The organism is Butyrivibrio sp. XPD2002 (assembly GCF_000423945.1).
Taxonomy (GTDB): Bacteria; Bacillota; Clostridia; order Lachnospirales; family Lachnospiraceae; genus Butyrivibrio.
On record NZ_AUIY01000013.1, the window covers coordinates 1 to 57671 of the forward strand.

At 42.4% G+C, this 57671-nt stretch carries 56 protein-coding genes and 4 pseudogenes (1 of these 60 running past the window's edge); 39 read left to right on the forward strand and 21 right to left on the reverse strand.

Annotated features, from left to right (window positions below; all coding sequences use genetic code 11):
* Positions 1 to 137: pseudogene (locus G587_RS25385) on the reverse strand (IS1380 family transposase); the annotation flags it as partial.
* A gap of 193 nt (positions 138 to 330) precedes the next feature.
* Between G587_RS25385 and G587_RS0107820 the strand changes: the two are divergent.
* The gene (locus G587_RS0107820) at positions 331 to 1890 is read left to right on the forward strand and encodes an ABC-F family ATP-binding cassette domain-containing protein (RefSeq protein ID WP_026491788.1); all 1560 of its coding nucleotides are present in this window, start codon (positions 331 to 333) and stop codon (positions 1888 to 1890) included.
* A gap of 70 nt (positions 1891 to 1960) precedes the next feature.
* Here G587_RS0107820 and G587_RS21885 read toward each other — a convergent pair whose 3' ends face one another.
* The 4 genes from G587_RS21885 to G587_RS0107845 form a co-directional block, all read right to left on the reverse strand.
* On the reverse strand, positions 1961 to 3301 hold the full coding sequence (locus tag G587_RS21885) for an endo-1,4-beta-xylanase (protein ID WP_051200891.1): 1341 nt from the start codon (positions 3299 to 3301) through the stop codon (positions 1961 to 1963).
* A gap of 705 nt (positions 3302 to 4006) precedes the next feature.
* A complete protein-coding gene (locus G587_RS0107835) occupies positions 4007 to 4246 on the reverse strand; it encodes a hypothetical protein (RefSeq protein WP_026491789.1) in 240 nt (79 codons plus the stop codon).
* A 52-nt stretch (positions 4247 to 4298) separates the two neighbouring features.
* Positions 4299 to 4610 (reverse strand): PspC domain-containing protein, encoded by a 312-nt coding sequence (locus G587_RS26605; protein ID WP_035786115.1) that lies wholly within the window; start codon positions 4608 to 4610, stop codon positions 4299 to 4301.
* Positions 4611 to 4858: 248 nt separating this feature from the next.
* Entirely contained in the window at positions 4859 to 5149 is a 291-nt protein-coding gene (locus G587_RS0107845; RefSeq protein ID WP_026491790.1) for a hypothetical protein, read from the reverse strand.
* A 173-nt stretch (positions 5150 to 5322) separates the two neighbouring features.
* On the opposite strand from G587_RS0107845, the gene G587_RS21895 reads away from it, so the two are divergent.
* From G587_RS21895 to G587_RS0107875, 5 genes are all read left to right on the forward strand, one after another.
* Positions 5323 to 5658 (forward strand): hypothetical protein, encoded by a 336-nt coding sequence (locus G587_RS21895; RefSeq protein ID WP_035786117.1) that lies wholly within the window; start codon positions 5323 to 5325, stop codon positions 5656 to 5658.
* A 91-nt stretch (positions 5659 to 5749) separates the two neighbouring features.
* On the forward strand, positions 5750 to 5917 hold the full coding sequence (locus G587_RS25390; protein ID WP_155829453.1) for a hypothetical protein: 168 nt from the start codon (positions 5750 to 5752) through the stop codon (positions 5915 to 5917).
* A gap of 110 nt (positions 5918 to 6027) precedes the next feature.
* On the forward strand, positions 6028 to 6231 hold the full coding sequence (locus G587_RS0107865) for a hypothetical protein (RefSeq protein WP_026491791.1): 204 nt from the start codon (positions 6028 to 6030) through the stop codon (positions 6229 to 6231).
* A 101-nt stretch (positions 6232 to 6332) separates the two neighbouring features.
* Entirely contained in the window at positions 6333 to 6782 is a 450-nt protein-coding gene (locus tag G587_RS0107870) for a cysteine hydrolase family protein (RefSeq protein WP_026491792.1), read from the forward strand.
* A 137-nt stretch (positions 6783 to 6919) separates the two neighbouring features.
* Complete coding sequence (locus tag G587_RS0107875; protein WP_026491793.1) at positions 6920 to 8308, forward strand: hypothetical protein; 1389 nt, start codon at positions 6920 to 6922, stop codon at positions 8306 to 8308.
* Positions 8309 to 8318: 10 nt separating this feature from the next.
* On the opposite strand, the gene G587_RS0107880 is transcribed toward G587_RS0107875, so the two are convergent.
* On the reverse strand, positions 8319 to 8606 hold the full coding sequence (locus tag G587_RS0107880; RefSeq protein WP_026491794.1) for a hypothetical protein: 288 nt from the start codon (positions 8604 to 8606) through the stop codon (positions 8319 to 8321).
* Positions 8607 to 8799: 193 nt separating this feature from the next.
* On the opposite strand from G587_RS0107880, the gene G587_RS0107885 reads away from it, so the two are divergent.
* The 8 genes from G587_RS0107885 to G587_RS0107925 all read left to right on the forward strand — a co-directional run bounded on the left by G587_RS0107885 (position 8800) and on the right by G587_RS0107925 (position 17847).
* Entirely contained in the window at positions 8800 to 10035 is a 1236-nt protein-coding gene (locus tag G587_RS0107885; RefSeq protein ID WP_026491795.1) for a 6-phosphofructokinase, read from the forward strand.
* 144 nt (positions 10036 to 10179) lie between these two features.
* Positions 10180 to 10665: a hypothetical protein gene (locus G587_RS0107890; RefSeq protein ID WP_026491796.1), complete on the forward strand. Its 486-nt coding sequence runs from the start codon at positions 10180 to 10182 to the stop codon at positions 10663 to 10665.
* Positions 10666 to 10763: 98 nt separating this feature from the next.
* Entirely contained in the window at positions 10764 to 12680 is a 1917-nt protein-coding gene (locus G587_RS21900) for a VWA domain-containing protein (protein WP_051200892.1), read from the forward strand.
* 68 nt (positions 12681 to 12748) lie between these two features.
* A complete protein-coding gene (locus G587_RS21905) occupies positions 12749 to 14860 on the forward strand; it encodes a helicase-related protein (protein ID WP_051200893.1) in 2112 nt (703 codons plus the stop codon).
* A 459-nt stretch (positions 14861 to 15319) separates the two neighbouring features.
* Complete coding sequence (locus tag G587_RS0107905; RefSeq protein WP_026491797.1) at positions 15320 to 15607, forward strand: hypothetical protein; 288 nt, start codon at positions 15320 to 15322, stop codon at positions 15605 to 15607.
* A 348-nt stretch (positions 15608 to 15955) separates the two neighbouring features.
* Entirely contained in the window at positions 15956 to 16615 is a 660-nt protein-coding gene (locus G587_RS21910; RefSeq protein WP_051200894.1) for a flavin reductase family protein, read from the forward strand.
* 116 nt (positions 16616 to 16731) lie between these two features.
* The gene (locus G587_RS0107920; RefSeq protein WP_026491798.1) at positions 16732 to 17529 is read left to right on the forward strand and encodes a class I SAM-dependent methyltransferase; all 798 of its coding nucleotides are present in this window, start codon (positions 16732 to 16734) and stop codon (positions 17527 to 17529) included.
* A 30-nt stretch (positions 17530 to 17559) separates the two neighbouring features.
* Positions 17560 to 17847, forward strand: coding sequence for a hypothetical protein (locus G587_RS0107925; RefSeq protein ID WP_196812535.1), 288 nt, complete (start codon positions 17560 to 17562; stop codon positions 17845 to 17847).
* Positions 17848 to 18043: 196 nt separating this feature from the next.
* On the opposite strand, the gene G587_RS21915 is transcribed toward G587_RS0107925, so the two are convergent.
* On the reverse strand, positions 18044 to 18907 hold the full coding sequence (locus tag G587_RS21915) for an AraC family transcriptional regulator (RefSeq protein ID WP_035786119.1): 864 nt from the start codon (positions 18905 to 18907) through the stop codon (positions 18044 to 18046).
* 181 nt (positions 18908 to 19088) lie between these two features.
* Here G587_RS21915 and G587_RS21920 point away from each other — a divergent pair, with 181 nt between their 5' ends.
* Positions 19089 to 19928 carry an ABC transporter permease gene (locus tag G587_RS21920; protein WP_242830052.1) on the forward strand — a complete coding sequence of 280 codons (840 nt, stop codon included), beginning with the start codon at positions 19089 to 19091 and terminating at the stop codon, positions 19926 to 19928.
* Positions 19925 to 20425 (forward strand): hypothetical protein, encoded by a 501-nt coding sequence (locus tag G587_RS0107940; RefSeq protein WP_026491800.1) that lies wholly within the window; start codon positions 19925 to 19927, stop codon positions 20423 to 20425. Before G587_RS21920 ends, G587_RS0107940 begins: the two co-directional genes overlap by 4 nt.
* Positions 20426 to 20586: 161 nt before the next feature.
* On the opposite strand, the gene G587_RS0107945 is transcribed toward G587_RS0107940, so the two are convergent.
* Positions 20587 to 20961, reverse strand: a complete 375-nt coding sequence (locus G587_RS0107945) for a hypothetical protein (RefSeq protein WP_026491801.1) — start codon at positions 20959 to 20961, stop codon at positions 20587 to 20589.
* Positions 20962 to 20980: 19 nt separating this feature from the next.
* Positions 20981 to 21148 carry a hypothetical protein gene (locus G587_RS25395; RefSeq protein WP_155829454.1) on the reverse strand — a complete coding sequence of 56 codons (168 nt, stop codon included), beginning with the start codon at positions 21146 to 21148 and terminating at the stop codon, positions 20981 to 20983.
* Positions 21149 to 21569: 421 nt separating this feature from the next.
* Between G587_RS25395 and G587_RS0107955 the strand changes: the two genes are divergently transcribed.
* Positions 21570 to 22841 carry an ATP-binding protein gene (locus G587_RS0107955; RefSeq protein ID WP_026491802.1) on the forward strand — a complete coding sequence of 424 codons (1272 nt, stop codon included), beginning with the start codon at positions 21570 to 21572 and terminating at the stop codon, positions 22839 to 22841.
* A gap of 292 nt (positions 22842 to 23133) precedes the next feature.
* Here the strand turns inward: G587_RS0107955 and G587_RS0107960 are convergent, their stop codons facing one another.
* A complete protein-coding gene (locus G587_RS0107960) occupies positions 23134 to 23463 on the reverse strand; it encodes a winged helix-turn-helix transcriptional regulator (protein ID WP_026491803.1) in 330 nt (109 codons plus the stop codon).
* Between the two features lie 206 nt (positions 23464 to 23669).
* Between G587_RS0107960 and acgA the strand changes: the two genes are divergently transcribed.
* The 6 genes and pseudogenes from acgA to G587_RS21925 all read left to right on the forward strand — a co-directional run.
* A complete protein-coding gene (acgA, locus tag G587_RS0107965) occupies positions 23670 to 23873 on the forward strand; it encodes an ACGX-repeat peptide (RefSeq protein ID WP_026491804.1) in 204 nt (67 codons plus the stop codon).
* Positions 23874 to 23974: 101 nt separating this feature from the next.
* Positions 23975 to 25036, forward strand: a complete 1062-nt coding sequence (acgM, locus tag G587_RS0107970) for a radical SAM/SPASM domain protein, ACGX system (protein WP_026491805.1) — start codon at positions 23975 to 23977, stop codon at positions 25034 to 25036.
* Positions 25030 to 25605: a nitroreductase family protein gene (locus G587_RS0107975; protein WP_035786121.1), complete on the forward strand. Its 576-nt coding sequence runs from the start codon at positions 25030 to 25032 to the stop codon at positions 25603 to 25605. Before acgM ends, G587_RS0107975 begins: the two co-directional genes overlap by 7 nt.
* 12 nt (positions 25606 to 25617) lie before the next feature.
* Positions 25618 to 26391: a protein-ADP-ribose hydrolase gene (locus G587_RS0107980; RefSeq protein WP_026491807.1), complete on the forward strand. Its 774-nt coding sequence runs from the start codon at positions 25618 to 25620 to the stop codon at positions 26389 to 26391.
* Complete coding sequence (locus G587_RS0107985) at positions 26342 to 27211, forward strand: Sir2 silent information regulator family NAD-dependent deacetylase (RefSeq protein ID WP_081679372.1); 870 nt, start codon at positions 26342 to 26344, stop codon at positions 27209 to 27211. The genes G587_RS0107980 and G587_RS0107985 overlap by 50 nt, the downstream gene beginning before the upstream one ends.
* A gap of 39 nt (positions 27212 to 27250) precedes the next feature.
* Positions 27251 to 27553, forward strand: a pseudogene (locus G587_RS21925) (DUF1848 family protein); the annotation flags it as partial.
* A 12-nt stretch (positions 27554 to 27565) separates the two neighbouring features.
* Here the strand turns inward: G587_RS21925 and G587_RS0107995 are convergent.
* Positions 27566 to 28363, reverse strand: a complete 798-nt coding sequence (locus G587_RS0107995; protein WP_242830053.1) for an AraC family transcriptional regulator — start codon at positions 28361 to 28363, stop codon at positions 27566 to 27568.
* A gap of 223 nt (positions 28364 to 28586) precedes the next feature.
* Between G587_RS0107995 and G587_RS0108000 the strand changes: the two genes are divergently transcribed.
* A complete protein-coding gene (locus tag G587_RS0108000; RefSeq protein ID WP_026491811.1) occupies positions 28587 to 29768 on the forward strand; it encodes an MFS transporter in 1182 nt (393 codons plus the stop codon).
* A gap of 142 nt (positions 29769 to 29910) precedes the next feature.
* A complete protein-coding gene (locus G587_RS0108005) occupies positions 29911 to 30165 on the forward strand; it encodes an arginase family protein (RefSeq protein WP_256379311.1) in 255 nt (84 codons plus the stop codon).
* Positions 30166 to 30191: 26 nt separating this feature from the next.
* Here the strand turns inward: G587_RS0108005 and G587_RS0108010 are convergent, their stop codons facing one another.
* Positions 30192 to 31247 carry a hypothetical protein gene (locus G587_RS0108010; protein ID WP_026491813.1) on the reverse strand — a complete coding sequence of 352 codons (1056 nt, stop codon included), beginning with the start codon at positions 31245 to 31247 and terminating at the stop codon, positions 30192 to 30194.
* Positions 31248 to 31688: 441 nt separating this feature from the next.
* Positions 31689 to 32696 carry a hypothetical protein gene (locus G587_RS0108015; protein WP_026491814.1) on the reverse strand — a complete coding sequence of 336 codons (1008 nt, stop codon included), beginning with the start codon at positions 32694 to 32696 and terminating at the stop codon, positions 31689 to 31691.
* A gap of 590 nt (positions 32697 to 33286) precedes the next feature.
* Here G587_RS0108015 and G587_RS0108020 point away from each other — a divergent pair.
* The 4 genes from G587_RS0108020 (at position 33287) to G587_RS0108045 (ending at position 38749) form a co-directional block, all read left to right on the forward strand.
* Positions 33287 to 33871 (forward strand): xanthine phosphoribosyltransferase, encoded by a 585-nt coding sequence (locus G587_RS0108020; RefSeq protein WP_026491815.1) that lies wholly within the window; start codon positions 33287 to 33289, stop codon positions 33869 to 33871.
* A 121-nt stretch (positions 33872 to 33992) separates the two neighbouring features.
* A complete protein-coding gene (locus G587_RS24315; RefSeq protein WP_196812536.1) occupies positions 33993 to 35699 on the forward strand; it encodes a haloacid dehalogenase-like hydrolase in 1707 nt (568 codons plus the stop codon).
* 183 nt (positions 35700 to 35882) lie between these two features.
* The gene (locus tag G587_RS0108035) at positions 35883 to 36749 is read left to right on the forward strand and encodes a CPBP family intramembrane glutamic endopeptidase (protein ID WP_026491816.1); all 867 of its coding nucleotides are present in this window, start codon (positions 35883 to 35885) and stop codon (positions 36747 to 36749) included.
* Positions 36750 to 37129: 380 nt separating this feature from the next.
* Positions 37130 to 38749 (forward strand): ATP-binding protein, encoded by a 1620-nt coding sequence (locus tag G587_RS0108045; protein WP_026491818.1) that lies wholly within the window; start codon positions 37130 to 37132, stop codon positions 38747 to 38749.
* 402 nt (positions 38750 to 39151) lie between these two features.
* On the opposite strand, the pseudogene G587_RS26840 reads toward G587_RS0108045, so the two are convergent.
* From G587_RS26840 to G587_RS0108060, 4 genes and pseudogenes are all read right to left on the reverse strand, one after another.
* Positions 39152 to 39892: pseudogene (locus G587_RS26840) on the reverse strand (amino acid ABC transporter ATP-binding protein); the annotation flags it as partial.
* Positions 39893 to 39991: 99 nt separating this feature from the next.
* Positions 39992 to 41491: pseudogene (locus tag G587_RS26845) on the reverse strand (ABC transporter permease subunit); the annotation flags it as partial.
* An 89-nt stretch (positions 41492 to 41580) separates the two neighbouring features.
* The gene (locus tag G587_RS21950) at positions 41581 to 42648 is read right to left on the reverse strand and encodes an alpha/beta hydrolase (RefSeq protein ID WP_051200897.1); all 1068 of its coding nucleotides are present in this window, start codon (positions 42646 to 42648) and stop codon (positions 41581 to 41583) included.
* Positions 42649 to 42763: 115 nt separating this feature from the next.
* Complete coding sequence (locus tag G587_RS0108060; protein WP_026491819.1) at positions 42764 to 43789, reverse strand: DUF2804 domain-containing protein; 1026 nt, start codon at positions 43787 to 43789, stop codon at positions 42764 to 42766.
* A 146-nt stretch (positions 43790 to 43935) separates the two neighbouring features.
* Here G587_RS0108060 and G587_RS0108065 point away from each other — a divergent pair, with 146 nt between their 5' ends.
* Entirely contained in the window at positions 43936 to 45342 is a 1407-nt protein-coding gene (locus G587_RS0108065) for an aldehyde dehydrogenase family protein (RefSeq protein WP_026491820.1), read from the forward strand.
* Between the two features lie 119 nt (positions 45343 to 45461).
* Complete coding sequence (locus G587_RS0108070; RefSeq protein WP_026491821.1) at positions 45462 to 45773, forward strand: hypothetical protein; 312 nt, start codon at positions 45462 to 45464, stop codon at positions 45771 to 45773.
* Positions 45774 to 45859: 86 nt separating this feature from the next.
* On the opposite strand, the gene G587_RS0108075 is transcribed toward G587_RS0108070, so the two are convergent.
* Entirely contained in the window at positions 45860 to 47578 is a 1719-nt protein-coding gene (locus G587_RS0108075; protein WP_026491822.1) for a hypothetical protein, read from the reverse strand.
* Positions 47579 to 47795: 217 nt separating this feature from the next.
* Here G587_RS0108075 and G587_RS26210 point away from each other — a divergent pair, with 217 nt between their 5' ends.
* From G587_RS26210 to G587_RS0108100, 5 genes are all read left to right on the forward strand, one after another.
* A complete protein-coding gene (locus G587_RS26210; protein WP_051200898.1) occupies positions 47796 to 49538 on the forward strand; it encodes an ABC transporter permease in 1743 nt (580 codons plus the stop codon).
* Positions 49539 to 49551: 13 nt separating this feature from the next.
* A complete protein-coding gene (locus G587_RS0108085) occupies positions 49552 to 50130 on the forward strand; it encodes a hypothetical protein (protein ID WP_026491823.1) in 579 nt (192 codons plus the stop codon).
* Positions 50131 to 50142: 12 nt separating this feature from the next.
* Positions 50143 to 50817, forward strand: coding sequence for an ABC transporter ATP-binding protein (locus tag G587_RS0108090; protein ID WP_026491824.1), 675 nt, complete (start codon positions 50143 to 50145; stop codon positions 50815 to 50817).
* 415 nt (positions 50818 to 51232) lie between these two features.
* Entirely contained in the window at positions 51233 to 51727 is a 495-nt protein-coding gene (locus G587_RS0108095) for a hypothetical protein (protein ID WP_026491825.1), read from the forward strand.
* A gap of 81 nt (positions 51728 to 51808) precedes the next feature.
* Positions 51809 to 52249 (forward strand): GNAT family N-acetyltransferase, encoded by a 441-nt coding sequence (locus tag G587_RS0108100; protein ID WP_026491826.1) that lies wholly within the window; start codon positions 51809 to 51811, stop codon positions 52247 to 52249.
* A gap of 485 nt (positions 52250 to 52734) precedes the next feature.
* Here G587_RS0108100 and G587_RS0108105 read toward each other — a convergent pair whose 3' ends face one another.
* The gene (locus G587_RS0108105; RefSeq protein WP_026491827.1) at positions 52735 to 54081 is read right to left on the reverse strand and encodes an MATE family efflux transporter; all 1347 of its coding nucleotides are present in this window, start codon (positions 54079 to 54081) and stop codon (positions 52735 to 52737) included.
* 174 nt (positions 54082 to 54255) lie between these two features.
* Between G587_RS0108105 and G587_RS0108110 the strand changes: the two genes are divergently transcribed.
* The 3 genes from G587_RS0108110 (at position 54256) to G587_RS0108120 (ending at position 56451) form a co-directional block, all read left to right on the forward strand.
* Positions 54256 to 55098 (forward strand): damage-control phosphatase ARMT1 family protein, encoded by an 843-nt coding sequence (locus G587_RS0108110; RefSeq protein WP_026491828.1) that lies wholly within the window; start codon positions 54256 to 54258, stop codon positions 55096 to 55098.
* A gap of 61 nt (positions 55099 to 55159) precedes the next feature.
* Entirely contained in the window at positions 55160 to 55678 is a 519-nt protein-coding gene (locus G587_RS0108115; RefSeq protein WP_026491829.1) for a GNAT family N-acetyltransferase, read from the forward strand.
* A 131-nt stretch (positions 55679 to 55809) separates the two neighbouring features.
* The gene (locus tag G587_RS0108120; RefSeq protein WP_155829456.1) at positions 55810 to 56451 is read left to right on the forward strand and encodes a transglycosylase SLT domain-containing protein; all 642 of its coding nucleotides are present in this window, start codon (positions 55810 to 55812) and stop codon (positions 56449 to 56451) included.
* Between the two features lie 74 nt (positions 56452 to 56525).
* Here the strand turns inward: G587_RS0108120 and G587_RS25830 are convergent, their stop codons facing one another.
* Complete coding sequence (locus G587_RS25830; RefSeq protein ID WP_196812537.1) at positions 56526 to 57173, reverse strand: CD3324 family protein; 648 nt, start codon at positions 57171 to 57173, stop codon at positions 56526 to 56528.
* Positions 57173 to 57671, reverse strand: the 3' portion of a protein-coding gene (locus G587_RS0108130; protein WP_026491831.1) for a hypothetical protein. The gene runs 224 nt beyond the window's last position; 499 of the gene's 723 nt are visible here — the last part of the coding sequence; its start codon lies beyond the right edge, outside the window; the stop codon is at positions 57173 to 57175. Before G587_RS0108130 ends, G587_RS25830 begins: the two co-directional genes overlap by 1 nt.

The window sequence follows — 57671 nt, forward strand, 5'->3', positions numbered from 1 at the left end:
ATCAGCTTGTCAAAGTGCAGTTTGCTGATGAATTCCTTTATTAGGAGAAGACCAGCATCGGAGGATAAATCACCTCCGTCAAAATTTAATTTAAAACGCTTATTGCTTTCTAAGGTTGTGTAATCTAAACTAGACATATGAAGCCTCTTTTTTGTTATGTTTTTGGATTCGACACCTAAAATTGTAACAGAATCGGGGCTTTATTAATACCCCTAAGGCTTCACTTATTGGGTGAAAGCAATATGCAGTTTAAATGCAGTAACTATGCGGCTTTGTAATTAAGCCGTGAATAATTCAGGCTATATTTACTGAAAAGAAAAGGTGTAACATATGAGTATTTTAAACGTAGAGCATCTCACCCATGGTTTTGGCGACAGAGCCATATTTGACGATGTTTCATTCAGACTCCTTAAGGGAGAGCATATCGGACTTGTCGGAGCAAACGGCGAAGGTAAGTCAACTTTCATGAATATAATCACCGGCAAGCTTATGCCGGATGAGGGTAATATTGAGTGGTCCAAAAATGTAAAGGCAGGGTATCTTGATCAGCATGCAGTTCTGAAGGAAGGCATGACAATAAGAGATGTCCTTGCCTCTGCTTATGAGCCCCTGTATGAGATGGAGCGCAGGATGAACGAAATCTGCGATTCCATGGGAGATGCTGATGAGAAGCAGCTTGAGGAGTACATGGAGGAGCTCGGTACTATCCAGGATCTTCTTACAAATCACGATTTTTATCTCATTGATTCCAAAATTGATGAAGTTTCAAGGGCTCTGGGATTTTTGGAGCTGGGACTGGACAGAGACGTTACTGAATTGTCCGGTGGACAGAGAACCAAGATCCTTCTTGCGAAGCTCCTTTTGGAAAAACCGGATATTCTGCTTCTGGACGAGCCTACGAACTACCTTGATGCTGAGCATATCGTGTGGCTTACAAGATACCTTCAGGAGTATGAAAATGCCTTTATTCTCATATCCCATGATATTCCGTTCCTTAACAGCGTGGTAAATATCATTTATCACATGGATGGTACAACACACAGTCTCGAGAGATACGTAGGTGACTATGACAAGTTCATGGAAGTCTATGAAATGAAAAAAGCCCAGAGAGAGGCTGCTTATAACAGACAACAGCAGGAAATTGCAGACCTTAAGGACTTCGTTGCAAGAAATAAGGCAAGAGTTGCCACCAGGAACATGGCTATGGCAAGGCAGAAAAAGCTCGATAACATGGAAATTATCGAGAAGATACAGGAAAAGCCGAAGCCGGAATTCTATTTCAAGACAGCAAGAACACCCGGAAAGGTTCTTTTTGAGACAAAGGACCTGGTTATTGGATATGATGAGCCGCTTTCAAGCCCCTTAAATCTCATGATTGAGAGAAATTCCTTCATCGTGCTCAAGGGAGCCAACGGAATCGGTAAAACAACACTGCTTAAGAGCCTCCTTGGAATAATTCCTTCAATATCCGGTTGGGTACAGAGAGGAGAGCATGTTGAAATAGGATATTTCGAGCAGGAGATGTCTCCCGATATCGAGACCACCTGTCTTGAGGAGATATGGAACGAATTCCCGTCCTTCTCACAGTACGAGGTTCGCTCAGCTCTTGCAAAATGCGGACTTACTACCAAGCATATAGAGAGTAAGTGTAAGGTACTTTCCGGAGGAGAACAGGCTAAGGTAAGACTTTGCAAGCTTATGAACAGGGAATCAAACATACTTGTACTCGATGAGCCTACAAACCATCTGGATGTCGATGCTAAGGATGAGCTTCACAGAGCTTTGAAAGAGTATAAGGGAACGGTTATCATGGTATGCCATGAACCTGATTTTTATGAGGATCTGGCTACAGAAGTAATAGATTGTACAAAATGGACTACAAAAATCTAAAGAAATCGCAAAAAATGACGGCTTTCGCCGTCATTTTTTGATTAATAAGAAAGGGATTAGAAAATGGCTATTATCTGGATTTAAGTACATCAACAATTTTCTTAAAGGCCGGCTTGGGGCTGTAATTTTCATCGAAAAGCCTGGAATTGGTGCCATCGCCTTCACGATAATGATCTACAAGGCCAAATACTGTGACGTTTGTTATGTTTGCGGGGCCTCCGCCCTGTGTATCCATGTCGCAGAGGAGATTGAAGATCTCTTCGTATTTATCGGCCTGCTTTTGGAACATGTCATCGTTTTCCTTGTCAACGCCGACAGATAATTCTGTCACCTGTATCTCAAGACCAAGCTCAGAGAACTTCTCTATAGCGGTTCGGATATCCTTGATCGGAGGATAGTCGATACCCCAGTAGCCCTGCATTCCGATGCCGTCGATCAGGCCCTTTTCATTAAGTGACTCGCAAAGAGTATAGATACCCTCTGTCTTAGGTGCCTGATAGGTGTTGTAGTCGTTGTAGAAGAGCTTAACATCGCTGTCAGCATATTTTCTTGCATAGGTAAATGCCATTTCCACATAGTCCTGGCCTATGGTCTCAAACCAGGGATTAGGTGCGTTTTCAATCTTTGTTCTGCATTTGAAGGGGCTGTCCGGATCCGCGCTGTCGGGATCAACTGCTTCGTTCACAACATCCCAGCAATAAATAACACCGGGATATTCCTCCTGAACATGGGTAAGGAGCTGCTTAATATAGCTCTCCATGCGCATCAGCATGGTGTCTTTGTCTACGTATTCTCCATCATCAACATAGCCTTCCCTGAAGAACCATTCAGGGGCCTGAGTATGCCAAACAAGGGTGTGACCACGCATTTTCAAGCCGTTTTCACTGCACCATTTCAGGGTGGGATCGATAGAAGCAAATGAGAGAGCAGGCTCCCCGTTGCCGCTATTTAAGCTTTCAATTGAACCGGCTTGGTCAAGGATATAGCAGCTTTTCATAAGGTTTGTCATTGTGCAGCTGTTGAACTGTTCCTTGGCAAGCTCCATATATTCAGGAATGTTGAGTGTCTGATTCTCCAGTGTGCTGCCGTTTATGCCGACGCCAAAGGTGAAGTAATCAGCACTCAGATCCTTAAGTACTGCATCAGCGTATTCATCGTCTGCGGCGGAAGTATCGTCATTGTCCTCTTCAGAAGAAACGGAAGTAGTGCCATTGTCTTCTTCTGTTGGAGTGACTTCTTCCTCTACGGAAGCGCTTTGTTCGGTGTCAACGGAAGAATTTTCTTCTGCTGAAACAGTGCTTTCGACGCTTGTGCTCTCAGAACTGGAAGTGTCTGCCGCAGGGGGATTGCTTCCACAGCCGGCAAGTAACGATAACGCGATAATACCACTTAGTAATTTAGCTTTTTTCATAAATATAATCCTTTCGGTTTCGTAGGCAGAAACCCACTGCCCTTGGGCGGTGGGAGGAGCCTTGTAAATTGTTATCCAAGAACATACATGCTATAATGTACTCAACAGCAAGTTTTACGAGAAAACCGTTAGGTGCGCTGTTCACCAAAGGCACTCTTTGTACATTGGCAAGTATATATGAGGTTGTAACACATAAGTCTTGGTGTTACGTAAAATATACTCAAGCATTAGCGTTTACTGTACTGCATGGGAATATATTATCCGTGAGGTTAATATATAGAGTACCTGATACAGTTACAGATAAGCATGTCTTGTCTGTAAGGGGCGGTGTCAACCGTCCCATGATGCGACCCCACGGAAGTCTCACCGACAAAATGTAGGAGTTATTGCAACGAACTACAAGGGAGTCGCAAGCCACGTACCTTTAGGTGCGTGGTAGTTGACGTCTGCCTCCGGTATTTAGTTTTTGTAAAAATATCTCTGATTAAACTAATATAGCCGTAAAACGGGCGCGGCTTCTACTCAGTAATTGTTGAGTTTGGGGAGTATATTGCTGAGATATAGCATATGAAGTTATAGAAGAGTTTACGAATACATATAAAGAAGAACAGAGCTGGATAGGGGGCCAGCTCTGTTCAATGGATGTAACTATATCAAATATTAGGTTGTTTGCTTTATATAATTATCAACAATATCATTATTCGTTTATATTATATTCAGTGATTCATCGGTCTTATTTGCTTTAGATGCCTTAGTTTTCCGATTTTCCTGCATAACTCGCTTAATATTCTCCATAATCGGGAATGTATAGAACATTCCTATGAAAGTAAGGCATATGCATTCGCACATCAGCATCATGTTAGCTTCGCTGGCAGCTTCCCAAGTAAGCAATACACCGATTATCATTGCTCCCATGCCTGCGAATTTCTTTAGCTTTTTGTTCATGCCTATCACCTCTTTCGAAAGTCCCGGGATCAAGGATCCCGGAATATCCAGGTCAGATTTTGAAACCTCTGACCTCTTCGTCATTAGAATCAGGCTTAAAACCAACGGGTTCATCTGATTCATATACATTATTTGCCGAGTAACTGTTTGTTTCTGCGTAGGTTGAGCTATTTTCATCATTTTCAGGCTCATCCATTATTATTGCAGCCAGGAAATACGGAAGAATTCCTATTCCTGTAAACACAAGAAGTAATGCGTATATAATTCTGACCACGGTAGGATCCATATCAAAATATTCTGCGATTCCTCCGCATACGCCGCACACCTTTTTATCATTGCTCTTACGAAGCTTTTTTCCACTCATAACCACTTTCCTCACTTTCTTTTAAAAGCAGCTCCTGTTTATAAAACGATTGTAGGACTAAAAAGTCTTCACATAAATGTTTCATTAAGCAAAAACGCCATTCTTATTTTTCTTTTGCAGCGTATATGTCGACTTCCTGAACGTATATTATCAGCCTATAGAAAAAACAGGCCCCATCACACGGATAATGACCTGCTTTGCACTGATTCTGCCTTTTATAAGTGGCTATTGCCTTAAAAGATATGGATTTACGCTGAAACGGCTGCAGTTTCTTCCTGCTGCTCACCATTTTCAATATCAATTACCTCGGCAACATTATCTTCAGCCTTTGTATTCTGTGGATATGTTTTTATGCCCTCCCTGAAGGAACGAACAGCGAAGGATGACTCATATCCGCATTTTTTACACAAAGCGCGTACCTTTTTAGAAACGGTTTTAACGTCCTTGCTATCATATACGATAACTGAGGGATACTGTGCTCCCTGCTCACATACATAGCCTTCATCAAGAAGGAGCTTTTCAAATTCTGTCTTAGTCAATCTCAAACCTTCCTTTTACTTTTAGTCACGAATTGGAATTATATCACAATTTTTCATGAAAAGCATATATAAAAATATTCATACTTAGTACACATTTTTCTGCTATGTTAATTATGTTCTTATACGAGCACGTATCTGCGTGTATCACGTTATAAAAATGGGAGGTAGAATCAATGAGTCAGGAAAAAGTTGACGCGTACAAGAAAGAGAAAAAGGGGAGAAAGGCAAGACTTGCCAAGCAGAAACGCAATAAGATGATCGCGAAGATCGTAAGTCTGGTAGTGCTTGTGGCGGTTTGTGGCTTCGCCGGATGGAGAGTATATGCATCCAAGCATCCTGCACAGGTAGCAGCTACAGAGATAACTGATGAGGCAACTCCTACAGCAGATGAGCCTATTGAGGTAGAGGCTGAAGGTGATGATGCTACAGAAGCAACAGATGAGACTGCTACAGATGATGCAGCTGAGGATAGTGCAGAGACAGACGCATCTACAGAATCTAACGATTAATATACTGGCTTCAGGGCGCTATATGGCATCCTGAAGCTTTTTTTGTTATCCTTAATATATAAACATGTTGTTATTCTGAAAGGGGGCAGATATGGCAGTTTATAGATGCAGAGCATGCGGATACATTTTTGATGAGGAAAAAGAGGGCAAAAGCATACGTGACATAGATGTATGCCCGAGGTGCAAGCAGCCTGACGACAGGTTTGTTCTTGTTGAGGAAGAATCTTCTCAGGGAATTGGAGATACAAATGAAAAGTGATGGAATTGCAGTATGCAGTTCCATCACTTTTATAGTTTTAATATGTTTTTGCGGAGCTAATCCTGTTATTATGACAGGCATCCGTAAGCCACAGCACGCATTCTGAGGTGATGATAAAGCTCCAGATTGGGCTGGCGGACGTATTGTTCCTGTGGATCGCCTCTGTTCCCCTTGGTATACTGGCAGGTCTTATATGGCATCTGCCGGCATTCTGGGTATATTTTTTCATAAAAATAGATCAGATTATCAAGTGTGTATGGTGCGTACTTCGCCTTAGAAGCGGCAAGTGGATCAAGGCCATAAAGGGCGCATGAGGTCTTGGCTTCGAGAATAAAACTTGATAAAAAGCCTGTTTCAGCTTAAAATCAAAATAAGTTTTCATAGACAATGCACCGATGAGAAAAAGGGGGTTCTTATGAGGGCACTTGTTGTTATCGATATGCAGGAAAAGTATATGGATAGATATGATGACGGACTTGTGGAGAATATCAACAAAAAGATTAAGCTTGCCCACGAGGAAGAGGATGTCTCTATCGTATACGTGAAAAATGTGGGAGTGACGGGTAATAATACCGGATACGAGCTCACTGATGACCTGCTTCTGGTTTCAGATCTGGTTTTTGAAAAGAGAAGGCCAAGCGCTTTCTCGTCCAAAGAATTTGCTCACAAGATAAAGTCGCTCAAAACAACAGAGCTTGAGCTTATAGGAATAGATGGCTCATCCTGCGTGGCGAAAACCGCTATGGATGCTTTAAAACTGGGTTATAAGACAGAAATAGTAAGGGCCTGTGTCGGCGCACGCAATGACAAGGTGTATGAAAAAACGCTGAAAAAGCTTGAAGATGCAGGTGTAAGGATTTTATAAAGAAAAACATAATATTGCGAGTATCCAGGCGGTTTGCAGTCTCTGATTGTAAACCGCTTTTTATATGGATATAATATATAATGCTTTGGCTGAAAATTAGATAAAGCATGGAAGTATTGTATTTTAGGGAACCAGAGATGATAAGGAAAGTAATTGAGTATTTTAAAGAAGGAGGCCCCGTAGGAAATATTTTAGCGGGCCTTATTTATATATGTGCCTGGGGAGTGCGATGGGTAATAACGATGCTTTTGGGGATGGCTGCAGGGCTTGGGCTAACGCTTTGGTCCCAGAATTCCTCCTTAATAGGGCTTGCGTGTACCGTTGGTATAGGTATAAGTTTTGTTATTTCATTTTCGATACGGTTGGATGGTCCACTGGGCTTTTTAAACGTAGATGCGCTGCTCCATGATCCCAAGGAAGCCCGCAGGAAGGTGAAGAAGCCTGATAAGTTCAGCGATCTGCCGCATTTTGAAAAGATGCTTAAAAAAGATCAGGTCATGAATATAGTTAATAGCTCGCAGTTTTCACCATATAAAACAAAAGACGGAAAAGAGCTGAAGCATATTACGGTCAGTGAGGATGATAAGTGGATATGCATGTTTGGCGGTTATATGCCTGTGGATCTTATTTGCGGCTATAATCGCAAGAAAAACGTTATATATACCATAGATGGGGGCATGATAGGACTTCCCTTAAGGGCTAAGTATTTTGGCGTAAAGAACGAGATTGATGCATTTTTCAAGGATAGAGGCGTTTACTATACCGATATGCCAAGGAAAGCCGATGAAAAGTTCGATAAAGCCTTTCAGAGACCAGATGATGTGCTTGATAAGGCTGACTTTAGCAGACTTCGTTACCTCTGGGAGAAGGCGAATGCTTCTGATAAGGACGGATATTTAAGGAATAAGCAAAGCGGGTATAGATACATTCCCATTTTTAATAAAACAGAGATCAACAGGACTATTTTTGAGAGGGTTCTGTCGGATGTAGAGGTGGCAAAGACCGCAGATGCCATCAGGAAAAAGAAGGCTCCGTTATCGTCATTTTTGCACTTTACACAGTATAAAAATGAGTTTTGCGTGTGTAATGCTGTTGAGGTCATGAATACCCTCAGATACCCCGCAAATGCAGACGGTATGAGTTTCCTGTTCAAGTGCATCAGAGACGTTGACGAGGCGTATTTTGGGCCTGCAGTGGATGTTTTAAAGACCTTCCCCAAGGGGAACCTTCACAAGAAGATCGAAGAGGAAGTGAAGAAGGCCTTCGAGAGCGGTGATGTGGTCCATGCTGCGGGAGTCATGTATCTTGCTAAAGAGATTGACTACGAGATCGAATATGTGGAGGAAATGAAGAAAGCCCAGGCAGAGGCTGCAGAAAATGCAGGGAATGCGGAGGCCGCAGAAAGTACCGACCAGCCTGAAGCTAACGCAATTCCTAAATTCGATTATGATGAATATGATGCCTACGGAACCGAGGAGGTGCAGGGCTTTGAGGCCGGCGGGGTAGCATATCAGAAAAAGGTGTAGCTGAGTAACGTCAGATGGCCATTTTCCAATTGGTATTGGTCTTTGGGTCGTAGTAGAGTCTGACTACCCTTTTCGTATTAAAAACATATATCATACATTCAAATATGAAGCCTGAATCGCAGACGAAAATGCCGTCCTCTGTGGTTCGGGCTCCTCTTTTTTCAGCCTCACGATAGCCCTTTATATTAAAGGTTTGGTATTCGCCGTCATCTGTCATAAACCTTATACGAATCGGGATTATGCTCCCGTCTGCCTTATGTGCGCATATAACATCAATATTTTCATAGATTTTGCTCATGGTAAATCCTCCGATAGAACATACATTCGGTTATCTATATGATACTCCTTTCGAACTGGTGTTTCAATCGAACAAATTATTAATTAAAGTTGTATTTTTTTTCTGAATAAAGTAGACTAATCCGGTCGGAAAAAATATATTGCCATGAGAAATGCGTGGCAATGAGGAGTAATCTATCAGGAGAGGTACAGTTTTGAATAATTGCATCATCGCCCAGTCAGGTGGGCCAACAGTTGCTATTAACGCATCACTTGCCGGTGTTCTTTTGGCAAATGAGGAAAACAGGTATTTTGATACCGTGTATGGTTCCATAAATGGAATTACAGGTATTTTTAATTCTAAGCTTCTTAATCTGTCGGAGCTTCAGGCCACTATCCCGGATTTTGCCGAGAAACTAAAGGTCACACCAGCTATGTATCTTGGTTCATGCAGATACAAGCTTCCCAAACATCAGGATGAGCCTGAAATATATGAAAAAATCTTCAAATTCTTTGCTGAGCATGATATAAATGCATTCTTTTACATCGGTGGCAATGACTCCATGGATACAGTTCTTAAGTTATCCGAATATGCTGCTGAAATTGGTAGCGACGTCAAAATTATAGGTATTCCCAAGACAATTGATAATGATCTGTGTGGCACCGACCATACTCCGGGCTTTGGTTCGGCGGCTAAATATATAGCTTCTTCGATATTGGAGATAGCCCATGATACTTACATTTATCCTGTTAAGTCAGTGACTATTGTAGAGGTAATGGGACGAGACGCAGGCTGGCTCACAGCGGCTTCTGCCCTTGCAAGAAATGAGTATTCCTGCGCGCCTCACCTTATCTATCTTCCGGAGAGAGCCTTTGATGAGAACGCATTTATCGAGGATGTAAAGAGGCTCCTTGAGACCAATAACAGCGTTGTTGTGGCTGTTTCTGAGGGCATACGCGATAAGGATGGCAACTATATAAGCGCATCCTCCACATCAACCGATAATTTCGGACATAATCAGCTTAGCGGCGCTGGAAAAGCCCTTGAGAGCCTTGTAGCTGAGCGTATCGGTGTAAAGGTTCGCTCCGTTGAGGTCAATATTTTACAGAGATGTGCTTCGCATCTGGCATCCCTTACAGACCTTAATGAGTCTGCAGAGCAGGGAAAACGCGCGCTCCTTCTTGCCAAGGAGGGTAAGAGCGGTGTTATGGTAACCCTGAAAAGAACAGGTGATACGCCTTACTGCGTAGAGACGGATTATCAGGATATTCATGATACGGCTAACCTTGTTAAAAATGTTCCCGATAGCTGGATAAATGCCGAAGGAAACGATGTCACAGAAGAAATGCTGACCTACCTTAGACCTTTGATCGCAGGAGAGCCGGTGATCCGCTTTAAAAACGGTGTTCCGGAGTATTTGGACGTAAGACATTTAAAAGCAAATAATTAACAATAGAAATTTCTTCATGCAGAAATAAAAGAGTTATTTAATCCTTTTTTTATACTTCATTAACTGATGTAACGTATCATTAGAGGATGAAGAAAGTGGCAGATAATTTTATCGCCGGGGTGAATTTATAAAGGAGCTTTTTGCATGAAGAAATTTGTTTTATCAGCCTTGTCAGCGATATTTTGTCTTGCTCTGTGGGGCTGCGGCGCATCAAAAACCAGCGGACTTTCCCAGACCACATGGACTTCTGAGGATGGTAAGATCACTTTCAGTAAAGAAGGCGATTTTACATCAAGTGGCGAAGGTCTCAATTCCGGAAGATGGGAAGAATTCGAGAAGGGTATGATCGTGCTGAGGCATGGCCCGTCGGACAAGGAATACTTTTTTTACGATATAAGTGACGATAAAATTCTGACCTTAACCAGCGCCTACAGGGAGTCAGAGGCCTCTGACTGGGAAAAGGGCGACAGAAGCTATACCTTTATTCAGGAGATTCTTACTACGGACATTCTGTATTATGTGAATTCCGAGGAGGATGATGACTTCGATGATGCGGAAGCGGATTATGATGATTACGAGGATAGCTATGAGGAGCCCGATTACGAATTCGATTATGACGACGACGAATAAAAAATAAAAAAATTTTTTAATTCCTTTGCAACATTTTTATATCCCCAACTGTATATAGGGTAGAAACGGTAAAACTACGCTTTCAGGAGGATATATTTATGAAAAGGAAATCTATATTGGTACTTGCACTGGTAGCTACAATCACACTTTCGGGCTGCAGTCAGCCGACACCCCAGGTAAATAACAATCCTACCCAGGAACAACAGAATAACGATGAAGAGCCGGATGAGGCAGAAAATGTCAAAGCGGACGAGGATAAAGAGGCCAAGGCTCCTGCTCTGTCTTCAATAGAGATGGACAGGCTTATCAGAAATGCCGGAAAAGATTACGAGGATTATCTTAAAGGTGGCATGGAATATGATAAGTATGAAACCACTAAGTCAACCGGCGGAATTTTGAATGAGATTACTAACTTTATAGGCGGATCACCTCAGGATGCGGCAACAGCCACTGCAGAAGCACCCATGGCAGAGGAGAGCTGCGAAACAGAAACTGCTATGGCTTATGAAGAATCATGCGCGGAGGACTATTCTGCAGATTATGATATGGCGCCTTCCATGGACGAGCCTGTGATATGGGATACAGAGTCCTATAAGAACGTAACAGAGTCGGGCTTTACATCAGTTAGCACACAGCCATTTTCAACCTTCGGCGCAGATACAGATACTGCTGTTTATTCTAATCTTCGCAGGAAAATTCTGGGCGTTGACTATGATTACTACGGTTATGGAATAGACAACGATGCAATCAGAGTTGAAGAGATGATCAACTACTTCAAATACGACTATAAGGATCCTGAAAAGGGCGAAAAGATTGGCGTTACAACAACTCTTAACCCCTGCCCCTGGAATGAAGATACACTTCTTCTGAAGATCGGCTTAAAGACTGAGGAAGCCATTCCTGAAAAAGGAAGCAATATCGTATTCCTTATCGACACATCAGGTTCCATGTACGATTTTGATAAGCTTCCCCTTGTACAGGACGCATTCAAGACTCTGACAGACAGCCTTGATGAAAATGACCGCGTATCCATAGTAACCTATGCGGGATCTTCCGAAGTAGTTGCAGAGGGCGTAAAGGGCAGTGACCACAAGAAGATCAAGAACTACATCGATCAGCTTGAAGCAGGCGGCTCCACAAACGGAAGCCAGGGAATAATCACAGCCTATGAAATCGCTGAGAAGAACTTTATAGATGGCGGAAACAACCGTGTCATCCTTGCAACAGACGGAGACCTCAATGTTGGAACAACTTCAGAGGCCGGACTTATAGATCTTATCGAGAAAGAAAAGGAAACAGGAGTTATGTTTTCTTGCCTCGGATTCGGAACAGGTAACTACCAGGACGATAAGATGGAAGCTCTGGCCGACCATGGAAATGGCAACTATGCTTACATCGATTGCCCGGATGAAGCAGAGCGCGTTCTGAAAAAAGAGCTATGGTCCACAATTTATACCGTTGCAAAGGATACAAAGTTCCAGGTCGAGTTCAATCCTGAAAATGTCAAAGGCTATCGCCTTATTGGATACGAAAACAGAGCTATGGCAGCTGAGGATTTCGCAGATGATACAAAGGACGGCGGCGAGATCGGTTCAAACCAGTGCGTAACTGTTCTCTACGAGATAGTTCCTACAGATTCAGCGATGGATATGCCTAAGGTCGAGTCCAAATATCAGGATAAGAAAGAGGAAGAGGCAAAGGCACCCGAAGGTGAGCTCCTTACAGTAAATATCAGATATAAAGAGCCCGAGGCATCAGAAAGCGTCCTCAAGGAGTACCCTGTATCCTACGATATGCTCCAGGATAAGATGGATGATGACACTTCATGGGCCTGCGGCGTAGCACAGTTTGGAATGCTTATGCGCGACTCTGACAACAAGGGAACAACAACCTATGATTCAGTTTATGACAGACTTAAGACTCTGTCAGGCGTAACAGATGATATTTCAAAACTCCAGTTTTTATATATGGTTAAGAAGGTCAGTGAAGATCCTTCCAAGTATGTAGTGGAATAATATTTAGATAAAAATATGAGATCCGTCACTCTGTTTAAGGGTGGCGGATTTTCATATATAATAGAGGCATGAAGAAGAAACGGACAAATCACTACATAGCAAAGAAAAGGAAATTTAACGCAGAGCTCCGGGATGTCAGGGAAACCTTCCCCGGGGATGCTTTTGATGCATATTTTGAGAAAAACAGCGCTACGGTGGCCTATGCTATTCATAGCGCTCTTCTTGATGTCCTTAAAACGGAGCGCATTTACATAACAGTGCATGGAAGCTTTGGAAGGACCGAAAAGCAGGAGATATCAGGTGCTAATATAGAGAAATTCTGCAGGGATTTTCAAAGCAGAGTAAATACTGTATATCTCACGCAGCTAATCCCGGAGCTGGGGCATGTGATCATAGACGTGCTCTGGGAGTCAGACAGGACAGAGATACTGGAATTTATATCATCCGGCAGGAAAAAGGTCATCTCTAAGGTAATAATGAGGTATCTCAGGGAATCCCGCTTTATGAAGGGGATTGTGGCCTATGTTAAGGACAATACATCCGAGCAGGTGGTATTTGAGCAGCTTATGAAGAATCCCCATTATCAGAAGGCCACAAGGCGCTATCAGAAGATAATGGAGGCAAAGAGGCTTCTTTTTGAGAATATAGAGACCTCTACGCCTGATGATTACACGCAGCTTTTTCCGCTTGCAAGGCAGATGGAGCGCAGATTTATCCTTCATATAGGTCCTACTAATTCCGGTAAGACCTATCAGGCCATGGAGGACCTTAAAAGCGCAGAAAATGGCATATATCTGGCGCCTCTGCGCCTTCTTGCCTATGAGCAGTATGAGAGGATGAACAGGGAAGGTACGCCCTGCTCCATGATAACAGGCGAGGAGAGGATACTTATGCCCGGTTCTTTCCATCAGTCCTCGACGATTGAGATGCTTGACCTTGCGGAAGAGTGGGATATGGCGGTTATTGATGAAGCTCAGATGGCTGCTGACCGTCAGAGAGGTGGCTACTGGACCGCTGCGATTCTGGGTGTAAGGGCTAAGATTATACATGTATGTGCTTCCGCAGATGCAGAGGATCTGCTTATTCGCATGATCAAATCCTGCGGGGATTCATACAAAGTGCAGTACCATGAAAGAAAAACACCACTTGTTATGGATGAATCCGCGATGGACTTTGACTTTCCTGCTGATGTGAGGAAAGGTGATGCCCTCATTGTTTTTTCAAGAAAGGATGTACACAGCGTTGCGGCTGAGCTCCAGCAGAACGGTGTCAGATGTAGCATAATTTACGGATCTCTTCCCTATGACGTAAGGCACAGGGAGGCTAAGAAGTTTGCGGACGGCGACACGGAAGTGGTGGTTGCAACCGACGCCATAGGCATGGGCATGAACCTTCCGATCAGAAGGATAGTATTTTTGCAGACCATCAAGTTCGATGGTGTAGACGAGAGACCGCTCACCTCCTCTGAGGTTAAGCAGATTGCGGGAAGAGCCGGAAGATACGGCATTTATGATACTGGGTATGTGACTTCTTACTACGACTACGAGACTATCGAGGGACTTCTTTTTAGCAGACTGGTGCCACTTAGGCAGGTAATGATCAACATACCTGAGGACTTTTTGCATAAAAACGGCAGAATATCAGCTATTCTCGAAACCTGGAACAAGATTCCCGCTGAAAAGTACTATAACAAGGGCGATATTTCAGAGAAAATCAGCATAGCCAAGGCCCTTGAGAGCATTAAGGATAACAGGGAGCTTATAAGGAAGTTCATCAGAATCCCTATAAATGAGGACAATAAGGATACTTTCGGCGTTTATCTGGATTACTACAAGATTCTGAATGACGGAAGACAACCCAATATTTATGAGACCATGGCGGGTTATGAAGCTATGACTGTCGATGAAGACGATAAGAACGCGCTTGGTGAGCTTGAAACAGCAAGTGCTGTGTTTGATTTTTTGTATGCATTCACACGTATTTTCGGAGATGCAGATGATCTGTATAAGATCCTGGAAAGTAAGCGCCTGATCTCAGAGAAGATATTCAGGATTCTTGATAAGCAGAAGCTGAACCTCAGGGCATGCGCATACTGTGGAAAGAAGCTTAAATGGTCGTATAAGTTCAACATTTGCCAGGAGTGCTTCAGGAAAAGGAGGCATTTGAGGGGGAGAAGATAGGAGTCAGCCTACTCGATTTATGGTGGGTTTGGGCTGGGTTCAACCTGTTTGAGAAAATTTGCATAAATTGGCGTAAAGCCTGGATACAAAAGTTGACGTAATTACGTTTGTGTTACGCCGATAGAATATTATTTATGAATTCCGGATGAAAAAAACAAGTATAAAGGCATTTCAATATCTTCCGTTATACTGTTATCGCTGAAAAAGTTCAGTCAGTTGTCAGATAAAAGGTTATTCTGGTATAAAGGGAGGGAAAATAGTAATCTGTGATCCGTGAAGGTGTACGTCTATATGACCCAAAATGTGGTACTAGGTTGAAAGTGGGTAAGCTTGCTATACTAATCTATAGATTTGGTGTGCTACCCGTCAAGAGGACACCAAGATGATTGTAAGCCGCTTTCTGCTTAGGGATAATCGATGATAATACTACAGTGAATTTTCATACGAGGATACAATAAAGTGAAAGACTTTAATAAAATAAAACAAGTGATGCACGATATAATAACTGAGTGCGAAAAAGTTGATGAAATGGAACAAAAGGGCATTAGCGTCGAAAGTACAAAACAAGAAAGAGATTATATTGTGGATGAAATGAAGTCGCTGATTAGTAATGAATCCTTATTACAGAAGACGACATGGACAAAGTCTCATGCTAATGCATCAAAGGGATGGGATTGGGCTCCAACAAATACAAACACTATATACATACTCTTGGTCAAGCTGGCAAGGATACTAGAAGAACATTAAATTGCGGGAGATAATGTATTAGTGGGGATGAAAAGTGTAACTACACGTCGAATGCCACAAAGCAAATAAGGTCAAGTAGCCTAATTGACATTCGGGCAATAACTACGCGAAAAATGGTCAAACAGGGATTTCACGCGTAGGAAATGACCACCTAAAAGCAATCGACTACGTGAAAATTGCTTAAGAATAGATAAGACTCGTAGGAAAGAGCTAATATTAAGGCAGAAACTACTTGATAAATACTAAAACTCAGGTTGGGACAAGTAGAAAAGACAATATTACCGGCGATTATCTGTATTATGAGATTGTGCTTAGAGGGTACGAGGAGATTGGAAAGGAAGTAAGAATATGAAATATCGATACAATGATATGCCTGAAAGCTTGAAAGGAACATACGGAGATTATTCCAAGAATTTTGGCTTCTCATGGAAGGAATTCGTGGCGACTGTTCCGTCTCCGCTTTTTCTTGTTACCACATACAAATCCAATGGTAAACCAAATGCCTGCATGCAGTCTTGGTCAACCTTTACAAGTGCCGATCGTGGTAATGGATTCTATGCTATTCTTGCCAGCGTGAATAAAAATGGACATCTGTATCAGAGCATAAACGAGACAAAAGAAGCCGTTATCAATTTCATGTCTGAAGAGTATCATGCGGCATGTATGGCGACAATCCAAAACAATCAGTTTGAAGCAGATGAGATTACGGCTTCGGGCATGTCTGTTGAAAAGGCATCATGGGTTAACGCGCCTATGGTTCGGGAATGCTTTATGAACCTTGAATGCAGGTTCGTCTGGGAAAAGGAAATCGTACCGGGTGATGATCATGTTATGCTCTGCCTTGAGGTAGTCGGCATTCATATTGATGAAGATCATATTACTGATCGTACCGGAGAAAACGGAATTCTTTACAACATTCACTATCAGATGGATCCAGAAAAAGTAACAAAGACAGGTCATGACTACGCAGCAGTTCTTAAGAAAAAGATAGATGTTATGGAGTATTAATACAACTATGGAAATAAGACACGTGGAACTTCAGGATTATCGAAAGCTTGGCTTTGAAGATAAGACTCAGAAATACTTAGATATGCGGTTGAAGTTGTGAATGAGGGAACACAGTTATGGAAAAATACATTGAAGGAAATAAAGCTGCATGGGAAGAAGCATTTGATAACAGACACGCTTCTTGGGGCGCAGATATAACTGAGCGGGTGGAAAAAGAAGATTATCCGTTCTTTAACGATGAAATGGTGGCAGTTCTGAAAAAGATTAATACCAAGGGTGCTGTAATCGGTCAGTTTTGCTGTAATAATGGACGTGAACTGCTTTCTTTGGTGAAGAGTGGGAGCGCAGCAAGGGGAGTAGGCTTTGATATTGCAGAAAACCAGATCTCTTTTGCTAATGAAAAGGCCAAAGAACTGAATCTGCCCTGCGAGTTTGTGGCGGCAAATGTATACGATATCGATGACAGCCATAAAGAGGAGTTTGATGTTGTGATCATCACTATTGGTGCGCTGTGCTGGTTTGATAATCTGGACCGTTTTTTTGCAGTTATAGCAAAGTGTATGAAGCTTGGAGCGGTAATAGTGATAAACGAGCAGCATCCCTGCACGAATATGCTTGCGACACAGGGTGATGAGCCGTACAATCCAGACCACAAAAAGGAGTGCCATTATTCGTACTTTGAGCATGAGTGGACGGGTAACGGTGGCATGTATTATATGACCCAGAAGAACTATGAGTCTAAGACATTTACCGACTATACACATTCCATGTCAGAAATTATGTCGGGTATGTGTAGCAACGGAATCATGATTACTGGACTACAGGAGTTTGACTATGATATCAGCGGAGGATTTTCAGATATAGACTGCACAGGATTCCCGCTTTCTATGATCGTTCAGGGTAAAAAGCAGTAAGGAGAGTATGAAATAAAAATGCAATTTGGAATGCCAACTCTAATTGAAAACCGTACATTACAGGATAATGTAAATCTCTGTAAGAGGCTTAATCTGCAATTCATCGAACTAAATATGAATTTCCCTGAATACAAGGTGGATAAGTTGGAACAGATTGATGATCTGATCAGAATTGCAGAGGATGCAGAGATTTATTATACAATCCATTTGGACGAGAACCTTAATATTGCAGATTTTAACCCTTTAGTAACGGAGGCTTATTTGGAAACGAAGACAATAGAAGCACTCAAGACATCAGTGGAATGGCTGAAGTGTTAGTGCGTTATATTCTTTGAATATAACTCACCAAGATACAAAAAAGAAAATGGAGAAAAGACCCTTATCCTCAATGCTAACCATCCTCTTGTTAAGTATGTAATGGATAACGGTTACGATACCTATGTAAAAATACCGGATATGGGCCTGATAACAGGTTCATATCCGGTATTTTAGTTTGTTCACAAATAATTACAAATCAAACAGTTGCATTCTTCATGCTGTATTTCTTTCGGTACTCTCCCGGAGTGGTGTGGAATTCCTCCTGGAACATGCGGCGGAAAAGCTTGTAGTTGGTAAAGCCGTGCTGCTCCAGAATGTCCTTTAGCGGAATATCTGTGTATATCAGATCCTTATAAACGTGGGACATGCGAAGCTCGTTCAGGTACTGAAGGTATGACACACCCATATTTCTCTTAAAGAAGTGACTGAAATAATCTTCACTAAAAGCCACCACAGAGGCTATCTCTCCTATGGAGATGGGATTCATGTAGTGCTGCCCAGAGTATTTGATTATAGCCCTTATATGATCAAAGTTCTTTTGCCCAAGAGATACATTGTCGTTCTCCTTAGGATAAGAAAAATTGTGATATAGCTGATACATAAGATCAAAAAGAAGGCTGTTGAATTTTAGGATTCCGCCATCTTTTTTCTCTTCAAAGACCTTGCGCATTTCCTCGATGGTCAGGATAAGTCTTGACCTGTTACGCTTGCTCTCCAGATCATCGCAGTGGGGGTCAAAGGAAAAGCAAAGCTCCGAATAATTAGGTATATAGCGCTCAAGGAGCTGCAGGGGAAGCTGAATCAAAATCGCCTTGTTTCCGTTTACCGACTTTGTGGAGTGAAGTACATTCGAATCTACTATGTTTATGTCCCCTGGTAAAAGATGTGCTATATCATTTGCGATAGCAACGTCCACGCTTCCCTCAAGAATGTAGTTTATTTCAAGAGCAGTGTGCCAGTGGGTTGGTACATAGCTGCTGGAGTCATTAAATATCCAGAAGAATATATCAAAACCATCTGTAATTCTGTCATTTTCATGACGAAGATCTTTTTTACCCATAAAATATTTTCCAATCTAAAAATCCATGTAAATCAGCAAGTTCCAATATTATTGCATAAAAATTAAAATGCGTCCAATAGTAAAAAGACGGAATCGACCTATTATAAAACAGAATAGGCGCTTTTTTAACCCATGCCGGATAAGTAGAATAACATTCATGAAAGACATGAGGAAAAAAGATATGAAAACTACAAAACGTGCTTTAAGACGGCAGTTGCCGCTGCAGCTTATGGTTCTGCCGGGTATTATTTTTATGCTCATTTTTAGCTATTACCCGATTTACGGACTGACAATTGCGTTCAAAAACTACACCGTAATCGACACCTTATCAACAGCAAAATGGGTAGGACTTGATAACTTCAAAATTGTTATGGGCGATAAGTATTTTTGGCAGTCCGTAACGAACACACTGGGCATCAGCCTGTTAAAGCTTCTTATCGGATTTACCACACCGATAATCCTGGCAATCATGATTTATGAGTTAAAGGATGGCCCCTTTAAGAGAATAAGTCAGACGATATCCTACCTTCCCCACTTTTTATCATGGATCATCCTTGGAGGAATGGTGATCAACTGGCTATCAACCTCGGGAATGCTTAATCAGATACTTGTGGGCGTAGGCATTCTTGATAAGCCGGTAAACTTCCTTCTTGATGCTGACAAGTACTGGTGGATAGCGGTAATTGCAGATACCTGGAAGGAAGCAGGATGGGGCACAATCCTCTATCTTGCCACCATGGCCGGAATTGACCCTACTTACTACGAGGCGGCGCAGATTGATGGTGCGGGCAGAGTAAGACAGATAATAAGCATCACGCTTCCCCATCTTCGCATGATCATAAGTCTTAATCTTATTTTGACCATAAGCTCACTGCTTAAGTCGAATCTGGATCAGACGCTGGTACTTATGAATTCTCAGAATCAGATAAGAGCTGAGGTTATTGACTCCTATGTATACAGAATGGGACTTGCTCAGGGCGATTTTTCATATGCGACTGCCGTACATTTGACTGCAAGATGAAGGATGGTTCTACTCAGAAGAGAACCATTAAGGTTATTGTTAAAGCTGCATCACAGGCTATTAAAACTGTTACATTTGCTGGAAAGGTTTTGACAAACGGAAGAGCAGAGGATGATGGACTTCAGAACAATAGACTTTGGACAAAGGGCTGGGGAGATAACACAACAACAGCTAAGTCTGGTAAGATCTCTGTTGTAATGAATGACGGATTTAAGCTTAAGAAGATCGAAGTAGGCAGCCCTAATGTAGTTGATGGTAAATATAAAGAAGCAGACAAGTCTATTGATGGCACTTACACATGGAAGAAGGTTAAGAATGGCAAGAAGGTTAAGCTGAATAGTAAAGACTATTCTATGATAGGTGTAAAGCCTAGTGAAAATGAAGTTATCGAAAAGAAGGCATTTGCTATAACTACTCCTATTAGGGTTACATACGTTGATAAGAAGGCTAAGAGAACATACAGAGAGACCTTCTATATTACAAAGGTTCAGAAATAATTAGTTTAGTCTTATATCAGGAATACATTTAATTATTTCCGATATAGAAAATGATTTTGGTTCGTGACAAAAACCTGCTGTAGACCTGATATGATTTAAGCCCCTTACCTGCGTGGTAAGGGGCTTTCTCTTTGATTATTTTGTCAAAGTATGAGTTGCATTCATCTTATATGCATAGGATATCTTGCAATGCAATATTTGGAATATTCTATTATGAGTTTTGCCAGAAATCCGCTCCTAATAAGGAGTCCGCGCCTTCTCATGTCTAGAAGTTCAAAATAGGATGCTATGCTCGTCATCAGCTTGCGCTTTCTGAAGGTCATGGGATAGATCTGGATTTGCTGGTTCTTACAGTACTCAAGCATTTCTTCAAGAGATACATTATCCTTTTTCTTCTGCGAAAGAAAGGGCAGTAGCATAGGCATCCGCTCGGAGTATAGCCAGTACAGGGTATTACCATAGACAATGGTAAAGGTATACTCCTCTATGTAATAAATCTGCTCCTTCGAGATGTTGTACACGACCTGTTTCTTCATAACAAAATTCCCTGGCAGTTTAAAGGCAGAAAATCTGCACACCAATAAAAGCAGCTATTCCTATGAGAACAGAACCGGCTGCGATGATCTTGCCCTGTATTGTAGAAACATTTTTATATTTGCCATTGCATTCTATCGTATCTATGATCTTTGGACTTTTTGTGTCAAAGGGTTTCTTATTCTCCATGTAATTTCCTCCCATACTAAAATATCCGAGGTATTTGCACTCAGACTTTTGGTTTTGAAAATCTTATCCCAAAAATATGTACAAAGTTGGGCAGTAGGATAAAACATTTATAAAGTATGAAGAAAAAATATTACTATGCACATATGAGAATTTATAAAAAATTTAGATTTTGTACTTTGTCATGACGAGGGTGTTGCAAGAAATAATAATGGGTTCCGGGCAGAAATGAATTTAGAGAATTATTTGAACCCAAATAACAATCTTCAATGAAGTTTTGCAGTTTAAAGCACAGTCACAAGGATATGAGTTCTGTGGGATTACAGGTTTGTCTTGCTGACAAGATAAAAATGCTTGATATTGTCGTATGCACACGATAAAATTAATATAGATCATCGCATCAATATGATAACTGGAGACGAACATGAATCATAATATATTGAAACGGGTCATTTTAGATCAGATTGAGATAATTCAAAGTGCTGAAATCATAGAACGTGACTATGACTTCGAAAAGAATGTCAATTATATTCTTGTCGGGCTTAGACGAGCGGGAAAATCGACACTTTTATATAAAATAGCCAGAGAACTTGTTGAAGCGGGATGCGACTGGTCTCAGATAATTTATGTCAATTTCGAGGATGACAGACTTTTGGGGTTTTCAAAGGATGACTATAATGACATCGTAGAGACTGCTTATGAGCTCACAGATGCCAAAGAGATATACTATTTCTTTGATGAGATTCAGATCATTGATGGCTGGGAACATTTTGCCAGAAGAATGGCTGATCAGAAAAAGCACGTATACATTACGGGAAGCAATGCTAAGATGCTTAGCTCTGAAATGGAAAAGGCTCTTGGAGGCAGATATTTGTCCAAAATGATCATGCCTTTTTCTCTTAGTGAGTCACTGGATTACAAGGAGATAGCTCATGACGAAAAGGCACTTCTGACAACGTCCAAAGTGGCAAAGGTTCGCAGAGGATGCCAGGAATATATTTTGAGTGGTGGTTTTCCTGAAGCGCAGCTTTTATCCAACAAAAGAGAATATATTAAGAGTGTCTATGAGAAGGTTCTCCTTGGAGACATTATAGAGCGTGAAAAAGTGAATAATAAGATGGCCCTCAGGCTTATGATAAAGAAAATAGCTGAAACGGTAATGCATGAAATTTCTTTTAATACGCTGGCAGGGAATGTAAAAGCAACAGGAATTAAGACATCAACAGATTCGATGATTGACTACGTTTCGTACGCTGAAAACGCATATCTCCTGTTCAGAAACAGGAATTATGTTTCGAAGTTTGCAGAAAAAGAGAGCACTCCAAGGTTTTATTTTTATGATAATGGCATTTTGTCATTGTTCCTTGTAGATAAACCATCAGCGCTTTTGGAGAATGCAGTTGCAATATATTTAAAGCGTAGGTTTGGCGAAGAAGTATATTACTTCAAATCCACGCAGACGGGAATAGATATTGATTTCTTTATTCCGGGAGAAGACTGCGCAATTCAGGTTGCCTACAGCTTAGAAACGGCAGAAGACAGAGAGACTAAGAGCCTTGTATCTTTTGCAGAGAAAACAAAGGGAATACGTCGCCTTATTATAGTTACTAATGAGGAAGAACGTACGATTACAAAAGATGGACTTACTATAGAAGTGATACCTGTTTATAAGTTTATTATGGGGGCAGCATTCTGATTGAATATTATATCCCTTCACACCGTTTGTTTGCGAAAGGATTTAATGAATTAGTGGGGATGAAAAGCGGAACTACACGTCGAATGACACAAAGCAAATAAGGTCAAGTAGAAAAGACAATATTGCTGCTAAATCCTACACGAAAAAAGCTGAAAGTAAGAATTTTTCAAGTAATATCGACCTTCCGGGAATGTTTCACAGAAGAGTTATAGATGGAAATAATATCGGAATTTTATCGGAAGATAAAATAACAAATGGCGGAAATGAGAAACTCATGACCGCCATTTTGCGTTTATTCTTCAAGCCCCTGTTTGTAGTTATTTCCCCAAGCTTCCATGGACTTTATAATCGGACGCATGGACTCACCAAGCTCGCTTAATGCGTATTCGACACGGGGCGGAACTTCGGGATATACGGTACGGGTAATGATGCCGTCTGCTTCCATGGAGCGCAAACTGTCTGTAAGCACCTTCTGACTGATCCCGTCTAGAGATTTCTGCAATTCATTAAAACGCCAGGGGCGGACAAGGAGATTTCTCATGATAAGCAGTTTCCATTTGCTGCCGATCAGGCTGACCGTTGTAGCTACCGGGCAATCAGGTAATTCATCTTTTGTTTTCATTGATAACACCTCATTTTTATCAAAACTTCAAATTTGAATGTTACATATAAATTTTACTGTTATGGCGTCTGACAGTCAATAGGTTACAAAAAGGTAACTATCTAATAAAAAAGTGCGTACTTACAATGGTTTCCGGCCTCTGCGATAATCATGATAACAGGAAGGCAATAGGGCCTACTGAAATCAACTTAACGGAGGTAAATATCATGGCATTATCAAACATTGCAGGATGGAACGAAAACACGGCAGGGAGTGCTTGCGGCGCATCCGACAAACCGGCAGCATGTGGTGCATCTGAGAAGCCCGCAGCTTGTGGTACAGGAGATAAGCCCGCTGAAACACCTGCAGCATGTGGGGCGGCAGATAAGCCAGAAGAGAAACCTGCAGCTTGCGGAGCAGGGGACAAATAAGAAAGACATACCATGTTGATCCCCCAGGCAGTCAAAAGCCGGGGGATCATTTTAGAAGATCATCAGCTTACGTGCTGTTTACGATATGGAGGGATACAGATATGAAGCCATACTTTTCTTTTCAATGGCATATAACAGATGAATGCGACCAAAGATGCAAGCATTGTTACATCTATTCAGCAGGGAATCACACCTGCCTGCAGTCCATGAACTGGAAACAGATGGAGGATACCTTTTACAACTGCCTTGATTTTTGTGAAATGTATGGCCGTACACCGTATTTCTACATCACGGGCGGAGATCCAATCCTGCATCCGGATTTCTGGAGACTGCTTGGACTCCTGAAAGAACATGAGATCAAGTTTACGGTTCTTGGAAACCCTTTCCACCTAAACGATCAGGTCTGCATGGAGCTGAAAGGTTATGGATGCGAGAAGTACCAGCTTTCCCTTGACGGGCTCCGTGAGACACATGACTGGTTCAGAAAGCCGGGCTCCTTTGACTGTACGCTTGAAAAGATCGCATGCATCAATAAGGCAGGGATCCGAAGCGTTATCATGACTACGGTTTCAAAAACAAACCGCATGGAAGTTCCGGGGATCATTGATGAAGTGGTAAAGGCAGGTGCTAACGTATTCGCTTTTTCACGGTATGTACCGAGCGGCGGAGACCTGGATGCATCCATGACTGCGCAGGAATACAGAGAACTGCTTGCCGTATGTGATAAGAAATTTAAGGAATATGAAGCGGAAGGCTGTGAGACATACTTTAACAAGAAGGACCACCTTTGGACGCTTTATGAATATGAGACCGGTGAGTTTAAGATTCCCAAGAGCGCAAAAGAGGGAATGATATATGGCGGATGTAACTGCGGAAACTGCCATATCACGATCCTTCCTAATGGCGATATCTATGCATGCCGAAGAGTAGCAGAGAGTAAAGTGGGAAACGTATTTGAAGAAAGACTTGCGGATGTTTGGGTTTGTCAGATGGAAAGGTACAGAGAGTATGAAAAATTCAGCAAATGCTCCAAGTGCGAACTAAAGCCCTGGTGCAGGGGATGTCCTGCAGTCGCAAAAGGAACAAACGGAGATTTTTACGCTGCGGATCCGCAGTGCTGGAAAATAAAGAACGAGATCACAGGGGAGGTGTTATCATGTTGATGGATATCATTAAGAGCAGACATTCGATCAGGAAGTATACGGATGAACAGATCAGTCGTGAGGATCTTGAGAAGATTCTCGAAGCAGGAAACTATGCGCCGAATGCAGGCGGAGGGCAGCGCAGCATGATGGTGGCTCTTCACAATAAGGAGCTGACAAGAAAGCTTGGTATCATGAACCTTGCGAAGTTTAACAGGGGAAACCTTGTAGGCTCTTATGTTTCAAAGGATCAGCCAAGCGTTATTGATGATCCGACAATGAAGGACGGATTTTATGGGGCACCGACGGTTATAGCTATCTTTTCACAGGGGAATTTCCTGTTTAAGACAGCAGATGCTTTCTGCATGGCAGAAAATATAGTCCTTCAGGCAACGGAACTTGGCATCGCATCCTGCATCATCTCCAGGGGCGAAGAGACTTTTGACAGTGAAGAGGGCTGGGCACTTATGAAAGAATGGGGCGTACCTGATAATTATATATGTCAAGGCTTTGTGGTTCTCGGATATATCGACGGAGAACAACCGGTCAGCAAACCGAGAAAACCCGGCAGAGTTCAGATCATAGAGTGAGAAGGTGTTGGTATGGAACAGGGAGAGAAGAGAAAATATCTGATAAAAACACTCCTGGCTGAGCAGCCAGGATATAAAGACATGGAAATTCCTGAAGAAACCGGGGAACAGAAACGACTTCTCCGCAGCCTGTTCAATGTACGCGTGCCCAGAAAAATCAGTGAGGATTTTCTTAAAGTTCAGGATGAATACCTGCAGGAGGCTACGAAAGAAAAAGGTATTACGGATCTTAATGATCTGCAGCCTATACAAGATCGAATCTATCTCTGGCAGGGAGATATCACGACACTTCGCTGTGATGCGATCGTAAACGCTGCCAACAGTGGGATGACCGGTTGCTACCAGCCTTGTCATAACTGTATCGATAACTGTATCCATACCTATGCCGGGATTCAGCTACGAAATGCCTGCGCTGATATCATGGAGATGCAGGGATATGAGGAACCGACCGGACAGGCAAAGATCACGCCAGCCTTCAATCTTCCGTGCAAATATGTTCTTCATACAGTCGGACCGATTGTACAGGGGCAGCTCACAAAGGAGCATGAAGAATTGCTGGAGTCATGCTACAGATCATGTTTGGATCTGGCAGATAGGAACGGCGTGAAGAGCATTGCTTTCTGTTGTATTTCAACAGGCGTATTTATGTTCCCTAATGAAAGGGCTGCAGAGATCGCGGTTCATACAGTTCGGGATTACAGGAAGAAGCATGGGGACGGAATTGAGGTGATATTTAATGTTTGGAAGGACAAAGATTATGAAATCTACCGGGAATTACTCGGATGAGATAAAGAGATTAAAGAAGGGGGTAGAAGAAGCTGATGCTGTTGTGATCGGAGCAGGAGCTGGTCTTTCGACTTCTGCAGGATTTACTTATAGCGGAGAGCGTTTTGAGAAGCATTTTTCGGAATTTGGGAAGAAGTATGGTTTTAAAGATATGTACTCCGGTGGCTTCTATCCTTATGAGACTCCGGAAAAGATGTGGGCTTACTGGTCAAAGTTCATCTTCGTCAACAGATATATGGACGCACCGAAGCCTGTGTATGAGCATCTGCTTTCTTTGGTAAAGGATAAGGATTATTTTGTCATCACAACGAATGTGGATCATTGTTTCCAAAAGGCGGGTTTTGATAAGAAGAGACTTTTTTATACCCAGGGTGATTATGGGCTGTTCCAGTGCAGTGAACCGTGCTCGGATGTGACCTATGAAAATGAAGAGATGGTCAGAAACATGGTGGAGCAGCAAAAGGATATGAAGATTCCGAAGGAGCTGATCCCGAAATGCCCGAAGTGTGGGAAGCCTCTTACTATGAATCTGAGATCGGATGATAAGTTTGTAGAAGATAAAGGATGGCATGAGGCGGCTGCAAGGTATCGTGAGTTTATGCACAGTCATGACGGTAAGATCCTGTATCTGGAACTGGGCGTGGGATATAATACTCCGGGAATCATCAAGTATCCTTTCTGGCAGATGACTGCAGATAATCCGGATGCAACATATGTCTGTGTCAATTACGGGGAAGCAGTCTGCCCGGAGGATATCAGGGAGCAGGCCATCTGTATCGATGGGGATATCGGTACGGTAATAGACGAGTTGAGGAAGTGATTTCATGATCATAAATACGGGGATGCGCACGGACAATACTGGTTCGTTACCATTACGCCGTATGGGAAGGATATCGAGCCTAATGTGCCGGACATGCAGAAAGTGATGGAAGACTTTAAGAAGCTTTCTGATATCGTCAGTGTAGACAGCGTTGGTTGGCGATATGATCCGATCTTTGTGGATGATAAGCATTCTGTGGATTGGCATATAGATCAATTCGAGCAGATGACCGCAACACTGTCCGGATACACGAAGACCTGTGTGATCAGCTTCATCGATATCTATAAGAAGGTGGAGTGGAACTTCCCGGATGCAAGAAAAGACGCCTGTCTACTCGATTAAATACTCAGTATTCTATCGTTCGAGTTTGTTCTTGCGGTATTTGCCAGGGGAAATATGATATTGTTTCTTAAAGACTCTGCAAAAATAGTCAATACTGTTGAATCCACATTCCGCAGAAATGGTATTAATTTTCTTTTCGGTATCAGATAGTTTTGCGGCAGCAACTTTAAGCCGGTAAGATATAAGATAGTTTACAGGCGTAATATGAAGATATTTGTTGAATAGATTCAGCGCAGTGCTCTTGCTTATACTGGCCTTGGCAGCGATGTCTTCAAGAGTGATTTCTTTGGTATAATGTTCATGGATGAACTGCATCATTATCTGAAGCCTCGACAGGGAAGCAGCGGATGAACTCTGCTTCTCGTCCAGACAGTCAAAGTCAATACTTTTATGTATGTTCAGCCATAAATGTTGCATGAGAGAAGAGACGAGAAGCTCATTATCTTTCTCATTTTTATGGATGCTGATAATCTTCTGAAAGTCAGAAATGATGGGAGTGCTTGCCGGGTCTGCCTTATTAAAAACAAGATACTGGATATTTGAGTTTATTATGGGAAACACATATTTTTTGTAGATCAGGCTTCCTTCGGGAGCAATAAAAGATGGCATGCAAAGGAAATTGGGTATGGATGCTGCACAGGACGAATGAAACTTGTGCAGCATTTTTGTGTTTATAAATATTGCGTCGCCTTCCGATAGAGTTAATTCCTGATCGCCTATCCACATGGTTACATAGTCGCTTTCAATCAGGACAAATTCAAGTTCAGTGTGCCAGTGCCAGTCAACACAGTTAAAATCAAACTGCTCCATGTTTTCATAATAGAACTGAAATGGATACTCAATGCTGCCATGGCTGGCTGTTTCCATCAGGTTGTCATCTGTGATTATGTGTGGATAGGAATTGCTGAAAAACAATACGAGAACCTCTCTTACGATATAGTTCAAAAACTATAAGATTTATTCTAGTGTATTTCCTATAATTATACCATATAATCCAATAGTAAGAAAAATAGTCTAATAGAGAGGAATCGAAATGTCTGATTACAGAAAAACAAAACTTGCCTGCTATCTTGGTTTTATAACACAGGCAATAGCAGCAAATTTCGCACCGCTTTTATTTTTGAAGTTTCACAAAGATTATGGGATATCCCTTGGAAATATTGCTCTTATATCAACCGTTTATTTCTTTACACAGCTTCTTATAGACCTTTTCTGTGCAAAGTTCGTTGACCGGATAGGATACAGGGTTTCTATAGTAATATCGGAAGTTTGTTCAGCTGCCGGGCTTATAGGACTTGCCTTTTTGCCGGATATGTTACCAAATGCATTTGCAGGAATACTTATCAGTGTAACAGTATATGCCATGGGATGCGGGCTTATCGAGGTGTTGGTCAGTCCAATTATTGAGGCCTGTCCTTTTGAAAATAAAGAAGCGACGATGAGCCTTTTGCATTCCTTTTACTGCTGGGGAGCTGTGGGAACTATAGTGATATCAACGGCTTTCTTTGCGTTATTTGGGATGGACAGCTGGAGGTGGCTGACAATTCTCTGGGCATTGATCCCGGCATATAACATTTACAATTTTGCTACATGTCCGATAGTCCCGATAGTAGAGGACGGTAAAGGGATGGGCATAAGGCAGTTGGGAAAAAGACCGCTCTTCTGGGTATCGATATGTCTTATGGTCTGCGCAGGGGCATCAGAACTTGCCATGGCCCAGTGGGCATCAGCATACGCTGAAGCTGCTCTTGGATTGTCTAAAGCTCTTGGGGATCTTATGGGACCATGTATGTTTGCAGTTACCATGGGAATAAGCCGTATCATATATGGAAAGTATGGAGAGAAGCTTGATCTGATTAAATTCATGGTTGCTTCAGGAGTTCTTTGCGTTGCTTGCTATCTTATGGCATCTCTTTCAGCGAATCCAATCATAGGTCTTATTGGATGTACTTTATGCGGTTTTTCTGTTGGGATCATGTGGCCGGGAACAATAAGCATCTCATCAAAGAAATTTCCCACAGGTGGAACAGCGATGTTTGCACTCCTTGCTATGGCTGGCGACCTTGGAGGCAGTATAGGACCTGCTATTGTGGGAAAGGTTACACAGTATGCTGGGGATGATATCAGAGCCGGCATGGGAGTAGGGCTTATTTTCCCGATAGTTCTTATAGCTATGCTTTTCATAATGAGTAAAGCAACAGAAAGGCATAACTGAGCGTAAATGATATCGGAAGATAAATGAGTTTTGAAATTTTTTCTGTCAAAAGAATCTTCTATGATAATTTGAATTTATGAGGGATGTAGTCAGATATGGCTACATCCTCTCTAACTTTTTGTGACATTTCATCTATGAAGGCATTCATTTAAGCTTTGATATGGATGCACTTGATCCGACACAGGCACCTGGTGTTGGAACACCGGTGCATAACGGACTGACCCAGAGAGAGGCCTTTATTATCTGCGAGATGATGAATGATTCCGGACATCTAAAGTCAATGGATCTCGTTGAAACGAATCCCCTGCTGGATAACAGAAATGCCACAGGAATCCTCGCCAGTGAGCTTATTACAGCTTGTCTTGGAAGTACGGATTATGTGCTTCTTGGGGTATAGAAGTGCAGATAAAATATGGGCTATGTTTATTTGCTTCTGATAATATTATTGCAGGCTGTAATGAACTCCTTAAGATCTTCGTAGAGTTGATCTATGCTTTTAGGATCTCCGTCGCCTAAAGCTTCATTGGCTTCAATAAGATTCTCATAGAATTCTGTACATCTTGCGCCTTCTGAGGTGTAGTAGTCTTTAAGTACAAAATAGTCTACATAATAATAGGGGAAATTATTATCGAAATTGTTGCTTATATCTGTGCCATAGGCATACTCGTTGGCATACCCAATATGGTCACCCATTTCCTTTATTTCTTCAGGGAAACCGTCCCTGGCGAGGGTCTTCTGAACCCAATGTCCTAGTCTTTTTGCCTCATCACGGATTGAATCAGGATGCTTTACAGGATTTGTTGCTCTGTATTTATCCAGAATATCATCTGCCACAAGCCCCCTTAAAGGGTCGGTATCTGCCGAATACGATGCCGCTGCTGATGCATCTTCCGGCACTACCTTTATGCTTACCGGCTCAACGCTGTAAATGTCATATTCCCCCATATCCTCAGCATAGATAAAAGAAATCTCAAATTCTTCATAAATATTGGCCTTAATATACTCTTGCTGTTCGCTGGTCATATTTTCAAGAGAGATCATGTGGTCAAAATTAAGATCATAGTCGGACTCATCAAATGAAAAGTAATAATAGCTTTCATCACCTATCTGATTAGAGGTCCATCCGCGAAAAGAGTACTCCTTACCAACTTCAGGGAGCTCACTGCTATCGGTTGCTTCTAAAGAGGCGCTTTCGGAACTTTCATTATCTGCCGAATCTGAAGTTTCAGCAGGAGTCGCATCCTCTTGCTCGGGCATATTCTCAGGCTCATTTTCAGGCTCATCCTTGGATTTTGTTACCTCTTCGGACCATTCCGTCTGATTCTCTGTGACAGTCTTATCTTCATAGTCCTGGTTTTCTTTTTGCATTTCTATTGTTGTATCATTGTTGGCATCAGCCTTTTTCATAAGTCCACAGCCATTTAATAATATGGTTGTTGCCATCACTGATGTAAGTATTCTTAAGGTATTCTTTTTCATAGCATCTCCTTCATTTATCGGTCTTTTTTTAGAATGTGTTTTAGACACAACCGAGATACATTATACATTGAAGGCATTGGTAGTTATACTTTTTTTTTCAAGATACACGCTTGAGGTTTGTACATGAATGACACCTTTAAACTCAGCATCAGACTATTTTAGATGATATGCTTACAGAGAAGGCTGATTTCTTGAAAATGATGAATAAGAGTGGTATATCATAAATATATATCAGCAGAATATAAGCGACTAATGATTTATAGTCTGCTGAAATATATTCAAAAAGGTATGTTTCAGCAGATTATAGAGGAGTGAACCCTATGCGCATAATTACGTACTGATCGATTTTTAAACGACTTCAACTTCTCTATTATATAAAAAAGGTGACCACACCAATATGTGATCACCTTTATCTATCCAAATAATTTTATTTGATTTCCATTAGTATTTAAATGTGAAGCTGTAGGATTCTCCTGCATTAACAACTGAACCATCTGACTCTGTAACAGACAAGGTTGCATCAAGTGAGAAGTGGCTGATAGAACCCTTTACTGTACCGTCTTCGCTTGTAAAAAGTATATCATCACTGTCGGAGCCATCCTCAATTGTTCCATATCCACGGAGCTCCTTAGAGTCAGCGATGTGAACCAGAACGTCATAGGAGCCGCCTTCCATGCCTTCTGTAATGATGAGATAGCTGTCTCCTGCATAGTCACCGTAGTAGCCACAGGGTGTGTTATCCGGGAATGAGAAGGTAACATCACCTATGATGTCAGCAAGAGTACTTGCAAGACTATAGGCATTTTCCTTGTAACGCATGGCTTCATTGTAGGCATAGACTGAAGAATAGATTGAGCCATCTACATATAAATAGCTCATCTTTTCAGCCATGGAGGGGACATACTTCTCCCAATTCTGATATTCCGTGAAAATACTGGGATAGTTATCAGGATCCTTCTCCTGCAGTCTTGAAAGCAGGCTTAATGATTCTTCCTTCCATACCAATGTGCCCCACTGGCTAAGCCAATTCATGGCGGTCTGGTCAGGTGCATTCATTCTAAGCTCGTCATACTTATTGTATATCTCGTTTACGCTTGCCAGCTCATCTGAAAGTGAATCTGAAACAGCACCCTCTATTTCACTTTTGATCTGAGCTGAGTAATCCTCGGCTAATTCTGTGCTGGAAGCTTCGTCTGTTCCATCCGCCTCGGCTGTTCCAGCATTTGCTGCATCTTGTGCTGGTGCATCTTCCTTGGATGCTTCATCTGCCAAATCTTCTGGAGTTGTTGCTTCGCCTTCCGATCCCTCTTCGGTTGCAGAAGCTGTCTGCTCGTTTGTATCAATTTTCTCAAATAGTGTATTGTCGCTTGCCGGAACGGCAGACTCTTTAGAACATCCCCCTAGCAGCATCGCTGCTGCAATAATTGATAGTGCAAATCTTTTTCCCAAAATGATTCCTCCTATAAACTTTTTTCTTTTAAAAAAAGAATTTACCACATAAAACCAAAAGCGTCCACCAAGAAGATGATTTTATTCAGGGATTTTTGTATAACCATATTACATTGCAAAAAATATAGATGAGATTCATAGGTGAAATGTTACAAAAATGCGAGCCCTTTCAACCTTGAGCCACATTTTAAGTCAAATAGACGTAACCTTTCACGAATTACAGACTACAATTTTCATTCCCTTTGCACCAGAATGCTTTCTAAGCATAAAACTGAATGAACTTTTTCAGGGATAAAAATATAAAGGAAGATATTTAAATTCTTTTATGCTTGCTTTTTTCATCCGGAATTCTTCTATATTTGTTTATTGGCGTAACACAAACGAAATTGCGTCAACTTTTATATCTGGGCACTACGTCGATTTATACTAATTTTCTCCAACAGGTTGAACCCGTCCCCAACGCACATGTCCTCATTCTGGTTGTATAATGAGTAAGGCAACAAAGAGACATTGACACCGTATGATTAAGAGGAGAAAATGAAGATATCCACGTAAACCAGTAGCGACGTTATCTATTGGAGGTGAAATTCATGAAAATTCTCGAAGATAAGATTCTAAAAGAAGGCAAAGTATTCCCCGGTAATGTTCTTAAAGTTGATAGTTTCCTAAATCATCAGATTGATGTAGAGCTCATCGATAGATTGGGTGAGGTTTTTTATGAAAAATACAAGAATAAGAATATTACCAAGGTGCTGACTTTAGAGGCATCGGGAATAGCGATAGCCTGCGCAACGGCGAGGCTCCTGGAGGTTCCGGTGGTCTTTGCCAAGAAGACGCAGAGCCTGAATATCGGGAATGATGTCTATGTGACCAGAGTTAGCTCCTTTACTCATGGTAGAGACTATGATGTGACGGTTTCCAGGAATTATCTAACTAAGGAGGATATTGTTCTTCTGGTGGATGATTTTCTTGCTATCGGCAATGCCATGAAGGGGCTTATCGAGATATGCGACCAGGCGGGAGCAGGGATTGCCGGTATCGGAATCTGCATTGAGAAGGGCTTCCAGAAGGGCGGTGCCGATCTCAGGCAGATGGGCTATGATGTCACTTCACTTGCAATAGTCGATGGAATGGAAGATGACGGAACAATTAACTTCAGAGAGCAGGAGGACTGACGGGAATAATTAACGATTTTTTATTTTAAATTCAGCGTTTTTTAATAATTGGTATGTGTGAATTAACGTATCATTATTAGCAGAAGGACTTAAAAGAAAAGTTCAAATGAAGGAGGTCAAAATGAACAGAAAACTATTGTCTTTTTGCATGGCGCTGGTTCTTACTGTGACTTTAGCTGTACCTACCAGAATGGTTACAAAGGCTGAAGTGGATGATACAGAAAGTGCTGTATCTGAAAATGTTATTTCTGAAAATTCAGGGTCCACCTATATAGTTAAAAAAGGAGATTATCTTGAGAAAATCGCCAAGGAGCAGCTTGGTGACAGCAAGAGATGGAAAGAGATCTACGAGCTTAATAAAGATCAGATAAAGAATCCCAGCATGATAAGAGAAGGCATGGAGTTAAAGCTTTCTGCAGATGGCGAAGATGCCGAGGTTAAAGAGGATGCTGCGGAAGAGAAGGCTGAAAAGGTCGAAAAGACTGAGGAAGCCAAGGACGATAAAAAGGACGAAAAGGTAGAGGAGTCCGAGGAAGAGAAGAAGGACGAAAAGGCTGAAGAAGCCAAAGACGATAAAGAAGAAAAGGACGAGAAGGTAGAGGAGTCCAAGGAAGAGAAGAAAGACGAAAAGGCTGAGGAAGCCAAGGACGATAAAGAAGAAAAGGACGAAAAGGTAGAGGAGTCCAAGGAAGAGAAGAAGGACGAAAAGGCTGAAGAAGCCAAGGAAGATAAAGAAGAAAAGGACGAGAAAGCAGAAGAGTCCGAGGAAGAAGATAAGGAAGAGGCAGAAGCCGCAGAAGAAGAGAGCGAAGAAGATAAGGAAGAATCAGCCGAAGCTGAGCTTCAGTACTGGGCTGAGGATTCACCTGTAGCTGCAGCGATCGTTGAGTACGTTAAGGACGTTACAGATGAGGATTCTGCTAATTATATCCCTGTTGAGGATAGAATCGCTGTTTTCGATATGGATGGTACATTAATCGGTGAATTATATCCTTCATATTTTGAGTACATGCTGTTCATTCACAGAGCGCTCTACGATGAGAATTATAAGGCTCCCGCTGATATGAAGGAGTTCGCACAGGCGCTTGAAAAGGGCATCTACGATGGTAAGCTTCCTGAGGGCAATGAGCTTAAGCATGCGAATTTCGCAGGTGCTGCTTACGCCGGAATGACTCCGCAGGAGCTTAAGGATTATGCCAAGGAGTTTATGAAATCTGAGGCTGATGGCTTCACCAACCTGACAAGGGGAGAGGCTTTCTATAAGCCGATGGTATCACTTGTTGAGTATCTGGATGAACATGATTTCCAGTGCTACATCGTAAGTGGTTCAGACAGAACAGTCTGCAGAGCTATTATCAAGGATACGCTTCCGATTCCTGAAAACAGGGTTATCGGCATGAGCTACACCATGGTTGCATCAGGTCAGGGCGATACTGACGGACTTGAATATGTTTATTCTGAGGATGATGATGTGATCCTTGGCGGAGAGCTTATCATCAAGACCATAAAAATGAACAAGGTTAGCGCTATTGAGCAGGAAATAGGCAAGGTTCCGGTTCTTTCATTCGGAAACAGCTCAGGTGACGTTTCAATGGCACAGTATGTTGTGAATAACGACATGTACGAGAGCAGAGCATTTATGGTTCTGTGTGATGACCTTGAGCGTGAGCATGGAAACATGGATAAGGCAGACAGTATGAAGAAGACATGCCTTGAGCGTGGATTTATGCCTATTTCCATGAAGGATGACTTCGGAACGATATATGGCGACGGCGTTGAGGCAGTGCCATATGGCGAAGAGGAAGCAGAGGAGGATGCAGCGGGCTGATAGTAGTAGCCTAAAACGCGCGAAAATTCAATAAGAAAAGGTGTTAAGCCGGGTAGTACTAGTAAGGATTTACTAAGTATTACCCGGCTTTACTAATGAAAAGGTTACAAAATGGCTTTTGTTTGGGACGAAAAAAATGGTATATTGGATAGCGTATGAAAAAAGCTTAGGAGTAAGACTGGAATGAAAGACAAGAAAATTATTAAGCATCGAATATTGGACCATAATTATGGTTTTGGGATAGTATTGCTCACGGTATTGGCGTTTATACTGATGCAGATATTCGGAGGGGTGATAGGATCCATATTTGGATTTTTGACTGTATTTGTAGATTATACCAAAGTGATTTCTATGAATACGCTGATGACAATTATCACTGTTGTAGCTGCATTTCTTATGCTGGCGCTTCACAAGAGATGGTTCTATCCGGAGTTCGAAGGAAACCTGAAAACCAGTAATAATCTCGGAAGATGGCTGCTTTTAACCTTGGGAATCCTTTTGCTGATCGTTGTTCCGGATGCTATTGCTATGGTGGTAAACGGAAAACCATTTGCAGCGCCTACATTAACGTCTGTTTGCACTTCTTTAGTGGCAGGTACTAGCGAAGAGGTAGCTTTTAGAGGCGTTCCCGGATCATACGGTATGAGACAGATAAACGAAGGTAAAAAGATTCCGGTTGTAGTGCTTATTACATCAGTACTGTTTTCACTTATGCATGCTACCAATCTGTTTGCAGGAGCATCATCATCAGCTACGCTTGTTCAGCTGGTTACAACCCTGGGAATGGGAGCTTTATTCTGTGCTATATATCTTAGAAGTGGCACAATTATTACCGCAATGATGCTCCATTTCCTATACGATGTATATGCCCTGATGAATGCAGAGGCTGTAAGTGAGACCGGCATTATGGTTAATGGTGTGACAAAGACGGATGTCATAGCCAATCTGGTTCTTTTTGTACTGGAGATGCTAGTGGTATGTTTTCTGCTTCGTAAGTCCGTATGGGATGAGGTTATGGCCCTTTGGAGCAAAAAGTGGAATAAGCAGTAATACCAAGGTCACTTATATCATATAAAAAAGAAAAAAGAGAAGGCTGCAATACAGGATAATATCAATACAGATATTATCCCCGTGGCTTTCTCTTTTACTGTTTCTATATCAAAATATCGGTTGTTAAATTTAATGGTGTCTACAGTTTTGGGTACAGCTTTCCCTATAAAAGCTTTTTTCACAGAACTATTATAGCGCATGGCTTTTCCTCCCACAAAAAACATTAAATGAATAATACATACAACATCTAGTGTCCTTTTATGAGAGTATACACCACATATATAAAATATTTATAAACTGTCTGGGAAAAGTTTATGAAAAAGGGGTGTTGCAGATATAGCCTGGCTTATATAATAATTGTAATAAAAGGAGATAGACAAATGCATGACTTGCTTTTGGCAGCAATCATTATAAGTATATTTGGCATGTTTTTTGAGGGATTCATTGTTTTCAGAAATCTCAAGAATAAACTGCATGCATACCTTTTTCTTAACTGTATAGTGATGCTGGTAAATAATACTGGGTATTTATTACAGCTGTTATCTAAAACAGAGGATGAGTATATCGCTGCGCTGAAATTCTCTTATGCCGGCAGAGTGTGGATCCTTTTCTCTCTGTTCATGTTTTCAGCGGAGTTTTGTCATATAAATGTTCCGAAGCTATTTGTGAGGGGATACATTCTTTTTAATGTCCTGGTTTACGCATCGGTGTTTACGCTGGAGGACCATAATCTGTATTATTCCAAGAAATGGTTTGATAAGGATGGGCTTTTCCCTGTTCTTTTGCATAGGGACGGCATTATACATCAGGTGTATATCCAGTTTCAGGTGGTGGTTATCATCGTCGTCTTTTTCTGGCTGTTTAAGGGGCTGCGGAATAATAAAGGAAAAATTGCCAAAAATCGTACAATGATCATAATTGCCGGCTTCCTAATTGAGTCGGCGCTGTTTATATGCCAGATCATGCATGTATTCTTTGTTACCTATTTCTTTGATATCTCAGTATTCGGAAATGTCGCAGTAACAATTTCCATGTTCATAGCTATTTTCAGATATAATCTGCTGGGAATTATAGATATGGCAAGGGAATATATCGTGGACAGGCTCTCTGAAGGTGTTATAGCTGTAGATTCCGAGGGAGGGCTGCAGTATTACAACGAGCATGCCAAGGAGCTTTATCCGGAGATCAACAAGGACCCTGCAGGCGTTGTGGACAAGCTGAAGGAAGCCATTGTAAAGGGAGAAACCATAATTATTGGCGACAGATTTTTCGCACCTGAGGAAAAGGAGCTGTTTGCGGAAGGTGAAGTCATTGGTAAGCTGTATGCTCTGGTAGACACAACGGTTCTTAAGCAAAGGGAGTATAAGCTGAAGGCTGATGCCGCTATTCTTGAAATGGCAGCAAATGGAATGAGAGAGCGCCTTAGCGCTACTGAAGAGATTTTAAGTCAGGACAGGACTATGCGACACGACAGGAGGCATTTTGAAGCGCTTATTCTGTCCCTGATTCAGGATGGTAAGGTGGATGAAGCGAGAAAATGCCTTGAGGAGCGTTTGTCCCAGGAGCCGCGTTCCAGCCAGCGATATTGTGAGAATGCGACCGTTAATGCAGCAATTATGCACTATGTAACAGTGGCGGAGCGAAAAAATATAAGGGTGAAGGTGGCTACGAATATTCCTTATAATCCCGGAGTTGATGAGATGCAGCTTGCTATCGCAATCTGTAACCTATTGGAGAACGCTATTCACGCCTGCGAAAAATTGCCGGAAAATGAGCGATTTCTTGAGCTTACAGCCAAGTACAAAGAGCAGCTTCTGCTGGAGATAGTTAATTCCTGTGATGGAAAAACAGAGCTCAATGAAGAAGGATACCCTGTCACAACCGAGGTAGGACACGGTATCGGAACCAGAAGCGTTCTCGACTTTGTTCAGAAGACAAACAGCGTGATCCGCTTCATTGCTGAGGATAATCAGTTTAAGGTGCAAATGATAATAGGCTAAAGGATAAGCAGATCAGTTACTGCTATTAAATGACAGATCGCCCTCGATGATTCCTGTATTTTCAGCGAAAGTGCAGGAAACACCGGGCATCGCATTCTTAATAAGAGAAGTGCTAATGGGGTCACCCTGCGTAAGGGCATCAAAATCGCTACCTGTGTAGGTGGCCTTCAGGTGCATTTTTCCTTCTGCTTCAAGATATTCAAAATCGAACTGTGCGTCCGTTTCTCCATGGAAATGCTCCATGAGAATGGATACGCCAAGCTCCTCGATAACAGTTATCATCTTATGAATTATAGAATTATTCAGGACGTGTTTATGTCCGAAGGTCTCTATCTGCGTAAGAGCACCGGGATAATCGAAGCTTGTTCCGTTGACATTTATGGTCAATGCCTTCAAATGACCGATAAATCTGCGGGTGCTGTCCTTCTGGGGATTAAGGAATATCTGCTCCGGAGTTCCTTCTTCGCAAATTACTCCCTGATCCAGGTAAAATACGCGATTTGCCACATCCTTGGCAAATTTCATCTCATGAGTGACGATCATCATGGTCATGCCGCTCTGGGCAAGCTTGCGGATTACGGACAAAACCTCACCTATTGTGGTTGGATCCAGAGCTGATGTGGGCTCGTCGAACAGAATCATTTCAGGATCCATGGCGAGCTGTCTTGCGATGGCGATTCGCTGCTGCTGGCCGCCTGAGAGCATGGCGGGATAGCGCAGAGCCTTTTCAGCAAGGCCTACCTTCTCAAGCATCTCCATGCTGTACATGAAGGCGTCCTCTGTAGATCTGTGTAGCAGCTCAACCTGCGCCAGCATGATATTTTCAACGATGGTCAGATGCGAAAACAGATAAAACGACTGGAATACCATTCCGACCTTTCTTCGCAGCTTATTGAGGTCGTAACCGGAAGCAAGGATACTTTCTCCTTCAAAAAGGATTTCTCCATTTGTGGCAGGGATGAGGTGATTCAGCATATTCAAAAAGGTGCTCTTTCCTGTACCGGAAGGGCCAATTATGGAAATAACATCGCCTTTTCGTATATCACAACTGATATCCTTGATCGGGGTTGAGGTTCCGAAGTTTTTCTCAAGGTGGCTTATATGGTAGAGAACGGGTTTATCCTCTTCATTGGAAACAGGCAGGCCAAAGGAAGGGGCTTTAAGCCTACCGGCAGCCCTGTCATCAAGGAGCTTTTGTATTTTCTTAATGTTTCTGGTTTTAGGTTGTACCAGCTTTTCAAGCTTACCCAGAAGAGCAATAAGGATCACTGACAGTAAGAAATAGATAATCGCCGTCAATATCAGCGGGAAAAATGCTTCATAGGTGCGGCTTCGAATAATATCAGATGCTCTTGTAAGATCCATAAGGGATATGTATCCTGCTACAGAAGTCAGCTTTACGAGAGCAATAAATTGCCCGGTATAGACAGGGAGAATGTTTATCAGTGCCTGAGGAAGAATGACCTTCATAAAGCCATGGGCAGGGCCAAAACCGATAGCGGTGGCTGCTTTTGCCTGGCCTTCAGGCACAGCCTCGATGCCTTTTCTGAATATTTCCGAAGTATAGGCAGAAAAATCAAGAGAAAAGCCTATGACGCATACCCAGAATGCAGGGAAATTCTTGCTTGTGAAGATAAGATAGTTAAGAACAAGAAGAAGTACAACAATGGGAGTTCCCCTAAATATGCGGATGTAGGTATCAGCTATAACATTCGTAATGGATTTATTGCACATGCGAAGATAGCAGACCAGAGCTCCAAGTATGGTTCCGAATAATCCACTTAAAGCAGAAAGCTCCAGCGTGACTAAAAGACCAGAAAGAAGGAGCTTCCACCGGTCCTCACGGATAAAGTTTTTTATGAAGCTTTCCTTTATGGCTGTGAAAATATCCACTGAATCCTCTGAATTTGCGCCATCTGCAGGGTTCCTAAGCACAACGACGACACAGGTGCCTTCATAAGTGGGTTCGCCGAAATATACACTTTCAGCGCGTTCTTCAGTATAGGCAATACCACCACATGCCAGATCACATTTTCCTGTGGATATGGCTGGGAGGATAGAGTTGAAGTTCATCTGTTTAAATTCAAGACCATAGCCTTTTTCCTTGGCGAAGCGAATCAGAAAATCCACATCGATTCCGACAAGCTTACCATCCTGAATATAAGAAAAAGGGACTGATGTTGGTTCTACAGCTACCAAAAGAGTACCATTAGAGGCTTCGAGTGTGGAAAGATCCTGTAATTGCTTTTTTGCAGTGTTTGTACCCATCCAGGTGCTTAAAATGTCATCGTAGGTTCCATTAGCTTTCTGTTCTCGTATGTAATCACTGTATTTATCGCAGAGAGCTTTCCCGTCAGCTGTTTTGGGGAAAACAGAACCTCCTTCCATAACATTGGATATAGGTTCATCGAGGGCAATAATTTCAGGGTTTTCAGCCGCCATAGTCCAGGCAATAACATCAGTATCTGCATAAGCATCTATTTTACCTGTGAATAGAGCTTCACGAATGTCACTGGTGGAATCATATAGAACAAGCTCAGCCTCCGGAAGGCGGGCTCTGACATGGATAGCTTCAATGCTTCCTGTTAGTGCACCTATCCGCTTATGCTCAAGCTCGGAAAGAGAGGTGTAATACTGCGTATTTTCTTCATTTTTGCTGCCACAGCCGCTAAGCACGAGAAATAAAGCCAGCAGAACCGGCATGAAAATGCGCATTTTTTTGAAAAGTACAGAACTTGTCATATCGCCCACCTCATATAAAACCCTATATAAATTTTATAATCAGAGGTGGGGAGACACAACGAAAGTTTCTGTAAACAATTTAGAATGTTTTAATTATGTTTTTTACTGTAGGCAATCTGCTTGAAAAGATTGTAAATACCACTTTTTATGGCATTGTTATCATGATCGGCACCATTTATCTCATACCAGATGTGGTCAGCACCATTGGCTTCAAGGAGGTCATGGTATGATTTAGGGAAGGTTCCAACCACGGAATCCTTAGTACCACAGCAGATTATAAAGATATCGGGTGTTATCGCACCATCTGCAAACTTCATTTCGCTTTCCTGTATCTGGCCGGGATGAGTCATGAAATTATCATGTGAAGGCACGATACCAGGAGCAGAAGATATAGCGCAAACATATCCAAACAGCTCAGGTCTCTGCAGGGTGATGAAAATTGTCTCACGGCCGCCCATGGAGAAGCCTGCGAGATAGGTGTTTTCTCTGCCTGTAAGGACGGAATATTCGCTTTCTATATGAGGCATCAGGTCGTTTACCAGATCATTGATGAAGTTATCGTAGGGCAGGCATGCTTCTGCATCAAAAGCAGGCTTCTGGTCCGGATCAGAGGACGCATACATGTTGGGGCAGACGATGATGGTCTCATCAATAAGGCCATCTGCTGCGAAGTTACCTACGATTTCCTTAAGCTTATTGGTCGGATCGTTGGAAAAAGAGTACTCATCGCCAAAAATTCCATGAAGCAGGTAAAGAACAGGATACTTCTTATCCTCGCTATAATCTGAAGGAAGAAGTATACTGTAGCCTCTTTCAAGGCCGCAGGTCTCTGAATAGTAGGTATTATGTGTGAATTCCCCATATTTTACGTCGGAACGAGTCATGGTGAAGGCTGCGGGGCAACGCTCCTCAATCTCATCATTGAGGACGTACTCCTCATTATCAGTACTTTCTTTGGCTGCAACGTCATTTTCAGGGGGTTCTTCCTCGGTTGCTATACCTGATGCAAAGGAACTCTTGTCCTCTGCAGTTATCTCATCATTTGTAACAGTGCTATTTTCAGTAGCTATACTCATTGTAGTCTCCTCCTTTGCGCCACAGCCCGCTGAGCCAAGTAAAATAGCCAGGGACAGGGTAGCAATTAAAACTATTTTCATTAATCTATTCTCCCAAAACGTGTCTGAACGCGAATAATTACATTATAGCGAAGAGGATCGGCATATTCTATCCAGAAAGAGACCCTTCTACGCTCATAAATTGCGGATTAGTTCATTAATATTTGTTGTGGACCTTTTCAGCAAAGCACATCATATCCTTAACCTCTATGACTGTTCCGTCATCAAGTACCGCTTTTCCGCTCATTCTTCCAAATACCTGATGCTGGTCGGAGACGATTATCTTGTAGTCAAGGCAGGCAGCGCGGTCCAGAACGGGTACAAAATCCATCTCAAATCTTCCGTCAGAGGATGTGAAGGTCCATGGATCCATGTAGCTGCTATCAGGGATATGGAACTCTATATCGTCGAGCTTGTGGACTTTTCCGTTATAAAAAATGACATTTTCCGTTGCGGCACTGGTGTTACCAAAGCCGTAGCCGATGTTGAAGCCAAAGGCGTTGCCATCTATGTCTGCATTGCCTGAACCCCAATACCAGGTGTTATCGTAAGTCCATACGCCGCGGCCCCAGTCAAGGGTTCCGAAGTCTGTAGCGGGATTGAACTCATATCTTTTTCCATCGTATTCCATGTACCCTGAGGCGCGCATGGTGTTGATTTTCTGATTGTAATAAAATGCGTGCTTTTGGTCCCAGGGAGTGGCGATTACCATGGTATCCATGGAGGGGTGCTGCAGAGTAATATCGCAGTCGAAGGGCTTTCCGGCATTAAAATTCTCAAAGTGGCAGGTTATATGCCGTTTTCCATCGGTAACTTCAAACTTCATCTGCAATCGGTTGTCCGCATATTCAGTTGTGCCGCCAGCTGAAGAAGAGGGGAGATGGAGCTTTCCCAGAGGAAATGCATTCAGCACAGTTTCAGTGTGCTCCCAGGGAGAATTCCCAAAGGTAAGGAGAGATACCGACTGAAGCCCGATATATCCGTCATCTGATATGGTAAAAGCCCCTGCGAAGGAATCTGAAAGTACAAGATAGTAGTCCCATTCCTTTATTCGCCATTTGGGGGCCTTGATCATGGCCCTGTTATAGTCCTGAACAAGACTTCTGGACCAGCCGGGCTCTGTGAGCTCGCCCTCACTTCCAAGAAGCGGGTGGTGGGTTGTAACCTCGTGATTCCTGCTCATTTTATGTGGTTCCTCCTTGATATGGGGATGTTTTTGAAAAACGTAAGCTTAATAGCTGATATATAAATAGTACCACTTACTGCGACTTAGGGAAACGCGATGTGGTAAAATAGTGGTAGCTTAGGTAATCCTTCAGGAGGAAAACTATGTATAACGAATCTGATATAAATGAGATAGTTAATCAGCAGAGAGCCTTTTTCAGAACAGGAAAAACACTTGATATTGAATTTAGAATAAGGCAGCTCCAGAGGCTGAAGAAAGCCGTTATAAGGCATCAGGAGGATATAGAAAAGGCGCTTAATATGGACCTTGGCAGAGCTCCGCTTGAGGCGTATTTTTGCGATATTGGAAGTCTTATTCTCGAGATAAATGAGACTATAAAGGGTATAAGAAGGTGGGCGAGACCTGAGACGCATTTTAGCGGACTGCACTGCTTCCCCAGTATGGTCACAAAGGTCTACAAGATGCCCTATGGGGTATCGCTTATAATAAGTCCTTTCAATTTCCCTATTCTGCTGTCGCTGGGCGTTCTGACTGCAAGCATAGCAGGGGGAAACACCGCGGTGATAAAGGCGAGCTCCAAGTCGCATGCCTGCACAGAGTTTTTAAAGGGACTTATAAGGGAGATTTTTCCGCCAAAATACGTAACAGTAATTGATGGCGGGCATGATGTTGCTGACATGTGCCTGGCACAGCGGTTTGATAAGATTTTCTATACCGGTTCCCCGAAGGTGGGAGTACATGTGCTGCAGGAAGCGGCTAAGAATCTCACCTCCACGGCGCTGGAGCTTGGCGGAGAGACCGGTAACTGGTGCATTATAAGGAAAGACGCCGACCTCAGGGATGCAGCCCGGAAAATTGCATTTTTCAAGATGCTTAATGCGGGGCAGATATGCATAAATATCAATCAGATAGCCGTTGCGGAGGAAGTGAGCGAGGCGTTTATAAAGGAGCTTAAGGCTGCTTTCAAAAAGCAGATAGGAGATGATCCGGTAAATAATCCCGAATATCCAAAGCTCATAAACAGCGGTGCTTACGATAAATGCAGGGATATTGCTGAGAAGTACAAAGACAGGATCGTATTTGGAGGAGCCGGCAACAGGGAAAGCCTTAAGTTTGCGCCGACAGTTATATATCCCGTGGATATAGATGAAGATATCGTACAGAAGGAGCTGTTTTGCCCACTTTTACCGGTTGTTACCTATAAAGATAGTGAGATTGATGCGGTTCTTGGCACCATTTCCGAGAGAGAAGCGGGGCTTGCTCTTTATATATTCACTGAGGACGTGAAGTGGGCAGAGGGTGTGATGCAGCGCATGCAGTTTGGCGGCGGCTGTATAAACGAAGTATGCCTGCACATGATGGTAAAGGGCGTTCCCTTCAATGGTGTAGGCCACTCCGGAATGGGCGCTTATCATGGCAAGTGGGGATTTGCAGAATTTACGCATCCGACCTCGGTTTTAATTGGTTCTAGCAGATTTAATCTGCCACTTAGAGAGCATCCCTATGACGGAAGCCTTAAAAAACTGCTCATAAAGCTGTTTGAGAGGTAATACGTGGGATTTTATGTTTTTTTCACAGTTTTTTCCGTTTGAGTTCCTTGTAAATGGGGGTCTGCGGTTTTAGAATCTAGATAAATTACTTCAAATATTAGACAAAGTGAGGGTTTTTCATGAATATTTGGCAAAAGAGTTTTATCGACAGATTCTATAACAGCAAATTACCAAAGGATCAGATAGGAATTCTTCAGTTTGATCTTCTGGGACAGATAAAGGACAACGTGATAGTTCACATGCCGGCATACGAAGGTGTCAGAGGCCATGTAGATGCAAGAGATGTTGTCTATGAGGTTTACGTTGACAAGTGCGATATGCCAAACGGCATCATTTCAGCAACTGTCCTGGCCGGAAACCTGTATCGCTGGAATAAGCTGGGATATAAGATTGAGACAGAGTCTGTGGAAAACAGATATCAGTCAGCGTAAATGACTGGATTTTGAACTGAAAATTTGGATTTGAAACGTGTGGAGCGGGTTCCAAGGAACCCGCTCCAATTTATTCTATATATTAATTATCCTGCATATACCTGCCCAGTGAAGCAATCATCGAGTAAAAGTGAATCCTCCGTTCCTTCACTAGAATTAAGCTCCATCCTACCGGTCTCGCCTTCCTTAATCAGTATTCGATAGATTCCGGAGGCGCCCTCTACCTTCAGATCAAGGTAGGTAGAACCGTCACTTCTGTAAGGGGTAACCATGTCGCCTTTTTTTATAGTATCCGGCTCACCCTTCGCAGCGTCATCATCCTCGAAATAATAGCATGTGATATCCTTAGTTGCTGCAATATATGGCTCTCTTGGTCCCAGATAGTATCTATATTCCTCGAGTGGCTCAGGGAGTCCTTTGTTACCCAGCTTGCATTTCTGTGTATAGCCCTGAGTACCCAGTATATAATCCGTCTTACATACAAGGAACTCATCCAGATCTGTAGGATAGATAGTTTCAGGATCGCCATTGTCATTATACTTTGTGAAAAGTATTGCCCCATCCAGATAATCAACTAATTCAAACTTATCTCCATCAAAGGAATAAACAACCATAGCTCTGTAATCGCTATCTGTCAGGTACTGAGCATACAGATACTGCTTGTCACCACCGGGTCTAAACCAGAAGCATTTGAAGCCATCCATAATGAATGCATATGCTTCATCGATTTTTGGAAGATCATAATCCTTGCCATCAAAGCTGAGAGTAAGGGTATTAAAGTAGTAGGCATCGTCCTGGGTGCACTTCACCTCGATGTGCTTAGGATCGCCATTACCATCAAGATCGGCATTTAGCTCTCCGGAAGGATCTCCTGAGAGTGTAAAATACGTAATTTGATCCGAAATCTTAGAAGGTATATATTCCTCATCAATATCGTAATTGTTGTAATTATCAAAAAGAGTGATTTCAAGCTGCGGAGCCTTCTGAGCGTCAAGATAGGCCCAAAACTTATTAGCGGTATCAGGGTCAGCCTCTTCTGAAAGGTCTATTTCTGCAGCCCCTTCTTTATTGGTGTAGTATTTGATATCTCCACTATCTCCGTCGGTAAAATAGAAATCCTCCCACTCACTTTGGGTACCATCCTTACTAAGGTGATAGATTCCAAAATATGTAGCATCTGTGCCGCCTGATCCCAAATAACCGAATCTGTTATCTCCGATCCAGGAATGGGAGCTGCGAGCCCATCCATCTATGGTCATGTTGATGTCACCATCTTTTCTCGTATAAATACCATAAATCAGGCTGTTAGAAGATGTATCGTCATCATCTCCATTATCAACGATCAGAAGCTCAGCAAAGCCATCGCCACTTACATCATCTATACGGTAGCCTACAGTTTGAAGGACATTGTTGTCAGGGTCATACATGATCCTTTCCAACAAACCTGAAGGAACATAAGATGTGGGATGATCTGAATCTACACCTGCTATCATAGTATTTAAAATCTCATCAAGCACAGGCTTATAGAAGCTTTCATAGTTAAAATCATCGGATACTGGCTCATCTTCGGACTTAGTATCATCCTTCGCCTGATCGGCTACCCCGCTGGCACCTTCATCCGGCGCTTTATCAGCATTTGCAGTATCGCTAACCTTAACGGTTTCCTGCACCTCCTCTGTTTCTTCTGTAGTTTCGCCGCTATTAGCGGTATCCACAGAGCTATCAGTTTTCCCACCGCAGCCACACAACATAGCCGCAGCAAGCGTTACGCTCGTAACTTTCATGAAAAAATGTTTTTTAACCATATTCCCCTCCAAGAAAATGAATATGACTTCACACCGTCATAATTATAGCGCACGTGTTTTGCAACAAAATACCCCTAAAGGGGGTTAATATAATAAATTTTTTATAAAATTTATCCCTTAAAAAATATTTAAAATCCTTCAACTTTTTTAGTTTTGCTTAAGGTTATTTTGGCAAAGTAATTGAGAGGAAAAAAATGAAAAAAGTTGAGGAGCTTTCATGAAACAAAAAGAAGTAAACGAGAAAAGTAGGCAGATGAGCATCCCTGTGAGGGTAGGTGCGATTTTTACGGCAATCGGTCTCCTTGCAGGTGGTGCTTATGGGGCCTATTTTTTTGTGATTAGGAAAAATACTGAACCTGAAGGCATGGGAAAAGGTCCGGAGGGAATGAATGCTTCAGGCGTCGTGACGGCAACCGGAACCACAACAGTCGGAATGTCAGAGGAAAGGTTCGATGTGGACAGCCTCGAGACTTCGCTAAAGATAGAGGATGTATACCTTAACAGCGGAGATGAGGTTGAACAGGGCGCGAAGATACTGAAAATATCTGAGGAGAGCCTTGAAGAGGCAAGAACCGAACTGGAGCAGGCCGCAAAAGCCGCAGAATATGCCTATCGTCTTGGAGTGGTTGATCATGAGGAAGCCCTGATCACAGCTAAGAGCACATACGACGAGGCAGCCGTGAACTCTAATTATGCTGATAACGACTATCAGAGCGAAATACAGGAAAAGGCCAAGAAGGTAACAGAGCTTGAGGAGCAGGTTGCCGAGGCCCAGGAGATAGTCGATGAATACACCGCTTCTCAGAATGAAGACGCTTACTATTCTTATTATAAAATAGATGAACTCAAGGAAGAGCTCTATGAAAATTTCACGCTGCTGATGCAGCTCTATGACGAATGGGGAATCGAAGAATTATCTAAGAATTCATCTCAAAATACCCAAGGCTCGCAGAATGATAAATACACACTTTATCAGGATTTTGACAAAGAGGTACAGGAGGAGCAGGAGGAGTATGATACTGCTATGGAAAACTACGAGGATGCCAAGCGTAAAGCTGAGACAAATCTTGATAAAGAAAAGGCAAATCTGGAAAAACTTAAGGCACAGCTCTCAGAAGCCCGGGTTGCATACGATGAAGCAGCTGCTACAGCAGGTTCAACCAAAAGAGAGACTGTAGCTAAAAGCGGAATAGCGGAGGATACCTACAAAAATAAGTACTGTGTTCTTGGGAATGACGTGGCAAAGGAGGTTTTCGGAAGTGCCTACGATGCCTATGATGAGACGGTTTACATAGATGACAGGTCCTATACCGTAAAAGGCGTCATATCCGAGGTAGGAACTGTGGCGTCGGGAATTAGCCCTGATACAGCGATTTTCGTGCCCTATGAGACCGGGATAAAGTACCTTACGGGAAATGACATCAGCCCGACAATAACTGTGATTGCGGACGATACCGGAGAGGTTAGCACCATAAAGTCCAATATTGAGACGGTTTTATCTGAAAATTACACCAATGCAAGCTTTGCAATATCAGACGCCGGCTCCAAGATGGAGGCTGCAAACCAGTCAAACAGGACTCTGACGCTTTTACTGTATGCCATGGCTGCAATCGTGTTTGTTGTAGGCGGTATCGGCATTATGAACGTGCTTTTCGTATCTGTAAAAGAGAGGACCAACGAGATTGGAATACTTAAGGCTATCGGCTGCAGTCAGAGGGATATTCTTCTGGAATTCCTTCTTGAAGCCAGCACTATATCACTTCTTGGTTCAATTATCGGTGTGATATGTGCGGTTGGAATAACACCCATTATTGAAAGCTTCAATATGACGGTGTCCTTATCTGTCGGAGGTGCGATTTTATCGATGGTATTTGGTGTGTTTACAGGAACAGTGTTCGGTTTCTATCCGGCTTACAAGGCGTCGACGCTGGTACCTGTAGTTGCGCTTAATCAGGAATAGAAAGGGGTTTGGTATGGAGAAAAATGCGGAAGTAAAGGATACAGGGAAAAAGAAAAATAAGAAGGTTGCTTTCTTTGCGGTGCTAATAGCTGTAGTTCTGGTGGTCACTGCTGTCGTAGGGGTGAAGATATATCAGAAAAACAAGGTGTCCGCTGCGGCGGCAAATGAGATAACCGTTGGAGAGGGACAGGAGCTGGTTTATGCGAAGATCACCTCCATCGCCGGGAATGATATGGAAGTTAGCATTTTGAAGGAAGCTGAAGGAAAGGGATACCCCTTTGGAGATAGGCTCTCTGGTGAAAGACCGGAGAAGCCATCAGGTGATTTTCAGCCAGGCGAGATGCCTTCAGGAGGTTTTTCTTCAGGGGAGAAGCCATCCGGAGATGGTTCAGACTCTAAGAGGCCTGAGAGAAGTGTAAAGCAGTTTGAGGAGACAGGTGAGACTGCAGAGTTTGAGATTCCGGTGGGGACAGAGGTCATAACCAAGCTTGGAACAACGGTGACCTTTTCATCACTTTCAACAGGCGACACTATAGCTATCGCAGTGGAAAGCGGAAAAAATATAATCGACAAAATCTGGGTTGTAGAATAGACAGGATAAAACATGAGTATGATAAAAATGGTCAATATCTGTAAGGGATTCTCGCTGGGCGAGGACAAGGTTCAGGTATTGAAAAATGTGAATTTCAATGTGGAAAAGGGGGAATTTGTGGCAATTCTGGGTCCTTCGGGCTCCGGAAAAACCACCCTGATGAATATCATCGGATGCATGGATGTGACTGATACCGGTGAGTACTTCCTGGACGGACAGGCGATACACAGCATGGAGGAGCAGGATCTTGGTAATATCAGGAATAAGGAGATAGGGTTCATTTTTCAGAATTACCAGCTAATCCCCACCTATAACATAATGCAGAATATCATAATGCCACTGATAGTAAGAGGCATGAGCACGCCTGAAGCAGAGGAAAAGTGCATAGATATCATCAAGCTTCTGGGATTGGATCACAGACTCAGGCACAAGCCCAATGAACTATCCGGTGGTCAGAAGCAGAGAGTATCCATTGCCAGAGCATTGGTGGGAGAACCCGCGATACTGCTGGCAGATGAGCCTACAGGAGCGCTGGATAGGGCCAGTGGCCAGGATGTTCTTAAGCTTTTCAGGGATTTGAATGAGATGGGGCACACCATAGTGATGATAACCCATGATCTGGGTGTTGCTCAGCAGGCATCAAGGATCGTGCATATTGTAGATGGACAGCTTTCGGAGGATAAATAGTAAATTCCGTGGTCATATTTTATAGGATACAAAACACTGTGATATTTGTGTGATAGTCCTCCTGCTAATATGTACTCAGGAAAGGGAAAACAACAGATTTTAAATGAGGAGGACACTATTATGATCTATGAAATACTTATGTTTTTTGGAATTCATGTTAAAAGATATATCACCTGCTCATCAAACAGATGATTGTATCGCATAAAAGGGCAGCCGCGGTAGCGATGCTTTACCAAGGTGTAGCCCTGATTAAATAAATAATAACCACAGCAAAGGTGGCGTGCGCTTCACCGGAGCTGTGGTTTTCTTTGTGTTTGAACATTGTACTGTAATTCTGCGTGATTCCTTAGTAAAATATACAGGTGAAGAATGTTAAGAAAGAGAATAAAACAGAATCTACGGACGGTAACATAGAATGATAAATAAAATCTGGGAATTAATTCATAAGAACGACACGGTAATATTTTTTGATATCGACGGAACTCTGACCAGCTACAATTACGGAGAATACCATGCCCATCATGAGCTGGATTTCACACCGGAATTCAGGGAAGTCAACATTTATGCTGACTGCAGAAGGCTTGAACCAATCTATAACTTCATAAAGGGGCATGATATGGACAGGATATTCTGCATTTCAAGAGAGCCCCACGGACATGAGGCCTGGAAATCAGAGATGGTAGAGAGGCTCTATGGGATTCCTGCAGATCATTGCTACTATACTTTGGATGCTTCCGAAAAGCCGCAGATAGTGAAGGGCGTGGTTAGCAGGCTTTTTCCGGATATTTCTCCTAAATCCGTTGTATGTATAGATGATAACGATGAAACCCTTGGGATGTATATGAAAGAGACACCTTTTTGTACGGCCCATCCCATGTTATTCATGGAATACAGTGAAAATAGAGGCTGAATGCGTGTAAAATGCTTCAGCCTTTTTTCATGGAGTTATTGTTTGAATAGAAAATCTTAGATAGAAAGTGCGAGGATAAGTATGGAAGATAATATAAGAATTGTTGAAGAGCGTATATCAGCAGAGGAATACATAGAGTTTTTGAAAAGAACCGACCTTGGTTCCCAGTACCCTAAGGAGCGGTTTGCCGAAAGGATTGCAAGGCTTGTAAAAAATGTATCAATAAGCTTAGTTGCAAGGAATGAGCAGGGGCTGGTTGTAGGAGTGCTCTTTGGACTCACGGATTTTTGTTACTGGCTATATATCACTGATCTGGGGGTAGACAGAGACTACGAGAGACAGGGCATAGCAAGCATGCTTATGAAGACTGCTCATGAGATAGCAGGTGGTGAGAAGGACATAGCGGTGTACCTTATAGCGAATGAAAATGCAGTGCCTTTTTACAAGAAACTGGGCATGAAGTTCGCTGATGATGTCATGCAGTACAACCACATAGAATGGACAGAGTGGACGGTAGAGTGAGGGATATAGGCAGGCATGGAAATCGCAGGAGCACTGGCTTTTTGCTCGCGGGAGGTACATTTCTGTTTGATGTACTGGGTGGCGCGAACAAATTTAATCATACTGGAAGCTGGGGATTACTTGCTTTAGGGCCAAAATGCTAATTTGACGTGTAGCCTGGGAGGAGATGAAAAGCGCCACTACTTGAAAAAGAGCCGGAATCTTTACAATGTCGCGTAGTTTTGGACAATCCAAGAGGTGCAAATACTTGAAAAAAGTGAAAAATCTTTGCATGTCCCGTAGGCCGGGACCTTTTAAAGGGTAAAACTACTTGACCCAAGACGAAAATCTTTAGAAAGACCCGTAGCCTGGGACTTTCTAAGAGAAAGAGCTACCGAACAAAAGGCAAAAAACCTATGAAGGACACGTAATCGAATAAATAAAAAACCTCTTTACTGGTCTGTGCAGTAAAGAGGGCATTTATCTTATTTATGATACATATCAAATCAGAGGGCTCTGATCCATTTCCCCTTGAAGTAGTAAATCACAAAAATGATCGTGCTGACCGACCAGGTCAAAGGATAAGCCCAGAATATCACGTTTACTACGGGGATGAGTCTTACAATTATAGTTATGTAGGTTATTCTGAGGAGACACCAGCTGGAGAGCATGACAATCATGGGAACTGTCGTCTTTCCTGCGCCCCTGAATATTCCTGCGAGACAGTGGCTAAGTGCCAGAAGGAAGAAGAACAGACTCTCAGTTCTGGCTTGCGCTGTACCGATTGCAAGGACAGCAGGTTCACTTGAGAACATCCTCAGGAAAACCGGGGCATAGGCAAAAACAGCTACGCCAATAAGCTCAGCGCTTCCAACACCGATGGCACTGCCGATAACGGCGCCTTTTCTGACTCTCTTTATTTCACCGGCGCCAAGATTCTGACTGACAAAGGTTGTCAAAGCCATGCAGATGCAGGTGATAGGCAGAAAAACGAAGCCTTCAAGCTTGGAATAGCTTCCGCAGCCAGCCATGGCCTCTGAGCCAAAAGCATTTATGTTGGACTGAACTACGACATTACCTATTGCGATGACACTATTCTGTATGCCGGTCGGAATACCTATCTTGAGCTCTTTTCCCAGAAGATTCATATCCATCCTGAGCTTGTTTAAGTAAATCCTGTGGGGGCCGTCAACCTTCATCAGCTTCACGAAGGCCAGAAGAGCACTGATAAATTGCGCTATTATCGTAGCAAGTGCAGCGCCTCCGATTCCAAAACCAAGGTATTTTACAAATGTAATATCAAGAACTGTGTTTATCACTGTGCTGACAACAAGGTAATAAAGGGGCCTTTTGGAGTCACCCACGGCCTGAAAGACGCCGCAGCAGGCGCTGTACAGAATATTGCCGAGGCCTCCAAGGAAATATATCTTGAAGTACAACACGGAATTGTCCATTACATCAGACGGCGTCCCCATCCACCTAAGAAGAATGGGTGTGAAAAAGTAGCCAAATACAGTCATTGCAATACCCATGAGGATTGCAAAAGCAATTCCTGTGTGGGTTGCCTTTGAGACTTCCTTGTTATCCTGGGCGCCATAGCTTTTGCCGATAATAACGCTATTGCCCATGAACAGACCGTTGATAAAGCCTACCATCAAAAAGATAAGGCTTCCCGTGGTGCTGACGGCAGCCAAAGCTTCCTTGCCGAGGACGTTTCCGACAACCACGGAGTCGACGATACTATATAACTGCTGAAGAAGCTGTCCGAGAAACAGCGGAACAGCAAACATTATTAAATTCTTTGTAATAGAGCCTTTTGTCATGATATTTCTAAAACCATCCTTAAAATGCATCCAATGTTAGGGCACAGTATTCCTTTCTATCACTTTTTTACGTTTTGTGCAATCTTTTTACTGAGTATGTTAAAAAGCTATTAGTATGGAAAAGTGGAAAAATATGCGTAAAAAAGCTATTATAGAAGGGTTTGAGGGATGAAACTATGAAAAAGGAAAGATTGTAGGTGGAGTATGAGAATAATTGAGAGCTGTGCAGAGTGCCTGTACGATAAACAAAAGCACCTGACAGATAATGAGGAATATTTAAAAGAAATCAAGAACCTGATTGATAACAGGGGTGAGGATGATACGTCGCCTTATCTTGTCTATCTTTTTGGACAGGTGCATGAGAAGTTCTTTGGAAAAAGGGCATCCTATAAGGATGTAAAGAAAAAGTACAATGATCTGGTGCTTTCTCTGGAGGATGAGATAAGAAGAAAAATCGAGGAGTCGGAGAATCCGCTGGAAACAGCACTGGCGTATGCAAGAGTCGGAAATTACATCGATTTTGGCGCGATGAACAGTGTCGATGAGGGTACTTTCCTTTCACTTATTGAGGATGTCGAGGTTCACGACAGAGACAGAAAAACTATCGATTCTTTTGTAAAGCAGCTGGGAGAAGCTAAGACATTTCTTCTTATTACAGATAATTGCGGTGAAATTGTTCTTGATAAGCTTTTCATCGAGCAGCTTAAGAAGCGATTTTCACACCTTGATGTAAATATCCTGGTTAGAGGCGGCGAGGTGCTAAATGACGCAACGATGCATGATGCAGAATATGTAGGAATGGATAAGCTTGGCAGAGTTATTTCCAATGGCAATCCGGTCGCTGGTACTGTTTATGGCATGCTTTCTGACGAGGCAAAGGACATTCTGGATAATTCAGATGTAATCCTTGCTAAGGGTCAGGGCAATTATGAATCCCTGTGCAAACAAGGCAGACATATTTTTTATTCCTTCCTGTGTAAGTGCGAACTGTTTACAAGCAGATTCGAGGTTCCAAAGCTCACAGGAATATTTGTAGAGGAAGTGTAAAGGGTAATGTAATCAGAATTGTAATAGACAAAGATGGAAATGAAATTTCCAGGGAGGAAGAATGAGACTAGAAAAGAATTTGACTTGCGAGAGAATTACCATTAGGAACTACAAGACAGCCGATCAGGAATTTTGTACCGGCATGTGGTTTGATGAAGAAAATGGAAAGTATTTAAGTGATCCTACAAAGGATTATGTTGATGAGGTGTATCAGAACGCTATTGATAGTATGGAAGACAGTGATGATGGCTATTATCTGGTGATCGAGAATAAATCTGAAGGAAAAAGCATAGGAACCAGCTGCGCTTTTCCAAATGAAGACAGAAGCAACATTGATATAGGCTATTGCATCAATAAAGAATACTGGCGTAATGGTTTTGCTTCAGAAGCGATCCAAAAGCTTATAGAGTGGGCAAAAGAGCAGTCCATCAAAACCGTAACAGCAGAGGTGGCAAAGGATAATATTCCCTCCTGCGGGCTTTTAGACAAGCTCGGATTCAAGGTAAAAAGCGAGACAACCTATAAGAAATATCATATGGATATTGAGTTTGACAGCTATATTTACGAGCTGGCAATCTGAAAATATTACATAAATATTACAAAAGTTGACAAAAGGTTACTTCATGTAATAAAATACATACTCAGATGCGCAAAACATCAGAGCTACAATTGGCTATTTGCCAATTGTAACAGTATTAAGGAGTATGTATTTTGTTTAAGAAATTGTTATGCATGGTAACTATTGTGGTTGGTATTATGTTTACCAACGAGGTGACGGTACAGGCAGAGGAGGCTGTTGAAACAACGGTTGAATCAAGTGAAGAGGTAATTGCTGAAGAGGCAGAGGAAACTGAAGAAGCAGAAGAGCCTGCACCTGAAGCTGAGGAGGAGACTCCGGCACCTGCAGAGGAAGCTCAGGCACCCGCACAGGCAGAAGCTCCTGCACCTGCACAGAATTGTCCCATCGCTCTTCCGGCAGAAGTACACACATATTGCGAGCAGGCCGCTGCAGAATTTGGTATAGACAGTAATATTCTTAAGGCGCTTGTATATACAGAGAGTAAAGGTAATGCAGCAGCAAAGAATAGATGTTACATCGGTCTTACACAGCTTAATCCCAGTAATTTTGGTGCAGCAATAGCTACACTTGGAGCAGATCCTAATGATGCATATCAGAATGTAAGAATCTGTGCATATATGCTTTCAGGCTGGATGGCAAAATATGGAAATATGTATATTGCACTTGATTGCTGGCACCAGGGAGAGAGAAGCGCAGCAGCTGCAAACAGAACAGATGGTACTAATTACAGCAGAACAATCTGCTCAAATGCGCAGTTACTTGCAACAGCATGAATAATTGAATAACTAACAATATATAAAAATGACCAACGGGAAATGTACGAATGACAAATCCTCGTTGGTCTTTTTTATCTTTGAAAATGCTTTCCATAATTATTCCAGAAATAGTTATATTCATCATTTTTTGCGAAAATGAATGCGTAATTAGAATTTCTTTTCTCCCGCTTAAGATAACTTAACTGATCCTGCTGATAGGGCGCTGAAAACGTCCTGTTATCGTAAAGAACAATCAGCGGAACATCAAAAGTGTTTTTTTCTGAAATAGTCTCTTCTTCATTTCCATCCTCGATAAATCTGAGAGGAATCTTCACAAGCTCTGACATAAAATAGTCTGAAATATCAGGCATATCTTCGTCCTGCGAGCTTAGGAAGATGCGAACCCATTCCTCCCCCATACCTGCGGAGGAATAAGCCTCAGCAGATTGAACAGAGGGAGAAAACATGGGCAGATTAACTTTTTTACCATAAACAAGCTTTTTTATCGTCTCTGGCGACAAATAGAATTCTTCAGCTATCTCCATAATCGATTTTCCTGCAGAATACCTGCTACAAATCAGAGTGTTACGCTTGCTGAGCCTGCTCCGGTATCCCGAAGCTTCACCCCAGCCCTTGGGCTTTTCACTTTTGGGAATATATATCAGTTTTCCTTCTGCATATTTCTGGACCTCTGCCAATAGCGCTGCAGGCAGGATATCCTTTGCATTTTCATATTTCATTAAGCTGTCTCCGATGTTAGTTTTGACATGCGATCTTCCAGTTCATTTATGGACTTCACGATTGAATTGCAGGACTCCAGATCATCAATCGATGCATGCCATCTCAGTGTTGCGATTCCCTTTGTATATGCCATGCAAAGGAACCTCTCCTTGAAGTTCTCTATCTGGATGTTTTTCTTTTTAGCATACTCGTAAAGCTTTTCCGGCACCAGAAGATATGGCTTGTTCAGATCAAGTATTGCAAAATCCATCATAAAATCCATGATTCCGGCTCTTCCCCAGTCTGCACAATAGGTTTTTCCGGATTCATCTACTATTATGTTGCGGAAAAATGTATTGTTATTAACAAGAAAACGTTTGCCCTCGCAGAATGGAGCATACTTTAATGCTTTTTCTGCTATTTTATAGTAATAATCCTCTTCAAGGAAGGTTGTGCCAAACATCTGCTTCCAATTTTTCCAATAGCCCTCTGTAGGCTCTTCAATCAGCTCTGCCTTG

Excerpts from the sequence above, each read along its gene's own strand:
- G587_RS0107820 (WP_026491788.1), top strand. The coding sequence starts at position 331 with ATGAGTATTTTAAACGTAGAGCATCTCACCCATGGTTTTGGCGACAGA.
- G587_RS21885 (WP_051200891.1), bottom strand. The coding sequence starts at position 3,301 with ATGAAAAAAGCTAAATTACTAAGTGGTATTATCGCGTTATCGTTACTT.
- G587_RS0107835 (WP_026491789.1), bottom strand. The coding sequence starts at position 4,246 with ATGAACAAAAAGCTAAAGAAATTCGCAGGCATGGGAGCAATGATAATC.
- G587_RS26605 (WP_035786115.1), bottom strand. The coding sequence starts at position 4,610 with ATGAGTGGAAAAAAGCTTCGTAAGAGCAATGATAAAAAGGTGTGCGGC.
- G587_RS21895 (WP_035786117.1), top strand. The coding sequence starts at position 5,323 with ATGAGTCAGGAAAAAGTTGACGCGTACAAGAAAGAGAAAAAGGGGAGA.
- G587_RS25390 (WP_155829453.1), top strand. The coding sequence starts at position 5,750 with ATGGCAGTTTATAGATGCAGAGCATGCGGATACATTTTTGATGAGGAA.
- G587_RS0107865 (WP_026491791.1), top strand. The coding sequence starts at position 6,028 with ATGATAAAGCTCCAGATTGGGCTGGCGGACGTATTGTTCCTGTGGATC.
- G587_RS0107870 (WP_026491792.1), top strand. The coding sequence starts at position 6,333 with ATGAGGGCACTTGTTGTTATCGATATGCAGGAAAAGTATATGGATAGA.
- G587_RS0107875 (WP_026491793.1), top strand. The coding sequence starts at position 6,920 with ATGATAAGGAAAGTAATTGAGTATTTTAAAGAAGGAGGCCCCGTAGGA.
- G587_RS0107880 (WP_026491794.1), bottom strand. The coding sequence starts at position 8,606 with ATGAGCAAAATCTATGAAAATATTGATGTTATATGCGCACATAAGGCA.
- G587_RS0107890 (WP_026491796.1), top strand. The coding sequence starts at position 10,180 with ATGAAGAAATTTGTTTTATCAGCCTTGTCAGCGATATTTTGTCTTGCT.
- G587_RS21900 (WP_051200892.1), top strand. The coding sequence starts at position 10,764 with ATGAAAAGGAAATCTATATTGGTACTTGCACTGGTAGCTACAATCACA.
- G587_RS21905 (WP_051200893.1), top strand. The coding sequence starts at position 12,749 with ATGAAGAAGAAACGGACAAATCACTACATAGCAAAGAAAAGGAAATTT.
- G587_RS21910 (WP_051200894.1), top strand. The coding sequence starts at position 15,956 with ATGAAATATCGATACAATGATATGCCTGAAAGCTTGAAAGGAACATAC.
- G587_RS0107920 (WP_026491798.1), top strand. The coding sequence starts at position 16,732 with ATGGAAAAATACATTGAAGGAAATAAAGCTGCATGGGAAGAAGCATTT.
- G587_RS0107925 (WP_196812535.1), top strand. The coding sequence starts at position 17,560 with ATGCCAACTCTAATTGAAAACCGTACATTACAGGATAATGTAAATCTC.
- G587_RS21915 (WP_035786119.1), bottom strand. The coding sequence starts at position 18,907 with ATGGGTAAAAAAGATCTTCGTCATGAAAATGACAGAATTACAGATGGT.
- G587_RS21920 (WP_242830052.1), top strand. The coding sequence starts at position 19,089 with ATGAAAACTACAAAACGTGCTTTAAGACGGCAGTTGCCGCTGCAGCTT.
- G587_RS0107940 (WP_026491800.1), top strand. The coding sequence starts at position 19,925 with ATGAAGGATGGTTCTACTCAGAAGAGAACCATTAAGGTTATTGTTAAA.
- G587_RS0107945 (WP_026491801.1), bottom strand. The coding sequence starts at position 20,961 with ATGAAGAAACAGGTCGTGTACAACATCTCGAAGGAGCAGATTTATTAC.
- G587_RS25395 (WP_155829454.1), bottom strand. The coding sequence starts at position 21,148 with ATGGAGAATAAGAAACCCTTTGACACAAAAAGTCCAAAGATCATAGAT.
- G587_RS0107955 (WP_026491802.1), top strand. The coding sequence starts at position 21,570 with ATGAATCATAATATATTGAAACGGGTCATTTTAGATCAGATTGAGATA.
- G587_RS0107960 (WP_026491803.1), bottom strand. The coding sequence starts at position 23,463 with ATGAAAACAAAAGATGAATTACCTGATTGCCCGGTAGCTACAACGGTC.
- acgA (WP_026491804.1), top strand. The coding sequence starts at position 23,670 with ATGGCATTATCAAACATTGCAGGATGGAACGAAAACACGGCAGGGAGT.
- acgM (WP_026491805.1), top strand. The coding sequence starts at position 23,975 with ATGAAGCCATACTTTTCTTTTCAATGGCATATAACAGATGAATGCGAC.
- G587_RS0107975 (WP_035786121.1), top strand. The coding sequence starts at position 25,030 with ATGTTGATGGATATCATTAAGAGCAGACATTCGATCAGGAAGTATACG.
- G587_RS0107980 (WP_026491807.1), top strand. The coding sequence starts at position 25,618 with ATGGAACAGGGAGAGAAGAGAAAATATCTGATAAAAACACTCCTGGCT.
- G587_RS0107985 (WP_081679372.1), top strand. The coding sequence starts at position 26,342 with ATGTTTGGAAGGACAAAGATTATGAAATCTACCGGGAATTACTCGGAT.
- G587_RS0107995 (WP_242830053.1), bottom strand. The coding sequence starts at position 28,363 with ATGGAGCAGTTTGATTTTAACTGTGTTGACTGGCACTGGCACACTGAA.
- G587_RS0108000 (WP_026491811.1), top strand. The coding sequence starts at position 28,587 with ATGTCTGATTACAGAAAAACAAAACTTGCCTGCTATCTTGGTTTTATA.
- G587_RS0108010 (WP_026491813.1), bottom strand. The coding sequence starts at position 31,247 with ATGAAAAAGAATACCTTAAGAATACTTACATCAGTGATGGCAACAACC.
- G587_RS0108020 (WP_026491815.1), top strand. The coding sequence starts at position 33,287 with ATGAAAATTCTCGAAGATAAGATTCTAAAAGAAGGCAAAGTATTCCCC.
- G587_RS24315 (WP_196812536.1), top strand. The coding sequence starts at position 33,993 with ATGAACAGAAAACTATTGTCTTTTTGCATGGCGCTGGTTCTTACTGTG.
- G587_RS0108035 (WP_026491816.1), top strand. The coding sequence starts at position 35,883 with ATGAAAGACAAGAAAATTATTAAGCATCGAATATTGGACCATAATTAT.
- G587_RS0108045 (WP_026491818.1), top strand. The coding sequence starts at position 37,130 with ATGCATGACTTGCTTTTGGCAGCAATCATTATAAGTATATTTGGCATG.
- G587_RS21950 (WP_051200897.1), bottom strand. The coding sequence starts at position 42,648 with ATGAAAATAGTTTTAATTGCTACCCTGTCCCTGGCTATTTTACTTGGC.
- G587_RS0108060 (WP_026491819.1), bottom strand. The coding sequence starts at position 43,789 with ATGAGCAGGAATCACGAGGTTACAACCCACCACCCGCTTCTTGGAAGT.
- G587_RS0108065 (WP_026491820.1), top strand. The coding sequence starts at position 43,936 with ATGTATAACGAATCTGATATAAATGAGATAGTTAATCAGCAGAGAGCC.
- G587_RS0108070 (WP_026491821.1), top strand. The coding sequence starts at position 45,462 with ATGAATATTTGGCAAAAGAGTTTTATCGACAGATTCTATAACAGCAAA.
- G587_RS0108075 (WP_026491822.1), bottom strand. The coding sequence starts at position 47,578 with ATGGTTAAAAAACATTTTTTCATGAAAGTTACGAGCGTAACGCTTGCT.
- G587_RS26210 (WP_051200898.1), top strand. The coding sequence starts at position 47,796 with ATGAAACAAAAAGAAGTAAACGAGAAAAGTAGGCAGATGAGCATCCCT.
- G587_RS0108085 (WP_026491823.1), top strand. The coding sequence starts at position 49,552 with ATGGAGAAAAATGCGGAAGTAAAGGATACAGGGAAAAAGAAAAATAAG.
- G587_RS0108090 (WP_026491824.1), top strand. The coding sequence starts at position 50,143 with ATGAGTATGATAAAAATGGTCAATATCTGTAAGGGATTCTCGCTGGGC.
- G587_RS0108095 (WP_026491825.1), top strand. The coding sequence starts at position 51,233 with ATGATAAATAAAATCTGGGAATTAATTCATAAGAACGACACGGTAATA.
- G587_RS0108100 (WP_026491826.1), top strand. The coding sequence starts at position 51,809 with ATGGAAGATAATATAAGAATTGTTGAAGAGCGTATATCAGCAGAGGAA.
- G587_RS0108105 (WP_026491827.1), bottom strand. The coding sequence starts at position 54,081 with ATGCATTTTAAGGATGGTTTTAGAAATATCATGACAAAAGGCTCTATT.
- G587_RS0108110 (WP_026491828.1), top strand. The coding sequence starts at position 54,256 with ATGAGAATAATTGAGAGCTGTGCAGAGTGCCTGTACGATAAACAAAAG.
- G587_RS0108115 (WP_026491829.1), top strand. The coding sequence starts at position 55,160 with ATGAGACTAGAAAAGAATTTGACTTGCGAGAGAATTACCATTAGGAAC.
- G587_RS25830 (WP_196812537.1), bottom strand. The coding sequence starts at position 57,173 with ATGAAATATGAAAATGCAAAGGATATCCTGCCTGCAGCGCTATTGGCA.